Raw genomic sequence first — 40,376 nt, 5'->3', positions numbered from 1 at the left:
ATGCCCCATGCCCCATGCCCCATGCCCCATGCCCCATGCCCCATGCCCCATGCCCCATGCCCCATGCCCCATGCCCAATGCCCCATTCCCAATGCCCAATGCCCCATGCCCCATGCCCCATGCCCAATGCCCAATGCCCCATGCCCCATGCCCAATGCCCAATGCCCCATGCCCCATGCCCAATGCCCAATGCCCCATTCCCAATGCCCCATTCTCAAATATGTCTACTCCTTCTTTTGAATACATTTTGCCGGTCATCCGGGGAATTCAAGCGGGCCGCGAATATTACGTGTCGATGTGTCCGGTGCGTTTTTTGCCGAAATTGTTTCCCTTTGAATCTGAAGAATTGCCGCCGTCTATGCGGGCGAAACGCGCGCTTAACAAAGCTAGGATTCCCGAAATTGCTGATTATTTTGTTAAGAATCCTACAAATTATACTTGTGGGGCAATTGCTGCTTCGATTGATGCGGATATTACTTTTGAAGCAGTGGGAAATGAGGCCGAAGAACGGAAAATCGGTCGCTTGCGAGTGCCGATGGATGCTAAGTTTACTATTAATGACGGACAGCATCGGCGCGCGGCTTTTGAGATGGCTTTAAGGGAAAATCCGCAGTTGGGATATGAGACGGTGGCGCTGATTTTGTTTCTCGATATTGGGTTGGAAAAGTCGCAGCAGATGTTTGCTGATTTGAACGGTTTTCAAGTTCCTTTGGAGGCGTCGCTAAGTCTACTTTACAACCACCGGGACGATCGCGCTTTTGTGGTGAAGGCGGTTGTTAAGCAGGTTGAGGTTTTCCGGTGTTTGACTGAGATGGAGAGGGGGAGTTTGAACGGGCGATCGCACAAATTGTTTACGCTGAGTGCGATCGATCGTGCTATCATGGCTTTGCTGTCTAATATTGATGCCAGCAAACACGCGAAACCCTCTCGTTACCGCGCCACAAAAGAGGAAAAAGAGGAAGAACTCGCTCAAAAAATACAACTGGCGGTTAGTTATTGGAATGCGGTTAGCAGTTTTATTCCCGATTGGCAATTAGTTCTGCACAAGCAAGTGGTGGCGGCGGAAATGCGCCGGGATTGCGTACACTGTCACAGTGTTGTGCTTGAGAGTTTGGGGGAAGTTGGGGCGGCTTTGCGATCGGTTTTTCCTGAGAGTTGGGAGGAACGTTTGAGCCTTTTGCAGCAGGTTGATTGGTCGATTTCTAATCCTGATTGGGAGGGTGGGATTTTGTTGAAAGGGGGGATTTCTAAGTCGAGGGCGAGTGTTAGTTGGATGAGGGATTATTTGAAAAAGCGGTTGGGTTTGGAAACCGTAGATCCAGCACAGGCGGGACGCCCGTAGATCCAGCACAGGCGGGACGCCCGTGCCACCTGCGTTTGTAATTGCAGCGCCAAAATACCTCCAAAAATAGGCTAATTAAAATAGCGTCTGAATGGTTCTGCAAGAATGCCCAATATTTGGTCTAGCTGAGTAATAAAATATTCAGTCAAATCAATTTTTAACAACTGATTTTCTAGAATTAGGAATTTCCAGTTTGTACCCGTTGAAACTGCTCCATAAATTGCGGATTGTTCTTGCCCTTTGCGGGCATTAAATATTTGAGCTGCTGCCATCTGAGCCGCACACTGTCCCAATCCTATTCTAATATCGTTGTCTTTGGCTTCCACCAATGTCAAGACTGGGGCAGTCACCAATGATTGATTGCTCGATGCGCTGAGGAGAAAGTCACAAGCCCCGGTTAATCCTTTGCTCTCTTCTACGTTAAATGTGTTGCCAGAAAAATAGCCAATTTTGTTATTAAAAGTGCGCCGTATTTCGAGTAGAATGGGAGTGAGGATTAATTCCGATCGAGCTTTGTCCGTGCTGATACTTGAGGCTAAGTCTAAAGCTTCGTCAAGAGTTTGTTTGAGGCGTTCTGAAGGTGCGAGGGGGGGAATTTGGCTGAATAAGTGGGGAATGTCTTCAACGGTTAGATCCAGGATTGAGACGGCTTGGTCGATGGTTTTGAAGTCGCTGTAGGACATATTTGATTTGGGGTGGGAGATATGATTTTTTGAACCGCAGATGCACGCGGACAGTGATATAATTATCTCCTGTTTAGGCTAGAAAATTACTTTTAAGTCTGCTGACACTGCTTAAATTGTCTAGTTTCTGCGTTATGGTTGTGCCTTGTGGTGCTTAACTTTTTGTTGAAAAGAGTGTAAAATTTTAGGTGGGATTGTATTTAATCATAGCGGGAGGAGGAAATGACTACAGGAGAAGAGTCCGAAAATAAGAACTTAGCATACTATCGCCAACGTTTTGCAGCTCTTAATGTAAATAATACCCGCCAACGTGGCCAAGCTAATCATAAGCCAATATTACTATTGTCAATCATCGATCTAATTGCTCAAGGAATAATTAGGGAGAATCGAATTTATGTTTCGGACGCCTTGGTTAAAACATTTAACAAGTATTGGGAGATTTTAGGTTCTGACTCTCACAATCGTGGTTTGTACTATCCATTTTGGCATTTGGAAGGTGATGGATTCTGGCATAAAACATTGAAATCGGGATTTAACGGTTCAAAGCCTAAAACAACTAACAAGCTAAGAGAAGCTGTAGAATACGGTAGTTGGGATAATGAATTATTCGATTTACTCCAAGACCAAAATTCTAGAGCGGAATTAATAGATACACTGATTGCTAAATGGTTTTCATCAAATAGAGACGATATTGGAGAGATTTTGCAGGTCAATCAAGAGTTTGAAAATGTTAGTCACACAGAAAGAGAAATGTCGGCTACAGCCGAAGTTTCTGACGGAGAACCGAGATTTTATTTAACAAAATCTGCTGTTAGAAATGCTTTTTTCAGGAAAGCAGTAGTACATACATATGATTACAAGTGTGCATTTTGTCGATTGAAAGTTATCAGAAATCTAACTCAAAATATTGTAGATGGCTCACATATTAAGCCATTTTCAAAGTTTTATGATAATCAAATTAATAATGGGATATCATTGTGCAAAAATCATCATTGGGCTTTTGACCAGGGTTGGTTTGCTATAGATGATAATTACAGAATTATCGTCGCTAATGACTTAGAAGAGGAATCCCCCAATGCCAGATGTATGAAAGATTTTCATAGTGAAACTATTCTCCTGCCCACTTCCGACCAAGATTTACCAAGACTTGAATCGCTAGAATGGCATCGGCGGAATGTATTTAGAGCTTAATGAAGTAACTGAGGTTAAAGACATGACAGAAACAATGCAAATACCACTTTTCCCACCCCGTAGCCTTAGTGAGTTAGTGGGAGAAATCGCCAAAATAAGTAAAGAAATTAAAGAGTTATATTGTTTAGATGATATACCTTGGGTTTTAGGATATTCCGGCGGAAAAGACAGCACTACAGTAGTCCAGCTTATATGGTATGCAATAGCCGAATTACCACCTGAAAAAAGAACGAAAAAAATCTATGTAATCACAACAGATACACTTGTAGAAAACCCGATAGTTTCTACTTGGGTACGTCAGTCATTAAAACAGATGAAGTCTGCTGCTATAGAGCAACAGCTACCAATAGAACCTTATATGCTTTATCCAGATGTCAAAGATACTTTCTGGGTAAACTTGATGGGAAAAGGCTACCCAGCACCGAGACATGGATTTCGCTGGTGTACTGAACGCCTTAAAATCCTTCCTTCTAATCGGTTTGTTCGTGATATGGTGAGAATCAATGGAGAAGTAATTCTTATATTAGGTACTCGCAAAGCTGAAAGTATTAAACGCGCTGTTTCAATGGAGAAACATGAAATAGGTCGCATGAGTGACCGTCTAAATGATAAATCTAGTTCCATTAAATCTCTACTTTATCAGAGTCCTAGTCTGCCTAATTCCCTAATTTATAGTCCGATAGAAGATTGGCGAACGGATGAAGTGTGGATTTATCTAAATCAGTGGGCTAATCCTTGGGAAAATAGCAACAAAGATTTATTTACCATGTATCGAGGTGCAACAGCAGACAATGAATGTCCTTTAGTTGTCGATACTTCTACCCCTAGCTGCGGCAGTTCTCGCTTTGGCTGCTGGGTTTGCACAATGGTAAGCCAAGATAAATCTATGGAGGCAATGATTCAAAACGATGAGGAAAAAGAATGGATGCAGCCTCTCCTCGATATTCGCAACGAATTAGACATTAAAAACGATCGCCCAAAAAGAGACTTCCGACGCATCTACGGTAGAGTAGAACTGTTTGAACGCAACATGGGCGACGACACAACCTCCGTCGAACCCATCCCAGGGCCCTACACCAAATTCTGGCGAGAACACTGGCTGAGACGAGTCTTGGAAGCACAAACCCACATCCGCAAAACCGCCCCTCTAGAAATGCGCGACATCACCTTAATTACCCCAGAAGAACTTAGCGAAATCCGCCGAATTTGGCTGGAAGAAAAGCACGAATTCGACGACTCTTTACCCCGGATTTACGAAGAAGTTACCGGCGAACCTTTTGCAGATTCTCGTCCCGCCGCCGAAAGAAAACTCCTCGGTAGCGATGAATGGACTGTGATCGAAGATATTTGCAGCGAGGACAAAATGCACCTCGAATTGATGGCAAAACTCCTTGATACAGAACGCCAATACTACACAAAACCCCGACGTACTGGCATTTACGGCGATTTGGACAAATGTTTTGAAACGAGTTCGCGATCGAAGGATGAAGCAATTGGTAACGCCCACTATCAACGCAATTTAAAAACAGCGGTGGAAGCTGTTAAAGCAAATCCCGCCCTGAATATTCAGCAAGTCAAGGAGGCGATCGCCCAAACTAACAGTTCCGCAAAAAACGATACCGTTGATATTGCCAAACTTAAAGAAGAATTGGAAAGCAACAGCAATCAAGGCCGGCAGTTATCTTGGGCGGATATCAAATTTTCACCGCCAAATTCAGAAGAGGAAAAACCTAGCGATTAGCACCCGCTAACCTGCGGTTAAACCCAAACTTGTTGACAGCCAACCCGCCGAGCGATCGGATACAATAGGCTGTCAACTAACCTCATTATTACCCAACCCTCATCGTTTAAATTACAAAATTTTTACGACCATAATTAATCCTAATATTCCCCATCAGGATCTTACATACAGCATCATCGGCTGTGCAATGAGAGTACACCGGAGGACGCAAAAAGGTTTAAGAGAAAAACATTACCAAAGAGCCTTTGATGCAGAAATGATAGAATCCGGTTTAACAACAGAAATGGAGTATCCCAGAAAAATTTACGACGGTGAAGTTTGGATGGGAATCCTCTATCTAGACCATTGGGTGAATCAAGGTATTGTAGTAGAGGATAAAGCCGTGAATTATCCAATGACCGATAAAGATAAAGCTCAAATAATAGCTTACGTAGCAGCTACAGGAGCGCAAGTAGGTTTATTTATAAACTTTGGACGCAGCAAATTAGAATATCACCGCATCCTCCCACCAAAATCTGTACAAGGTTGGCAGAAACACATTCAACCATACTTGTGGACGCCGAAAACAAGTGGCAGGGGTTGGACAAGAGGAAGTTCAGGAACCTATGAAGAAACAGATGCGGAACTCCCCTTACCTCCCAGCATTAAACCTCAGAACCAGGAGGAAGATTCAACCGATGTGATTGATTGGTAGCAAGGGGGGGGAAATATTAGCAACGGATTTTGTAACGGATGTAACGGATGATTAGTGGGTGATTACCAAATCCGCTGCTAATTGCCCCCCACCAACCACCCATCCGTTAAATCCGCTGCTAACCGCCCCCCACCAACCACCCATCCGTTAAATCCGTTGCTAATCGCCCCCCACCAACCACCCATCCGTTAAATCCGTTGCTAATCGCCCCCCACCAACCACCCATCCGTTAAATCCGCTACCAAATCCCTCGCCAATAACCACCACCAACTAACAACCCATCCGTTAAATCCGCTACCAAATCCGTTGCTAACCGCCCCCCCCCACCAACCAACAACATATACATCTACAATGCAATTCCTCGAACTCGTCCTCAAAAACTTCGGCCCCTACGCAGGCACCCAAACCATCAATCTCCGCCCCGAAAAAGAAGGAAATCCCTGCCCAGTCATTTTATTTGGCGGCATGAATGGCGGCGGCAAAACCACCCTCATGGACGCCATTCGCCTCGCCCTCTACGGTAGCCGCGCCCAATGTTCCACCAGAGGCAATTTAAGCTACAGCGACTTTATCAATCAATGCGTCAACCGCCACACTCCCCCATTAGAAGAAACCCGAGTCGAACTAACATTTGAACAAGTCCAAGACGACAAGTTAACTCAATTCAAAATAGTTAGATATTGGAAAAAACCAGATATTAAAGACAACTTAAGCATTCTCATATACAGCGAAATAGTCAGCGATTGGTGGTCAGACAAAGCAATTACTAACACCTGGGACGAATACATCGAAACCCTTTTGCCAGTCGGAATATCCAACCTATTTTTGTTTGACGGCGAACAAGTAAAAGAACTCGCAGAACTCGAAACACCGCCGGAGTTTGTCGTCGGGGCGATTAAATCTCTTTTAGGTTTAGAATTAGCAGAACGCCTCGCCGTCGATTTAGAAATATTAGCCGGCCGCAAGCGGAAAGAAATTGCTGGTAAAAAAGACTTGGCTGCTTTAGAGAAAATCGAAGAAACTTTTAAGGATATTACCGAGAAGAAAGAATTAGCAACAGAAGAACAAGCTAGCTTGAAAAACGAATTAGAGAAAGCTCAAAAAAATCAGCAACAAGCATCAGACAAATTTATTTATGAAGGCGGAAAAATTGCCGCCGATCGCAGTCAACTAGACAGACAGCTAAACGACTACAGAAATCAGGCAGACAAAACCCGTCAAGCCATGATGGAATTGGCATCAAATACGCTACCACTAGCCTTAATTTCGCCCTTGCTAAGTGAAGCAAAAATTCAAGCAGAAACAGAAGCCAGCCAGCAGCAAGCAAAGATTGCCCAAAATGTTATCAAACAAAGAAGCGATCGCCTCCTCAACTATATCGCAGAAATTTCGTTAAATTCCCAACAGCTAGATAAAATTCAAGACTTCATCCGCCAAGAAAACCAAGAACTAGAACAGCAAGCAGGAACAGACGTTCCGCCCTGGATGAACGCCGACAACAACAGCATCCAGCAACTAGAAAACCTCCTTAGCTACCAAATCAAAGCCCAGCAAACTCTAGCCACGGAACAAATAGAAGAAATCAAAAACATCGAATCAGAAATTGACTTCACAGACAGACAACTCGCAGCCGCAGCTTCCCCCGAAGCCTACGAAAAACTAGAAGAAGAGGTTAGAAAAGCCCAAAAAGCAGTCGCTATCGCAGCCGCAGCCTGCGAATCAGCAAACCGCCGCGTCGATGAATTAGAGAGAGAATTAGCCAAAAACCAAAAAGAACTAGAAAACTACAGCAGCGAATACATTACTATCAGAAACAGCCAACACGTCATCGCTTCGATCGCCAAAGCCCAAGCTACCCTGAAACTCTTTAAAGAAAAACTGACTCTCAAGAAACTCAACAAACTCGAAATAGAAATTACCGACTGTTTCCGCTACCTGTTGCACAAAACCGACCTCGTACACAGAGTTGCGATCGACACTCTAACATTTAGCCTCTCCATTTACGATCCAGAAGGCAAACCGGTACCGAAACACCGACTTTCTGCCGGGGAAAAACAATTGCTGGCGATCGCCTTTTTGTGGGGATTAGCCAGAGTATCCGGGAGACAATTGCCAGTGGCGATCGACACTCCCCTAAGCCGCCTCGACTCCTCCCACAGAAACAACCTAGTCGAACGCTATTTCCCGTCAGCCAGCCACCAAGTCATCCTGCTTTCTACCGACACGGAAATTAGCAAAGTAGAATATGATAAGCTGCAAGAATTAGAGGCGATCGCCCACAGCTACCTCCTCAAATACGACTCCGCCAAACACCAAACCACTGTTGAACAAGGTTATTTTTGGTGAAATCTATGGTAAACATCTTACAAGCACAAGCCGTAAACCTCCGCGATCTTATCGATCAATTTGGCATTCAGTTAGTTGAAGATGAGCAATTTTTTCGCGAATGGCAAGATGATCTTCCCGAACTAACTGACTTAGACAAGCAACTTTTAGACAAAGTAAAAGTAGGTTACATCAACTTGCTAAACTACCCGCCTTTGCTAGAAAATGTGATTCGGATGGCTGTACTAGATCCGATGCTTTTTATCGGAGATTTTTACTTAGCCCCATTTTATGTAAAAGCAGAAACATCTGTAGAAATTGTCAGCGAAGATGAGGGAACTATCATCCGAGGAAAGATGGATACCTTAGTATTAAAAGACCAATTCTGGGTGATGGTTATCGAATCCAAAAAAGCTGGATTTTCTATTGAAGAAGGACTTGCACAAATCCTTGCTTATATGCTATGTAACCCTAACCCAAATAAACCCAGCTATGGTCTTATTAATGCTGGAGGAAGCTTCATATTTGTTAAATTGGTGAAGGCAGAAGTACCCTTATATGCTTTGTCTGACCCCTTTGATATTCGCAGACGGGGTAATGACTTGTACACTGTTCTCAAAATTATGAAGCGTTTGAGTCAATTAGTAATCTTACCAACACAGGGTTAAAAATATGGAACCACCAGTCGATCGCATCCGCCTTTCCCAAACAGGCAAAGACCAACTATCAAAACTGAAACGATCGACCAAAATCGATCAGTGGAATATTCTATGCAGGTGGGGATTTTGCCGATCGCTCGCCGAGCCCAGCATCCCATCCCCAGTACCAATTCCCAGCGACAGCAACGTCGAATTAAGCTGGGATGTCTTCGGCGGCGACATGGCCGATATCTTGATAATCGCCCTCAAGCAGCGCTGTCACCAAGATAATTTAGGCACAGAAAAAGAAACTCTAGCCAAACAATTTCGCCTGCACTTGCACCGAGGGATTGGTTATTTAGCGGGCGATCCGAATATTAAGAAAATCGAAGACTTGGTGGCGATCGCTTTATCGCCTGAAAAATTAAGAAATTAACTGATTGTTGACAGTTGACAGTTGACAGTTGACAGTTGACAGTTGACAGTTGACAGTTGACAGTTGTTATTGGTTATTAGCAGGCCCAAGCGAGCAACAAATAAATAACAAATAACCAATAACCAATAACCAATGACTTCTTATTTCAGTAAAAGCGGGAAAAAATGACCTACTGGCCCTTGGCCTTCCCCAATATCCAAAGCATATTTGAGAGCATTAGTAACATAATCCTTAGCCAATGTTACCGCTGTAAACAAATCTTTCTCCAAAGCCAAATTAGCAGCGATCGCAGCACTCAAAGTACAACCAGTCCCGTGAGTATTCCCAGTGTCAACATTTTCAGTCTTCAACACAGCCAACCGCGTACCGTCAAACCAAACATCAATCCCCCGCAAATCCCCCTTCATCCCGCCGCCCTTTACCAAAACAGCTTTCGCACCCAAACTGTGAATTCTCTCCGCCGCCTTTTGCATATCGTCAACAGAATCAATCTCCAAACCGCTCAAAATAGTCGCCTCAAAGCGATTCGGAGTCACGACAGCAGCCATTGGAATCAAAACATCCTGCAAAAATGCGATCGCCCCCTCATCAATCAATCGATCGCCCGATCGTGAAACCATCACCGGATCGACAACCAAATTCCCTATTCCCAAAGCCTCAACCTGTGAAGCCACCGCCACCATAATTTCCCGATTCAGCAGCATCCCAGTCTTCACAGCATCCACCCCAATATCCCCAACCACCGCCTCAATTTGAGCCGCCACAGCCTCCGCAGACAAAGCATCAACTCGCATCACCCCCAAAGTATTTTGAGCCGTCACGCAAGTCAAAGCACTTGTACCGTGCACGCAGTGAAACGCAAAAGTCCGCAAATCCGCCTGAATTCCGGCCCCGCCACCACTGTCAGATCCAGCCACAGTCAAAGCCACAGGAATCCTCGATTTAATCATCTTTTTTCAACCGCAGATAAACACAGACACATCCCAATAATATCTGGGTTCCCCGTGGCACTGGCGTCCCGCCTGTGCTTCCGAAGGGGTTAAAATTCCCAAACAAAATTAGCTATGATTAAACCAATTGTAAAGAATTATTGCAAACAACCGTGAAACTCACCCGCATCGACCTCAACTCTTGGATCTTCCACATCGCAGGTCAAACCATCCTCGTCGATCCCTGGCTGGTCGATCCCCTCGTATTTTACGGTCAACCCTGGCTGTTCACCGCCTACCACAACACCCCCGTCGCCTTCACTCCCAGCACCTTACCGCCGATCGACCTCATCCTGATTTCCCAAGGATTAGACGACCACTGCCACAGACCGACACTCAAACAGCTTGATCGCGCAATTCCCGCGATCGCCTCACCCACCGCCGCCAAAGTCCTCAGCAGTTTAGGCTACACTAATATCACATCTTTAGCAAATTGGCAAGAGTTAAATTTTAAAGAAAAGTTACAAATAACCGCCGTACCCGGAGCCGAAATCGGGCCGGGACAAGAAGAAAACGGCTATTTGCTCAAAGATTTAAGCAGCGGCGAGACACTTTATTACGAACCGCACTTACCGCCATTAGACAAAGTAAAACAGAAAATAGACACAGTAGACGTAGCGATCGCCCCAGTCATCGGTCAAATCTTCCCATTCCTCGGACAAGTCATTATCGGCCCTTCGGAAGCCCTGAAGCTTGCCCAAACCGTAAAGCCTAGGTTTTTCGTGCCGACAGCGGCGGGAGACATCCGAGCCACAGGCATTTTACCAATGTTAGTGCGATCGGTCGGCAGCATCCCAGAATTTCGCGATTTACTAGCAAAATCGGGACTCTCCACCCAACTCCTCGAACCCGAACCAGGTCAAACCCTGGAAATTTTAGATTTTAGATTTTAGATTTTCGATTGGAGATGTTCGATTTGAGATTTTCGCTTTTCTAGATTGGAGATTTTCGATTTTTTAGATTGGAGATTGGAGATTGGAGATTCAATCCAAAATCCAAAATCCAAAATCTAAAATCTAAAATCTAAAATCATCTCGGCGGGCGACGGTTGCGCAAAAACTCAGGAATATCCAATCCCAAATCCTGCGGCGGTTTCGCTTTCGGATCGGGCGTTTGTTGAGCAGGAGTCGTCGGCACAGTTGCAGCCCGCCAAGGAGCATTAACATTTTGCGTCCGCCCCGGAGCCGGAGGCGACGGAACTTCCCCCGAAAAACCAGTAGCGATCACAGTAATCTTAATTTCGCCCTGAAGCCGCTCGTCAATCACCGCTCCAAAAATAATATTGGCATTCGGATCGACAACCTCGTAAATCGTCTCAGCCGCCGCATTCACCTCGTGCAGCGTCATGTCAGTACCGCCAGTGATGTTAAACACCACACCTCTAGCGCCCTCAATAGACGAAGCTTCCAGCAGAGGCGAAGAAATAGCCTGCATCGCAGCCTCCCTAGCCCGCGACTTGCCAGAACCCACGCCGATGCCCATCAAAGCCGAACCCGCATCTGCCATTACTGCCCGCACGTCAGCAAAGTCAACATTCACCAAACCGGGAATAGTAATAATGTCAGAAATACCCTGAACCCCTTGGCGCAGGATATCGTCAGCAACTCGGAAAGCTTCTTGCACCGGCATTTGTTCCGAAATCACAGACAGCAGCTTGTCGTTAGGAATTACGATCAGCGTATCCACCCGGGTTTGCAAAGCCGCAATCCCTTCCTCAGCTTGGCTGGTGCGCCGCCGTCCCTCAAACGTGAAAGGCCGCGTCACTATGCCCACAGTCAAGGCGCCCATTTCCTTAGCCACCTCAGCCACGATCGGAGCCGCGCCCGTGCCCGTACCGCCGCCCATGCCGGCCGTGATAAATACCAAATCCGCGTGATTCAGAGCATTAGCAACCTCGTCGCGAGATTCCTCCGCTGCCTTTTGACCGATCGCCGGATTGCCGCCCGCGCCCAAACCGCGCGTCAACTTCTGTCCGACTTGCAAGCGTTTCGGAGCATTTGAGAGAACCAGAGCTTGGGAATCTGTATTCACGCACCAAAACTCGACACCAGAAACCTCGCTAGCAATCATCCGGTTAACGGCGTTGCCCCCACCACCGCCGACGCCAATTACTTTGATTTTGGCAGCACTGCTGGGCATTATGTCTTTGGGATTGACCATAGGATCGATATCAATACTATCTACATTTACATAACCAGACTTGCGTCTAAAGGGATTGGCGGAATCTGCAGCCACCGGAAAATTTTTTACTTCTTCCGAAGGGGGACTGTCTTGATCAGACCCCTGTCTATTATTAAGCTTCATTAGAGTCGGGGATAGTAGATTAGAGCTTGTTAACTAAACGCCAATTCACAATCAACTATAGGCTAAGTTGCGCGAAAAACTAACACTGGTCGATGCTTAATGTTAGCAATCTCGGATTTTGTCGGCTTCGCTAGCTCAGACCTCGCTTGACGCCATCAAGGTGCTTGGCCCCATCAAGGCACTTGTACGCAAGGCACAAGGAAAAAAAGGGATACGAGCCCTTCCCCAATCGGTATTGAAAGAAAAATCTGATTGTTTTTTCCAGACGGGGAGGGGTATCAAAAAACTCTCCTTATTTCAAGCCCTGCGTATCGATCCCGATCGGCAAAAATTCTGCCTGTCGATCGATCCCTTCTACCTTCTGTTGACAGAGGATCAATTCTGGGCGCGAGTGGGTGCGGGAGTGGAACTCTCCAAACTGGGGGGGAGTTCGGGCAAATGGACGATCGGCGAAGCAGGATTTTTCAAGTCAATGTAGGCTATTTTGCTTGAAGAAAGCTGTTTTGGCAATTGTCGCATTCGGTCTAAAACCTTAAGTTGCTCCGCAGTCGTGGAACTGTACGGCCCTAAGTGTACGGTACCGATCTCTGTTTTCAAGATCAAGTTGTTCGGGTTTTGCCAATCTATTTCAAACACTTTCACCGCCAGACCGCTGAGTCCTTGGTAAAACTTCGGCCAAGAGGCGCGATACAGTTCCAAAGGCCCGATGACTTTTAAAGTTGGCAAAGAACGCTGAGGCTGCGTTCCTCGAGCGCTGCCGGGCCCGATCGAACTATTCTGCGATCGCACAGCAGTATAGCTCTCCGACGGCATCCAACCTCCGCGAGCGTCCAGCCACCCCACTTTTTCCTTGTCGCTGTTCGATCTCAACACCGCAGTAGGCTGAGCTACCGCCACCGGCAGCCGTTCTGCCACTTCTACAGTCAAACTCGGCGGAAACAAGTTGCGAGTCACCTTCGCTTTGGCGATCGGCCCCGTTGACTCCAGCTTTTCGGCCAGCGCCTGCGGTTGAATCCCCCACAGCGACTGCGGGTAAGACAGCGGCACCAAAGACCGCACCGCCTTGTCCGACAGCCACTGATTGCCCTCCACCTTCACTTGTTCCGATCGGGCAATCAACCAAGCCGGCTGGGCAATCCACCACAGCAAACCCCCGGCCATTGCGCTCGCTGCCAGCATTTGCCACACCACAGCAGCCGATCGAGCGCGACGGAGCCGCCGCAACTCTTGGCGCCTGCGCCCTAACTCTGTTTGAGAAACCGCTCCAAAACTAGCCATCTACCTCTTGACAATTTAGTAATTAAGGATTAGCAAAAATTCAAAACTGTTTAATTTCTCTCTCTAGCAGCCCCGTTCACCCTACCATTTAACCAGATCCCCGCAAATTTACCCATAAGGAGTGCCAATATCAGTAAAATCACCGATCCAGCTAGGTAATTAAAAATTCTTAATTAAAAATTCCCAATTCCAGCGCCGTCGGACCCATTCGCAGATAAAGGTTCTTTGGGTATTTAGGGCATTACCCCACAGGGCAAAAGGTGACAAATCAAACTAAACTCAACCAAAGAAAGTTTAGACTTTCGATTAACTTTTTAACTTTTAGTCGGCTTGAATTGTGATCGCACTCGAATTAGACAGATTCTATAAAGCCTGCAACCCGAGCAAGACCCTTGTCGCTGGAGACCCAGGAGATTATCAATACTACATTGATTTTGGTTCCGTGCGCGGCGGCAAAATCATTGAATCTTTACAGCGAACCATTACCCGGATCTCGCCCGACCAGCCAACCTGTCAGCTATTTACAGGACATATCGGCTGCGGCAAATCTACGGAATTGTTTCGACTCAAAGCTGAGCTAGAGCAAGATGGTTTTTGCGTCGTCTACTTCGAGTCTTCCCAAGACTTAGACATGGGGGATGTAGACATCAGCGATATTTTGCTGAGCATTGCGCGCCAAGTCAGCGAAACTATGGAAGCGGCCAAAATCAAACTCAGACCTAGCTATTTTACAAATCTGTTTGCAGAAGTGGCAGAATTTTTGCAGACTCCCATAGATTTGTCAGGGGAAGCGGAGTTATCTATAGGCATTGCTAAAGTTACTGCTAAAACTAAAGACTCTCCCAAATTGCGATCGCAACTCAGGCAATATCTCGAACCCCGCACCAACAGCATCTTGCAGTCTATCAACGAAGAACTGCTCGACAAAGCTAACGCCGAACTCAAGCACCAAGGGAAAAAAGGGCTCGCAGTCATCGTTGACAATCTCGACCGCCTCGACGCCTCCCTCAAACCCAGCGGGCGCACCCAGCCAGAATACCTGTTTTTAGACCGCGGCGAACAGTTGAAAAAACTCAATTGTCACGTCGTCTACACGATTCCCCTAACTTTGATTTTTTCCAACGACTTCGGCCGCCTCGCCAGTCGATTTGGAGTCAAACCCAAGGTGATGCCGATGGTACCGGTGCAAATGCGCTCGGGCGACGACCACTCCGAAGGAATGGCACTGCTGCGGCAGTTAGTATTAGCTAGAGCTTTCCCCACAGTTGCTCCCCTTCAACGCATCGATTTGATTTCCAAAGTGTTTGACTCTCCCGAAACTTTAGACAGGCTCTGCCGGATTAGCGGCGGTCACGTTCGCAATCTACTGATGCTTTTGTATAGCTGTTTGCAGCACGAAGACCCCCCCTTCTCTCGCGAATGTCTCGAAAACGTCATTCAAGAATATCGCGATGACCTTTTAGGAGCCATCAATGACACGGAATGGGAACTGCTGTTTCAAGTCGTAAAACGACAAAGTGTAACCGGCGAAGAAGAGTCTCAAATCTTGTTGCGAAGTATGTTTGTCTTTGAATACCGCGATCGAGAAGGTCGCTGGTTTGGCATCAATCCAGCCCTAGCAGAAACCAGAAAATATAAGGAGTGGCTGCAGTGCCACGAACAAAAATAGTTGGGATTTTTGATATTGCTTCGCGACTCCCCAAGCTTTTCGCGACGAGTGAATTAGAAACTATTTAACACCATTTCCCAAAAATAATGCAACTGTAGGCGAGTTCCAAACCACGAGCTTCATCACTCATTCCCAATTCTTTAATCGAAAATCGAAAATCTAAAATCGAAAATGATAGAATTTCTAATTCACCGCTGACAACTCCGAACTCTTACAATCGAATACAGCACGCAGTCAGCGGTTTTTGCCGCTGGCTGATTTCTTTTGAATGCTGGCTGCACGCCGCGAATGTTATTGCCGTAAAAGTTTGCCACCACCAAGGACTTTCCCCTATCTCAACTTTCATATCTGCAATGCCAGACCCCCTATGTTGGTTTTTATCTGTTGCTCTTAGCATGAACTAATCCCATCCCGGACGACAATTTTTTTGGCTTTTTTGCTGAATGCCTGCTACAGATAGATCCGAGTTCTTTACTAATAGCTAGCCGCCGCTATTATCCATAAATTTAGGGGTCGGCTATTTAGGCATTTAGCCATTTATCTGTAGCTGAGTAAAAAATTTCTTAGGCGGGCTTGAATTTTTACTGTCAAGTCTCGCATTCTCTGAGATTGAGAGGTATGATGTCTTTAGATTGAACCTAATGACTGTGTAAGTATTCATAGGAGAAGTACGAAAAACTACGTATTCCTACAGATATAAAGCGCCCGACAGAAACTGGTATCCCTAAGTAGATACGGTTTCAGTCACGATCGGCGATCGTTAAGTAATTGATTTCTGCAAAAGGGGTGCACGCATGACCGATCTGCTAAAAGTACAAGAAACTGCCAGCTACAACGAGCGATCGCTCAAAACTCTGGTAAGATCCATCGCGATGTCTCAACAGCAATTCTCGCTAATTTTAGTGCGCTGCAATTACGAGCAGTTGCGACAGCACTGGGCACAGCGGCTGCGAGAAATCTCCTCAGTTCCAATTCAAGATATCCTCCTGTCGGCATCCGTCAAAACCCTTTACACTACCCTACAGGCAAACACGATCCCGATCGAGTCTTCGGCTGTCGGTTCCGCCTCGGCTTTGATGGTATTCGGTTTAGAAACAGTAGTAGCGATCGACGAACTGATGGCCTCTACCAATCAAGTGCGAGACGAATTTCGCAAAAATTTTTCCTGCCCGGTGATTTTGTGGGTAACAGATGACATCGTGACCAAAATGATTCGTCTGGCCCCGGATTTCAAAAGTTGGGCCGCCGCCACAATTAAATTTGAAATGGCCGTTGACGAATTAATTAATTTCCTGACTGGACGGGCCGATACTATATTTAAAGTAGGCGAACTAAATCAAGAACTCGGCAGCAGCACCGCCGGCACCCTCGCTAGTTTTGTCACCCGCGAAACCGACTGGGAAAAACGCGCCCAAGAGTGCGAAATCAGCCCCTCTGAACGCTTTCTCACCTTTAACTCTGGGCCCCAAAACGGACGACAATCAGATGTCCGCTCCTATTCGCCCTTGAGTCCGGGTAATACCCTCGATTTGGCGATCGGCTCTTTGTCGCGCCGAGAATTAGAATTAGCTTTAAGAGATTTACAAAATCGCGGTCAAGAATTAGAACCCGCCCTCAAAGCCAGCCTGCAATTCGTTCTCGGTCGAGATTACTATGTCAGCGACCAAACCGAAACTGCCTTAATTCACTACCAAGAAAGCTTAGTATTTTGGCAGCAGCAAACCGGCAACTGGGAACTCGCAAACTGGGAACATTCCGAAAACCGATCGACCGTCTCCTCCTCCTTGTCGAATCCTGTCCCCAACATCCTATTTTTAGAGAGAGAAGGCATAGTGCTGTTTCACATAGCCCTGTGTCACCGCTTGCAAGCCGCCAGAAATCCGGTAGCCAACCGCCACCACTGGGAACAAGCTTGGATGAGCCTGGAACAATCTAGAAACGCTTTCTCCCTTGCCGAGCGCCCTGAATTGGTAGCTGAGGTGACAGCACACCTCGGACAAGTGCTGCAACGCTTGAAAGCTTGGGGAGAGTTGCAAGCATTAGCTGAAAATTCTTTGCAGTTGCACTTCACTTACGGTACTGCCAGCCAACTAGCTCAAGATTACGGCTTTTTGGCTGAAGTTGCCCTGCAACAGTCGAGGTGGAGTCAAGCCCGCCAACTAGCAGAGTTGGCTTTGGCGATTTTAGATCAAACGCCTAACGATTTGAGATTGCTGATTGAAGATTTGAGATTGGGGTTTGAGGGAAATTATCCTGAATTTGTGGGAACTAACGAGTCAAGTAACGATCCAAAATCTAAAATCCAACATCCCAAATCCGACAGAAGTTCGTATCTTTTACTGTTAGCTCGAAGTTTGCGGGAGCTAGGCCAGTGGGAAGCAGCGGTTCATTCTTTGGAGTTGGCTCAAGCTCAAAGCGAGCCGAAGTACGACCCCCGACTTTACATCGATATTTTGACGGAACTGCAAGCGGTTTATTTCGAGCAGGGAGAGTATCTCAAAGCTTTTCGGATCAAAAAAACCCAGCGTTCGATCGAATATCAATACGGATTTAGAGCTTTTATCGGAGCCAGCCAATTGCAGCAGCAGCGACAAGCCGTCAATCCTTCCAGTCCCTCAGCTCAAAATCAAGCCGCCATCGCAGCGGAAATGACAGCTTACTCGCGCCAAACAGATATCAATAGGTTGCTAGAAAGAATTAGCAGGGACGACCATAAATTAACTATTATTCACGGGCCCAGCGGAGTCGGGAAAAGTTCTTTAGTCAATGCCGGCTTAGTACCTGCTTTGAAAAATATTACTCCGGGCGCGCGGGATACATTGCCCGTAGTCGTCAAAGTTTACACCGACTGGCTGGTGGAGTTAGAAAATGCTTTGAACAGCGCGCTGTACGACAAACAAGCCGAAGAGGAAAGTAAATTTATCTCGAAAGGACTACAGGAAATCCACAAAAAAAGTTGCTCGGTTATTCCTGCTCGCAGCTCGGAAGTCTCTTCTTTTATTATAGAACAGTTGCGCGAAAATGCCACAAATAATTTGTTGACTGTGCTGATTTTCGATCAATTTGAAGAGTTTTTCTTTGTTTCGACTTCGGTGGCACAAAGACAACTTTTTTATAAATTTTTGCGCTTGTTTTTGAATGTGCCTTATGTTAAGGTAATTCTGTGTTTGCGCGAAGATTATTTACACTATTTACTGGATTGCGATCGCTTCCCAAATCTTGACGCTATTAACAATAATATTCTCGACAAAAGTATCCGCTACCAACTCCGCAGTTTTTCGATGAAAGATGCGCGGGCTGTCATCGGACACTTAACGGAACGGGCGGAATTTTATTTAGAGCCGGCACTGATTGATGCTTTCGTGGAAGATTTAGCAGACGAACTGCAAGAAGTGCGGCCGATCGAATTGCAGGTAGTGGGAGCGCAACTGCAAGAAGAAGGTATTACCAGTTTAGCACAGTACCAGCAATTAGGCGACAATCCCAAAGCAGAATTAGTGAAGCGATCGCTCGAAGGAGTCATCTCTGACTGCGGCCCGGTTAACGAAGATGCAGCTTGGAAAATCTTGTTTTCCCTGACAGATGAAAGAGGCGTTCGGCTGATTAAAACCAAGCACGAACTCTCGTTAGTTACAGGCCAGCAGCCAGCCGATGAGGGCGAAACCGAATTATCGGCGATCGGCAGAAACCGAATTTCCCTACAGCGACAGTTCGCAAAAGACCCAGAAAGCGGACAAAAGAAAACCGACAACCTCGACTTAATTTTAGACATTTTAGTCGGTCACGGTTTGCTATTTCTGCTGCGTGAAGCCCCCGAAGACCGCTATCAATTGGTACACGACTATTTAGTGCGGCCGATCCGCCAAAGATTCGGCTTAGAAGCCAGACTGCACAAAGCAGAAGCGGACAAAAAAATGAGTCAAGCACAGCTCTACCGAGCCAATACTTTTCTCAAACAACTGCTGGGATTAGCAGTAATCGGCGTACTGCTGCTCACCAGTTCCACGATCGCCGCCGTAAACTTTTGGTGGCGCGCTGTCGGTCAAAAACAGCTAGCTGTCGCTCAAACTCAGCGAGCCGAAATTAGTACCCTCACAGCAGCTTCAGAAGCACTATATTTCTCAAACAACAAATTTGACGCCATGATGGAAAGTTTGAGAGCGGGTAAAAAGTGGAGACAGCTCGAACACTCCAAAGAAATACACACCCTCAAGGACACGGAAATTCTGATTTCTGCCGCCCTCCAGCAGGCTGTTTATGGCGTCAAAGAACGCAACCGCTTGGAGGGACACGGCGACGTAGTTTGGGGTCTGGGTTTCAGTCCTGACGGCGAAACAATAGCTTCTTCGAGCGTAGATAAAACCGTCAAACTTTGGCGGCGCGACGGCAGTTTGCTGGCAACTTTCAAAGGCCACACTAACAGCGTCGCCTGCGTCGCGTTCAGTCCCGATAACAAAACCATCGCCTCGGCAAGTTTAGATAAAACTGTCAAAATTTGGCAAACAGACGGCAGTTTGCTTGCAACTTTAACAGGCCACACTAACAGCGTTACCAGCGTTGCTTTTAGCCCCGACGGTCAAACGATCGCCAGCGCATCTACAGACAAAACTATCAAACTTTGGAAAACCGACGGCACTCTGCTGCGGACGATCGAACAATTTGCTCCCGTAAATTGGCTCAGCTTCAGCCGCGACGGCAAAATAATCGCTGTGGCGAGCGATGACGGTAGTGTGAAACTGTGGAGTTCTGACGGTAAGTTAATCGCTAATTTGTGGCACAGCGAAAACAGACAACCCTCGAAAATTTACACCGTCAGTTTCTCCCCCGACGGTGAAACGATCGCCAGTGGGGGTGAAGACACAACGGTGAAAATCTGGAGCATCGCTGCACTCAAACACCCAGCAACAGAAAATTCAACACGAGCAAAAAAAGGTGAACTGCTAACAACTTTGCGGGGACACAGCAAATGGGTATTTGGTGTCAGTTTCTCCCCCGACGGTCAAACACTTGCTTCTGGAAGTGCAGACGGGACTGTCAAACTCTGGAGTCTGGCTGGTGTTGGCGACAAACGCCCAACGGATGCTAGCAATATTAAACCGGAGAGCCGCTTGCTGAGAACTTTTGAGGGACACGCCGATCGAGTTACTCAGGTGAGTTTTAGCCCGGATGGCAAAACCCTGGCTTCGGCAAGTTTTGACAAAACACTCAGGCTGTGGCGGCTCGATGACGTGCCGCTCAAAACCCTCGACGGACACCAAAACCGGGTGCAAAGCGTTACTTTCAGCCCCGACGGCCAAAGGCTGGCTTCTGCTTCTACGGACAAAACTATCAAACTCTGGAGCCGCACGGGAGTTTTGCTGGAGACTTTGGAAGGACACACTCAGAGAGTCTCCAGCGTCAGTTTCAGCCCCGACGGCCAGCTACTTGCTTCTGGGAGTTACGACAAAACGGTGAAAGTTTGGAGTTTGAAAGAAGATGGCATGAGTAATATTCTGCCTTGTCCTTCGGCTCCCCTGTTCCCGTGTTCGCCTTCTGTGCTGTTGACTCTAGACGGCCACGCCGACAGCGTGATGAGCGTGAGTTTTAGCCCCGACAGCGAGATTGTCGCTTCGGCGAGCAAGGACAAGACTGTTAAACTGTGGACGAGAAACGGCAGGTTGATTAAGACTTTGACTGGGCACAAAGGCTGGGTGACTGGGGTGACTTTCAGTCCCGACGGAGAAATGCTGGCTTCTGCAAGCGATGACGGTACTCTCAAACTCTGGAATCGGGACGGTCGTTTGCTGAGAACTTTTGAAGGCGCTCACAACAGTTTTGTGTTGGGGGTTGCTTTTAGCCCTGACGGCAAAATGCTGGCTTCGGCGGGTTACGACAATGCGGTGAAATTGTGGAAGGTGGACGGGACTTTGGTGGCGACGCTGCTGAAGGGTTCTAGCGACAGCGTGACTAGCGTTGCTTTTAGCCCGGATGGTTTGTTGGTTGCTTCGGGCAGTTATGACCATAAGGTGAAGCTGTGGAGTCGCAGCGGGACTTTGCTGAAAACTTTGACTGGTCACAAGGATAGTGTGATGAGCGTGAGTTTTAGCCCGGATGGGAAGGTTCTGGCTTCTGCGGGTCGGGATAATCGGGTGATTTTGTGGAATTTGGATCTTGATGATTTGCTGGTGAGGGGCTGCGATTGGGTGGGGGATTATTTGAGGACTAATCCTAATGTGAGCGATCGCGATCGGCGTCTCTGCGAGGGGGTGGGGGCAAAACCTCAGTTTTAGTCATTTGCTCCTTTCATTTTTTCTTGGGATACAGTTGAAAAAAGCTCAGTTTTTTCATGATTTTTTACTCTTTTGCTTCGGGTAACATTAGTAGTAAATCATCACAACAATCGCTGTTTTTTTGGTAGAGTTCGCATATCTCTCTTGCTGAGTCACCATCAAAAATACAACTTCGCTCTTCAGCCATAGCTGCTAAGTTAAACATTCTGCGTTCTTCTGCTGACCATCCAATGTCCATCCATTTCTCCCAAGACCAACCCCTTGAATCAAGTTCTTCTAAGTTAATGGAGCGAGCTGGTATTGCCATAGGAGTTTTGAAAGGTGATGGGTCGAGCAGTCGGGATTTTTCTTGAGCAAACATTTCTTTCCCGAAATCGCTGAAACGGTCTAAATGTTTTTCAATTTTGGCAACTAGGGTTCGCACTTCGCCAAATTGTTCAAAAGTCCACAGCACGTTAGCTAACTGATAGAGAATGACAGGATTGGATGGATCGTACTTCAAAGCCTCTCGATATAGGGGCAGTACTTTGTTGAACTTTCCATACCCAAACCAGAGGCGATTCGCTTCATCAAATAACCGCTTTGCATCTGGGAACATTAGTTCTAGATACCCAAAATAATTGTCGTTTTCTTGATTGAGTTTGCGTTTTTCTATTTTTGAGTTACGAGTGATAAACGGAAAACTTCGCTCTTCAGCCAGGGCCGCTAAGTTAAACATTCTGCGCTGTTTTGCTGCTGATGAAATACTCATCCATTGTTTGTGAGATAAACCCATTGAATTAAGTTCTTCTAAGTCAATGGAGCAAGCTGGTATTGGCATAGGAGTTTTGAAAGGTGATGGAGAAAGCAGTCGGGCTTTTTCTCGAGCAAACATTTTTTTGCCAAAATCGCTGAGACGGTCTAAATGTTTTTCAATTTTCGCAACTAGGATTCGCACTTCGTCAAATTGTTCAAAAGCCCACAGCACATTCGCTAACTGATAGAGAATGACGGAATTGGACGGATCGTACTTTAAAGCCTCTCTATACAGTGGCAATACTTTGTTAAACTTTCCTTGCGAAAACCACAGACGATTCGCTTCATCAAATAACCGCTTTGCTTCTATGTGATTCATGTCGCTCAACTTCCTCTTTGACTTTGGCAACAATGTGAATTATGGTCTCGGACTAATGTCTTGATGGTAAGGTCTTAAGTAAGTTTGAAATATTGAATTTACTTGCTCTTGAAGACCTTGATTTATCCTGTCTGCACCCTTAAAGCTTTTGGGGAACCCTTCGGCTACGCTCAGGGCATCGCCCGTCCCTACAGGTTTTTGATTGCGGTGCAATATCCGGGATCGATACTCACCCCGTCAGGAAATCGAGCTCTTGTTTAACGATGGTTTGCAGACCGATCGCGATCGCGCCCTCTACAATTAATTATCGGCCCTTTCCCTGATCGCAAACTTTCTTCCCCGAACCCTTCCCCTTGCTCTCGGCTTCCTGTAAAGTAAATAATTGTAAAGAAATATGAGTTTTCTCTTATCCTCTGGTTAAGACCGCCAGCTAGCATTCACAATTAAGACCCGGATTATAAGTTCCTATGTCACAGCTTTTCCCGCGAAGATTTCTAGCATCTGCTGCCGCATTTTTTCTGGCTTTGTCGGTGTGGACGATCGCACCTGCAGCCCACGCTTTCAACAATCCCGATTTATTGCCGTCAACTCAGACGCCGATCATTGACTTAGCTAAAGCCCTTACGGATATTGAAGAAGAAAGTTTGGCAAAAAATTTAAAGGCTTTTGAAGCCGAAACTGGCTGGAAACTGCGAGTGCTGACTCAGTACGATCGCACGCCCGGTTTAGCTGTCAAAAGTTATTGGGGACTAGATAACAAGAGCGTGTTGCTAGTTGCTGACCCCCGAGGGGGAAATTTGCTCAATTTTAATGTGGGCGACTCGCTGTATCCGCTGCTGCCCCGAACTTTTTGGGTGGAACTGCAAACCCGCTACGGCAATCAATTTTTTGTGCGGGACAATGGCGAAGATCGAGCGATTATTGAATCTTTGGAGTCGATCGAAGGCTGTTTGCGTCAGGGCGGGTGCCGCGTGGTTCCGGGTTTGCCGAGGGAACAGTGGGTTCTGACGTTAATTACGTCGGTGGTTGGCGGCGTCATCTGCGGGTTTGCTGCTCAGCCGCGGAAACCGGGACAGGTTGTGGCTTGGCAGTGGGCGCTGATTTTTTCGCCGCTGTGGGGCATTCTGTTTTTCGCTTTCGGACTTGGGCCCGTGGTGACTCGAACTTCTGACTGGTTGCCAGTTGTTCGGAATGTGTCCGGTTTTGCGATCGGAGCTTTGGTGGCATTCCTAACTCCGGTGCTGGGTAAGTCTTCTTCGTCGGAAACTTAGTTGTCACTTGTCAGTTGGCAGTTGCCAGTGGGCAGTCGGCAGTCGGCAGTCGGCAGTGGGCTATCAACTGACAACTATCAACTCTCAACTATCAACTGACAACTATCAACTGCCAACTGACCAAAAGCTGGTAAGCTGATACCTGACAACTCACAGGCGACAGCTATCCAACAAATGGAATGGCACGTAAGCGATGCCCAGAGTCTGGGATTAATCGATAACGAAATTGGCGACCACGGTTTTTCTGCGGCGGAGTACGAAATAGTCCGCCGCGTGATCTATGCGACTGCTGATTTTGAGTACAAGTCTTTAATTAGTTTTTCCGATCAGGCTTTGCAAGCCGGGGCGGCCGCTTTGGCTGCTCGGACTACGATCGTGGTAGATGTGCCGATGGTGCAGGTGGGCATTACGCCCTTGATCCAAAGTACCTTTGCGAATCCGGTTTACTGTTCGATGGAGGCTTTGACGCGCCCTCAAAAGGAAAGGACGCGGGCTGCTTGGGGGATTGAAACTTTGGCAAGACGCTATCCTGAAGGGATTTTTGTGGTGGGCCAGGCTCAAACTGCTTTGTCGGCGATCGTAGATTTGATTGAATCTGAGGAAATTCGGCCGGCTTTGGTGATTGGGACTCCTTCTGGGTTTGTGGGGGTTGACGTGGCTAAGTCGCGGCTGCACGATTCGATGGTTCCTCACATTCGGATTGAGGGGCGCAAGGGTTCTGCGGTGGTGGCTGTGGCTATTGTTAACGGGTTGGTGGATTTGGCTTGGCAGGCTTACGGCCAAGAGGGGAACAGTTGATGATTTTGTGTGCTGCTGGCGCGGATGGGTGAGTATAAAAAATCGGGTGGTAAGAAAGTGGCTGAATCTGTCTCTGAGCAAGGCTTTGATTGCCACTTTCAGGCATCGGTAAGTCCCTAATTGAAGAGTGAATGAGCCAACAGCGCCGCTTGAGTTCGATCGCGCAAATTCAAGCGGCTTAAAATATTCGTTACATAGTTCTTTACCGTATTTTCCGACAAAAATAAGGTTTGAGCAATCTCTCGATTGTTCGCGCCCGAAGCTATTAAACGCAACACTTCTAATTCTCTGGGCGTGAGTTGCTCTAATTCTGGCGGAGAAACAACCGTCGGATTAGTTACAGCAGGAGTCATCAGGGCTTTCTCAAACAATCCGGGACCGAGTTGCGTGTGTCCTTTATAAACAGCCCGAATCGCTAAGGCAAGTTCCTCGGGTTCGGTATCTTTGAGCAAGTAGCCTTTTGCGCCCAGCCGCATTGCTTGGCTGACATATTCATCGTCATCAAATGTGGTTAACACTAGCACTTTTGTATCGGGATAAGATTGGGCGATCGCCCCGGTTGCTGCTACGCCATCCATCACGGGCATCCGAATATCCATCAGCACAATGTCGGGCTGTAGGATGGGAATTTGTGCGATCGCCTCCTGTCCGTTTTCAGCTTCACCAATTACCTGCATATCAGAATAGCATTCCAGCATACTCTTGATTCCCCGGCGAATAATATGCCGGTCGTCCACTAGCAAAATCCGAATCATATAACAATCTTCCTTCTGCTATATGTTTTGAGAGGGCAAAGAAACCGAAATCCGACAACCGTTTCCCAACTCGCTGTAAATCGCAAATTGACCGCCTGCGGCTGCCACTCGTTCTCGCATTCCCTGGAGTCCAAATCCAGTCGTATTTTGCGCGGGATCGAAGCCTTTGCCGTTGTCAGCAATCGACAAATAAATCTGTCCTGCGTGTTGCTGCAACCCAACTGTCACCATCGTTGCATCAGCGTGTTTGTGAATATTTGTGAGCGATTCTTGCACAATTCTGTAAAGTGTTGTATTGATTTCCTGAGATAGCAGAACTGGTAAGCGAATCGAGTTGGAAACTTCGATCGCAGTCATGCGCTGAAAGTCTTGGAGAAGTTTGTCGATCGCACTTTCGAGCGACAATCCTTGCAAAGGATTCGATCGCAACACCGAAACAGATTTGCGAATTTCTAACAAAGCTTCCGATCCGAGTTGTTTGGCCTGTTTCAGAAACCCCAGCGCTTTCTCATCCTCCGATTTCCAGAACAATAGGGCATTATTGAGCTGAATGGTTTGAGCCGCGAGGGTGTGTCCGAGTCCGTCATGGATTTCGCGAGCAATCCGATTGCGTTCCTGCAAAGTTGCCTGGTCTTCAATTCGCAGGGCATAGTAGCGGAGTTGTTCGTGAGTTATGGCTAATTTATCGTGAGCGATTTCTAATTGCTCTCGGCTTTGGCGTTCCGCAATCAACGCATTAATTAACAATAAAGCGAACACTAATGTCAAGCCAAATAATAACACATTGCTAAATCGCCATTCCCAAACAGTTGCAATGACTTTTTCAGGTAAAATAGGTTTTAATAACAGTAGCGAGCTATAGGACAGCAGGGCTAAACCCAAGACTGTCACTTGCCCCGGCTGGCGGAAGATCAGACAACTGCGCATCAGCAGCACGAGAAAAAGCAAAAAGCTTGATCGGCTCGATAACCCTTCCTGGACAATTGGCAGCAAAATCAAGCCAAATTCTAGGGCTGTAAATAAAACTTTTCTACCTAACCGAACTGTTGGCAAACGCAACCCGATCGCGCCGAAAAGTGCGATCGCGCCAACCCGTAACAGCAGCGACCAGAGCGACTGAAACGGATGCAGCACTTCCATCAAGGCTGCCGTCGCCAGCAGCAGCCACTCCAAATAAAGCAACAAACGAAAGGACGGATAGGTCAAGCGAATCATAGAACTTTTCCCCATCAAAAGCTGGAGCGATTCAAGCAAGGTCGCTGACCTAATTGTAGAAGGTATCTTGGAGTCAAAAAACACGTTACCCCCTTATGTTCAGAAGGAAGTTCGGCAACGCGCAGTGAATCGGGATTTAACGGATGAATGTTGAGGGAATTGGTCATCGGTCATCGGTCATTGAGCAATTCTCCCACTCTCCCACTCTCCCACTCTCCCGCTCTTCCCGCTCTCCCTTTTTGCCATACAGACAAGTTATGTGTAGCAGCTTAGCGAATCTGCCAACGATCGCGCTAGAGCCTTTTCGGCTGATTTTGGCATTTGGGACTAGGAAAAAAGTCACAACCGCAAAGTGCTTTTTGACTGGTCAAGTTAGGAGTCTTGGGTCATGCGCTGGCTGATTTTAGCCGATAAGATTTGGTGGTGAAGGTTAATTAGGCGCAGTAAATCATGAAAAAAACAACGATCGCACCAGCATTTGTCCTCGTCGGTGCACTTTTGGTAGGCGGTTTGTCTGCTTGTACGCAATCCAATGCCTCCGAAGCTACCCAACCTGACACGACTGCGACCAATCCAGTAAGTTCCGACCAAGCGAAGGTCGATTCTGCTTCCACTCAAACTGCTCAACCTGTCGCGGCGACTGCAACTCCAAGTTCAGCGCAACCGAAAGCCACGGATGCAGAACGCGCACAGAAACGCGAGGAAATTCGCAAACAAGTCGAAGCGGTGTTGACGCCAGAGCAGGCACAACAGTTAGAAACTAAAGTCAAGGGAGGTGAAAAAATGCGGAAAGCTTTGTCCGAGCTAAATCTCACCGCCGAACAAAAGACAAAAATTAAAGAAATTCTCAAGGCTGCTTATCCTCGGGGGCAAAAGCAGTCTCAAACAAACTCGCAATAACGTTCTGATTGGGCAATTTGCAGGGCGAAACTGATACAGGACTTGCGCGGGTTCTCCGGCTTACTCCACAAGAAAAGTGATCTGTTGTAGAACAGGCATCTTGCCTGTTCTTGAGAATGATAAATGATACAAGATGTTAGTTACAACTGAGATGTTGCTCACCTTTTGCACCATTGTCAATAAGCCTTTTACGAACAGGCAAGATGCCTGTTTCACAAGAAAATTCATCTCCTGTAGAACAGGCATATTGCCTGTTTTTGAGAATAGTGCAAGATGTTAGTTACAAAGGAGTTTTGTGATGATCGAGGAAATTATTAGTGAAAGTCGGAATGGCACTCGCCCTAAAGTTTCTGACGAAAATCTGAAGCTGAACGAGCAACCGACGCACAACGTAGAAATTGTTAGTGAAACTCCAAAAGACGCTCTCCGTGAAGTTTTTCAGGAAGCTCCAACATTGCCGGAGAGCGAACCGACGGACGGTGTTGCAGCCAAACAACCGACGGAAAAGGTGCTGGCGAAAGGGCGGATTGCGCTGTTTCTGCTGGGGTTGCTGCTGGTGGGTGGGTTGGGATTTTTGGTTTGGCAGCGATCGACTGCTCCTAAAGCGGAAAAACCGAGCCGCAGCGGCAGACTCCAAGTGACTCCGGTAACGGTGGCAACAGTGACGAAAAAAACGGTTCCGATACAGTTGCAAGCGATCGGCAACGTGCAATCGAGTTCTACTGTCTCGGTGACAGCACAAGCTAGCGGGCGGATTACAGGAGTTTATTTCAAGAAAGGGCAAGAAGTTAAGAAAGGACAACTGCTGTTTTCGATCGACGATCGCTCTCAAACTGCCTCGATCCAGCAAGCTCAAGGAATCGTAGCAAAAAGCCAAGCACAGGTGCAACAAGCCGCAGCCAACCTTTCTAAAGACCAAGGAGTTGTCGAACAAGCCAGAGCAACCCTTGACAAAGACCGAGGAATTGTCGAGCAAGCCAAAGCGACCCTGGAAAAAGACAAAGGAGTCGTCGAACAAGCCAGAATGACCCTTGCTAAAGACAAAGGAGTCGTCGAACAAGCCAGAATGACCCTGGAAAAAGACCAAGGCGCAGTCAAGCAAGCGATCGCCACCTTGGCCAAGGATCGAGCGCAAGCACAATATGCCGAAGCCCAAAGTCAGCGGTATGCAGAGCTTTACAAACAAGGAGTAATCAGTCAAGATCAAGCCCAGCAATACGCTACCAGCAGCCGAGCCACCGCAGCAACGGTCGATCTTGACCAGCAAGCGATCGCCAATGCTGAAACTGCGGTAAAGAGCGATCGCATCGGGATCGCCAATGCTGAGGCAGTCGTCAGAGGTGATGAAGTGGCGATCGCCAATGCTGAGACGGCGGTGAAAAGCGATCTAGTGGGGATTGAGAATGCTGAGACGGCGGTGAAAAGCGATTTAGTGGGGATTGAGAATGCTCGGGCCGTCGTGGAGGGCGATCGGGCTGCGATCGAGGGTTCTCAAGCTGGGTTGAGTGCAGACGGCGGTGCCTTGAAAAATGCTCAGGTGCAATCATCCTATACCAAGGTCTATGCGCCGATCGACGGGCGTGCCGGAAATATTCTGGTGACAATCGGCAATGTGGTGCAACCAAGCACCGACAAACCCTTGGTGACAATCTCCACAATTAATCCAATTCAAGTTGCCTTTTCGGTTCCTGAATCCAACCTCTCAGACATCCAAAAATACGCAGACAACGGCAAGTTGAAAGTTGATGTCACCTTTGCCGGAAACAATCGTCCGATATCGGGAACCTTGTCATTTGTGAACAATACGGTTGACAATGCCACAGGCTCAATTCAACTGATTGGCGACTTTAATAACGCAGATGGGAAACTATTCCCCGGTCAATTTGTTAACACAAATCTAACATTAAGTCAACAACCAAATGCGATTGTTGTTCCCTCACAAGCAGTACAGACTGGGCCGAACGGACAATTCGTATTTGTCGCCCAAGAGGACGATACAGTGGAAAATGTGCCTGTAGTTGTCAGCAATACAATCAACGGCTTAACTGTCATCCAAAAAGGTCTGGATGCGGGTGATGAAGTTGTCACCGACGGACAAGCAAATCTGGTTGATGGTAGCAAGATTCGCATTAAAACCGCAGCGGATGCTAAAGATAATTCAGATAATACTAAAGGCAATAATAATTCCGACACATCTGGAGCCAAAGAAACTGGTGTAAAATCTGGCGGCGACTCTAATTCATCGGGAAATCAGTCATGGAAATCGCGCAAAAATCCCTAGGGCGATCGTTCTTTTCAATCGGGAGGCAATATCATGTCCGGTTGAATAGTTATCATACTTTTGCCCCATGCCCAATGCCCAATGCCCCATGCCCTATGCCCTATGCCCTATGCCCGTATAAGTTTGATAAGTAATTAACCGGACTTGATATAATGAATCTCTCAGAACCGTTTATTCGCCGTCCAATTATGACCACCTTGGTGATGGCGGCAATTCTGATTTTTGGTTGGATGAGTTATCGCTTACTGCCGATTAGCGATTTACCAAACGTCGATTATCCCACGATTCAAGTCAGCGCATCCCGGCCCGGCGCCAGCCCGGAAACGATGGCTGCATCGGTGGCGCGCCCGCTAGAAAAGCAATTTTCCAGCATTGCTGGACTCGATACGCTAACCTCAACGAGTACCAGCGGCAAAACTCAAATTACGCTTCAGTTCAATCTCAGCCACAATATTGACGATGCGGCGCAAGATGTGGAATCGGCAATTTCTTCAGCCTCGGGCCAAATGCCCAACGATTTGCCAAATCCGCCTACCTACAGCAAAGTCAACCCTGCCGACGGGCCGATTCTTTACCTTTATCTTACTTCGCCAACACTTCCGCTTTCTGAGGTTGATAAATACGCACAAACTTATCTAGCGCAAAAGCTATCGACAATCGGCGGTGTGGCGCAAGTGCAGATTTACGGTTCTCAAAAGTATGCTGCTAGAATTCAACTCGATCCGCAGCAGTTAGCAGCGCGGCAAATTGGCATCGATCGAGTGCAAACTGCGATCGAGCAAGGAAACGTCAACTTGCCCACAGGAAGCCTTTCCGGTAGCCATAAAAACTTTACGGTGCAAACAAACGGACAACTTCAGGATGCTGCTGCATTCCGCCGTTTAATTGTGACTTACAAAAATGGACAGCCTATTTATCTCGAACAATTAGGGCGAGTGGTTGACAGCGTAGAAAATACTCAACTTGCTAGTTGGTATAACAACGATCGCGCAATTATCCTCACGATTCAAAGACAGCCGGGCACGAATACTGTAGAAGTTGTAGAGACGATTCAAAAATTACTGCCCAACTTAAAAACTCAGATTCCGAGTTCGATCGAGCTTGGGGTGATGTACGATGCGTCTCAATCGATTCGCGATTCGGTTGACGACGTTCGGTTTACGCTCGTTTTGACGATCGCCCTAGTCATCTTAGTAATCTTCTTATTTTTACGCAATCTTTCTGCAACAGTCATTCCCAGTTTAGCGCTGCCGGTTTCGCTGATTGCAACCTTTGGGGTGATGCACTTATTCAACTACTCGCTAGATAACTTGTCGATGATGGCACTGACGCTATCCGTCGGCTTTGTGGTCGATGATGCGATCGTCATGCTCGAAAACATCGTCCGCCACATAGAAGAAGGAGAAAGCCCGCGAGAAGCAGCGCTAAACGGGTCTAGGGAAATCGGCTTTACGATTTTATCGATGACGCTTTCGTTGGTGGCGGTGTTTATTCCGATGTTATTTATGAGCGAGTTGTTGGGGCGCTTGTTTCATGAATTTGCTGTGACGATTGCAGTTTCAATTTTGGTTTCAGGCTTTGTATCTTTGAGCCTGACACCGATGTTGTGCAGCCGTTTTTTGCGTCCGGTAAATCACGCCAATCAAAGCCGGCTTTATCGAGCTTCAGAGTATGTATTCGATCGCTTTCTGAGTTTGTACGATTGGAGCCTCAAGAAAGTCTTAAAATATCACCGCACCACGATGATTTTGTCATTCGCAATGGTGTTTGTCACAGTTGGACTATTTATCGCGGTTCCCAAAGGCTTTATTCCCAGCCAAGACACCGGACAAATCACGGGCATTACTCAAGCTGCACAAGATGCCTCTTTTGATGAATTAGTTCGCCACCAGCAAGCCGTTGTCAGCGCGATCCGCCAAGATCCGAATGTGGAAGCAGTCAACTCGAATATCGGGGCAGGAGCGAGTGCAAATGGCGGCGGGGCGGCAGTTGCCGGAAATTCGGGAAGCTTGTTTATTCGCCTGAAACCGCGATCGCAGCGGCAGATGGGAGCAGACGAAATTGTGCAAAATTTGCGATCGCAACTAGCAGAAATTCCCGGCATTCAAGTCTTCTTGCAAAATCCTCCGGCAATCCCGCTGGGCACTCAACAAAGCACGGGATTGTATCAACTTGCGCTGCAAAGTTCTGACGTTCTACCACTGCGGCAGTACGTCCCGCAACTGGTTGACAAAATGAAAGCAATGCCAGAAATTCAGGATGTTAACAGCGATTTGCAGATGACTTCTCAAATCAAAATTGATATCGATCGCGACAAAGCCTCAGCATTAGGAATTACTGCCAGTCAAATCGAAAATACCCTGAGAAATGCTTACGGCGCTTACCAAGTTTCCACGATTTACGGTGCGAGCAACGAGTATCAAGTTATTTTGGAACTAGAACCAAAGTATCAAAAAGATCCCAATGCTTTGATGCAGCTTTACATCGCGACAACAAGCAGTAATTCGAGTGATGCTTCTGGCGGTCAAACACAAGTACCGCTAGCAACGTTTGCCAAAATCACTCCGGGAACTGCACCTTTAATTGTCAACCATGTCGGGCGGATGAATGCTGCGACAATTTCCTACAACCTCGCTCCTGGGGTGGCGCTGGGAAATGCAAATAGCGCGATCGACAAAATCGTGAAATCGCTAATTCCTGACAGCATTGCCACCAATTATAAGGGTGCGAGCCAAGTTTTTCAAAGTTCGCTGCCGAGTTTAGGGTTTCTGTTGGCCGTGGCAATTTTAGTAATCTATTTAATTCTCGGTATTTTGTACGAAGATTTCATCCATCCGATTACGATTCTGTCGGGATTGCCTTCGGCGGGATTTGGCGCATTATTAACGCTGATGTTGTTTGGCGTTGAGCTCAACGTTTATTCATTCATCGGTATCATCTTGCTGGTAGGGATTGTCAAGAAAAACGGGATTATGATGGTGGATTTTGCGATCGAAGCCCAGCGCAACGACGGCAAAAAACCAGCGGAAGCAATCTATCAAGCGTGTTTAGTGCGGTTCCGACCGATTATGATGACCACAATGGCAGCTTTAATGGGAACATTGCCGATCGCCCTAGGAGTTGGTGCGGGTTCGGAATCTCGCCGCCCGTTAGGAATTGCGGTTGTCGGCGGACTTTTGTTTTCACAAGTTTTGACACTGTATCTCACGCCCGTATTTTACATCTACATGGAATCGTGGCGGAAAAAGCTGAATGAGGTGAAGTTTCGGCAAGTTTTTTCATTTAAATGAGGACGGTAAAATAACCGCTTTAAGGAGGACAGGGCAATGCCGTTTTCTTACCCCAAAATAATCGATTATCCTCGCGAGAAGGACACCGCACCACGCCCATAGCTGTCAACTTGTCAGACCCGCAGTCCGGCAGGGGTTGAAACCCCTGCCTCAAAGCTAAAGTCCTCTCAAGAGGACTGAGAAGAAAAATTTTAAACTCATTAGTCCTCTTCAGAGGACTTTAGCTATTAGACAGGGGTTTCAACCCCTGGCGGACTAGCGGACTAGCGGACTGACCCCTTAAGTTGACACGCCTCGATCACTACCGTGTCCTGATGGTTCGACATCTCACTACCAACCAAGTTTTATGAACCTTTCAGAAATTTTTATCCGCCGCCCCGTGATGACCGCACTGGTCACAATCGGCATCCTAATCTTCGGTTTGATGAGTTATTTTCTGTTACCAATTAGCGCCTTACCTCACGTTGAATATCCCTTTGTGAGTGTCTCCGCTAGCTTACCCGGTGCAACCCCCGAAACAATGTCATCCTCAGTCGCCGGGCCGCTAGAAAGACAGTTCACTGAAATAGCTGGACTCAATTCGTTTAACTCCACCAGTTCCACCGGTAGCGCGAATATTTCCCTACAATTCGACTTCAGTCGCAGTGTGAATTCTGCTGCTAAAGATGTACAAGCTGCGATCGCCGCAGCCGCAGGTTCATTGCCATCAGGAATGCCCAAACCGCCAACCTACCGCAAAGTTAACCCTTCAGTTGCGCCGGTTCTATACCTTTATTTGTACTCAAAAACCCTGGCAATTGCAGAAGTGGATGAAGCCGCAGAAGTGACGATCGCACAACCCATTTCTGCGATCGACGGTGTGGCGCAAGTGCAGGTTTACGGGCAGAAACAATATGCAGTGCGGATTCAACTCGATCCGCGAGAATTGACCGCCAGGGGAATCGGATTAGATCAAGTTAGAACCGCTGTTACGCAAGGAAATGTAAACTTGCCAACCGGAAGCCTTTCTGGCGATAACAAAAGCTATTTAATTCAGGTAAACGGTCAATTGAACCGTGCAGCAGAATATAGATCGCTGATCGTTGCTTACAAAAATGGCGCAGCAGTGAGGCTGCAAGATTTAGGAAACGTTATTGACGACGTGCAGAATAACAAAGTCTTGAATTTGTACACCGATAAAAACGTTACAAATCAACCTGCAATCTTGCTGGCAGTGCAGCCTCAACCGGATGGCAATACTGTCGAAATCGTCGATTCGATCGTGCAAATGTTACCCGCCCTCAAACAACAAATTCCCCAATCGATCGAAATGGGAATTATGTACGATCGCTCTCAATCGATTCGGGCTTCTGTAGACGATGTGAAGTTCTCCTTAGTTTTGTCGGTGTGTCTGGTTGTCTTAGTAATTTTTCTATTTTTGCGGAACCTCACAGCGACGTTAATTCCGAGTTTAGCTTTGCCTGTAGCGATTATCGGTACGTTTGCGGTGATGTATCAGTTGGGATACTCGTTAGATAACCTGTCTCTGATGGCGCTGACGCTTTCAGTGGGGTTTGTGGTGGATGATGCGATCGTGGTTCTCGAAAATATTGTTCGCCACCAAGAAATGGGAGAAGCACCGCTGGAAGCAGCATTAAAAGGATCGAAAGAAATTGGTTTTACCATTGTTTCAATGACGCTTTCATTAGTCGCCGTGTTTATTCCGATCATGTTTATGGGCGGGTTGATCGGTCGGTTATTCCACGAATTTGCTGTGACTATTTCTGTGGCAATTTTGGTATCGGGATTTGTTTCTCTGAGCCTCACGCCGATGTTGTGCAGTCGATTTCTCAAATCGTCCCACCAACAACCAAAAAACCGCTTCTACCACCTTTCAGAGCGGGGATTCGAGCTGCTGCTGCAAGGATATGAATGGACGCTAAAGCCTGTTTTGAAATACCGTTTCATGACGCTGATTGGTTCTGTAATTCTGCTGGTGTTTACGGCTTATCTGTTCGTTCTGGTGCCGAAAGGCTTTATTCCGACTGAAGACACCGGACAACTGATGGCTAACACAAAAGGAGCGCAAGATATTTCCTTTGAAGATATGCTGCTTCACCAACAAAAAGTCGTTGATATCATTCGGAAAGATCCAAACATCGCAGCGTTGAACTCAACCGTAGGTGCGAGCGGCCCGAACGCATCTGCGAACAACGGACGCATCACAATTAGGCTCAAACCCCGATCGCAGCGCCGCCTCAGTGCCGATGAAATCATCCAACAACTGACTCCTAAATTGCGCGGAATTCCGGGGATTCAAGCTTTTTTACGCTCTCCTGCTGCGATTCCGATCGGCGGTCAACAAACGAATTCACAATATCAGTTTACGGTGCAAAGTTTAGACTTGCAAGCGCTGCGTCAATCCGTGCCTGAATTGTTAGCTAAAGTCAAAACGCTACCGGGATTGCGCGGTGTGGATAGCGATTTGCAACTTAGCACGCCTCAACTTGAAGTTAAAGTCGATCGCGACAAAGCCGCAACCGTCGGAGTTAGCGCTCAACAAGTGCAAAAAACCCTCAGCGCAGCTTACGGTTCAGGACAGGTTTCGACGATTTATACCCCGAACAATCAATTTACGGTTGTGTTAGAACTAAAGCCTGAGTATCAGCGAGATCCGAGTGCTTTGTCGATGCTGTACGTGCGATCGAACACCGGACAAATGATATCGCTAAGTGCGATCGCAAATGTCACCCAAACAGTCGGGCCGCTAACCGTCAATCACCTAACGGGATTGCCCTCTGCTACAATCTCCTTTGACACTCTTCCAGGCACATCGCTGAGTCAAGCAACCGCAGCTATCGAGAAAGTTGCAAAGGATGTTTTGCCGCCGTCAGTGACAACAAGTTTCCAAGGTGCAGCACAGGTATTCAACCAATCTTTTAACGATTTAGGTTGGTTGTTGCTGGTTTCTATTCTGGTGATTTATTTAATTCTCGGCATTTTGTACGAGGATTTCATTCACCCGCTGACAATTTTGTCAGGTTTGCCGTCAGCCGGATTTGGTGCACTGTTAACGCTGGTAATCTTTCAGGTTGAACTCAATCTCTATTCGTTTATCGGGATTATTCTGCTGGTGGGAATTGTCAAGAAAAACGGTATTATGCTGGTAGATTTTGCGATCGAGAAACAGCGCCAAGAAGGCAGAAGCGCGTTTGATGCCATATACGAAGCCTGCATCGTCCGCTTCCGTCCGATTATGATGACGACGATGGCGGCTTTAATTGGAACTTTGCCGATCGCCCTGGGAGTTGGTAGCGGTTCCGAGTCGCGCCGCCCGTTGGGAATTGCGATAGTCGGTGGATTGCTGTTTTCGCAAGTTTTAACGCTGTATCTTACTCCGGTATTTTACACTTATATGGAAGGGTGGCGCAAACGGCTAGGTCAACCAAAAATGAAGCTGTCTGAATTTTTCTGGCGTCCGAAAACTCGACCTTCGAGCCGAAATTAAAACAGGTGTTTGTAGCGAAGAAGTTAGTCATTAGTTATGCGGTTAATTAACCAACTTTCAAACGATCGTTGACTTTCACTGCTGCGTCTGCCGGCTAGCAAACCTTCAACTCCAATATGTTCGTCTAAATCAACCCATTCAATGGCATAACCATCTCCAAGTAGCTGCCAATTATGTCTTTCCTCCGGGGAACCGTGCAACAAACGGGGATACCAAGCTAAGGGCACGCTCAAACTGCGACCATCAACTAAGTCCACAATTACTTTTTCATCTGTCACCGTGACTTTAATTACGAGGGGTTCTGTTTCAAGTACCAAAGTAGTCATGCCAAGCCTCCAACAATATTTGTTCGTATTCCTCTACAAGACGAGCAATCTGGTTTAATTCATGCTCTTTGAAGCCTCGATTTTTTTCTAGAGATACAGGATTCATCCAAAATTTGGCAAGTTGCCGATCGCGCTTAACATGAATGTGGGCTGGTTCGCCTCGATCGGAACTAAAAAAGATGAAACTGTATGGTCCAACCTGAAGAACCGTAGGCATTAGCTGTGATCGGAGTTAATTTTCTCCTAAGTTTAACTTGCGATCGCTCTTAAATGTTGGGTACTTTTCAAAATTAATAATCAGCGGACGATCGCCTTTTTGAACTTCTACTGTCATTATCCCGATCGCGGTCTTTTTTCCTACCTTTTTTAATTTGTTGACTCATCTCAACAAATACATCTTTACGCAAATAAGGATAGTCGCTCACCCACACGTCGCGGCTGGGAATGTAAATATCTGAAACTTTGGCAATCCGGCCCAAATCTTCTTGATTTGACATGATTAACATTAAAGCAGCTTGGCCGGGGGCAATTCCTTGGTGGTTTTTCTGCAAGGGAGCTCGGAGTGTAGTAGTAAATCCCGTTTTGTCGCCAACTTCTAAATTAATTCGCGGTTCTAAGTTGTCAACAATTACGAGTTGTCCTTTTTTATTGACAGTTTCTTCTTGACTTGTGACTTCATCTGTGATGTAAATATCCAAAACTCGCCCTTGCCAAAAACCGCAATATTTATATTTGCGGCATTCTGCGTTTTTCAAACTCGCCCAGAAAATTGGGCCCCACAGCCAGTACAAACCTGCCATCAATCCGGTAATTAAAACTAGCGGCCCGACATCGGAACCGGCGAAGTTGTAGAGGACAAGTAGGAGAACTACAGCTACCGCAGAGATTAACATTCTCCTCAAGAAATCGGGCGGTTTTCCCCAGATATATTTGTATTGAGCTCCCGTGGCGACGGCGGGAATTAGTTCTTTAAAGGTTTCGCTGGTTAAGGGAATTAGCATAAGAAGTTCTTGGTTATTGGTTATTAGTTGGTTATTGGTTGTTGGTTATTTGTTGTTAGATCGTGTCCGGGTAATCGCTGATAATTATTGTGTAGTGCGAGCTTCTAGCTCGCGAGCTAGAAGCTCGCACTGTATTCCCAATTCGCAATGCCCCATACCCCATGCCCCATGCCCAATTCCCAATTACCTACAGTATCTTTTCCAAGCCGTAAACGAGCGATCGCAGTTCAAGCACTTTGCGTATAGACAGCAAGACTCCTGGCATATAACAAGCTCGATCGCTCGTATCGTGTCGTAAAGTATAAACTTGACCTTGCCCGCCAAAAATTACCTCTTGGTGGGCAATTAAACCGGGCAAGCGGATGCTGTGAATGCGAATCCCTTCATCGGCTAAAGAGCCCCGAGCTCCGGCTAATTTTTCGGTTTCCTCAACTTCAGGCAGATTGAAAGTTTTTCCCATTTCTGCTAGCATTTGAGCAGTTTGAATGGCCGTGCCGCTGGGGGCGTCGGCTTTTTGATTGTGGTGCAGCTCGATAATTTCTACGTGTTCAAAATACTGAGAAGCGGTGACAGCGGCCTGTTGGAGCAAAACCATGCCGATCGAGAAATTGGGTACGATCAAACAGCCAATGCTGGCTTTATCGGCAAATTCAGCTAAGTTTTCAATTTGCTTGCTGCTCAAGCCAGTAGTGCCGACTACCGGGCGAATGCCGTAAGCTATGGCCGATCGCACGTTTTCATAAACTGACGAAGGGTGCGTAAAATCTACCATCACCCCTAACTGCTTTTCTTGAGCAGCCAATACCAGCATCCCTTGCAAGTCGTCAGTGACGGGAACTTCTAACGGGCCGCACCCGGCTAATTCCCCGGCATCGGCGTTGAGGCACTCAGGAGAGCGGTCTACAGCCCCAAATAAGGTCATGTCACTAGCATGGGCGATCGCCTTAATTACTTCGCGGCCCATTTTGCCTGCTGCACCGTTAACAATCACCGGAATCGGAAGTTGATTCGCCATAATCTCAAAAATATCCTTAAACTCGATCGACTAAATTTTAACGCTTGTGGGAATTTGGGGAAACAAGGAATGAAAGACAGGATTTGTCGGCCAATCTTCAGAAACCAGGTTCCCATCCGAGAAATACTTTGTCAAATCGAGTAATTAGCTTAAAGAAACTCGGTTGCGGCACAAGTTCTGAAAAAATTACATTCAATCTCATATTAAGCTCAATTCTGTAAGAACAGACTTGTGCAAAGCTAATTTGCACCGACATATTTTTTCTGTGACTGCCAAATTCTCTCGAAATCTTCGTTCTGTACTGTCTGTCGCAACTGGCCTCGACCTGAGTTCTCAAGGCCGGCGGGTCAGGATTTTGCCTGCAATGCTTGCGGGCGCGACTGTAACGCTGCTGAATATGGGAGTCCGCAGGTTGGGATGGCTGCAAAGCTGGGAATTGGGGAGTTTTGACTCGTTAGTGCGCTTGCAGCCGGATTCGGGCCCCGATCCGCGACTGCTGGTAGTGGGAATTTCGGAGGCCGATATTCAAGCTTTGGGGAGATTTCCGATTTCCGACAAGGCGATCGCTCAAACCTTGACAAAACTGCAAAAGTATCGGCCAAAAGTCATCGGTTTGGACTTGTACCGGGATTTGCCTCAAGCGCCGGGACACCAAGAATTGCTGGCCGGGCTGAAAGCACCGAATGTGGTGGCGATAAACAAATTGAGCGATTCAGATAGTCCGGGAGTGTCTGCGCCTCCGGGGATACCGCCCGATCGAGTTGGTTTTAACGACTTCGTGCTCGATGCTGACGGTGTTGTGCGCCGCAATTTGCTCTCAGTCTCGCAAGCAGACAAGAAAACTGCTTTCTCATTTTCTGTGCAAATGGCTTTGCTGTATCTCAAAGACAGAGTGCAGCCGGAAAATAGCCCTGTTAATCCCAACCAAATCAACTGGGGAAAAGCAGAATTTGTGCCTTTAACTTCTGACAGCGGCGGCTATGCAAATATTGACGCCAGAGGCTACCAAATTCAACTCAAATACCGTTCTGCCAAGCAGGTGGCGCGACAAGTCAGTATCAGACAGGTGTTGAACGGAGAAATTGACCCGACTTGGGTAAAGGACAAGATTGTGCTGATCGGCACGACGGCACCAAGTACCAGAGACGTGTTTCTAACGCCCTACAGTCCCGCCAAAAGCCAAAGTCCGAAAATGCCGGGGGTGCTGCTGCACGCGCAAATGCTCAGCCAAATATTGAGTGCGGTTTTGCAGGGACGATCGCTGTTTTGGGTGTGGCCGGAATGGGCGGAAATTTTGTGGAACGGTGCTTGGGCGGTGGTTGGCGGGGTTGTGGCTTGGCGGATTCAGCACCCTGCGAGGGCGG

At 47.2% G+C, this 40,376-nt stretch carries 29 protein-coding genes (1 of these 29 only partly in view); 17 read left to right on the top strand and 12 right to left on the bottom strand.

All coding sequences use genetic code 11. From position 1 onward, the window contains the following. Positions 1 to 220: 220 nt before the first annotated feature. A complete protein-coding gene (dndB, locus tag QUA02_RS10065; RefSeq protein WP_333027144.1) occupies positions 221 to 1,342 on the top strand; it encodes a DNA sulfur modification protein DndB in 1,122 nt (373 codons plus the stop codon). A gap of 71 nt (positions 1,343 to 1,413) precedes the next feature. On the opposite strand, the gene QUA02_RS10060 is transcribed toward dndB, so the two are convergent. Continuing rightward, positions 1,414 to 2,025, bottom strand: a complete 612-nt coding sequence (locus QUA02_RS10060; protein WP_333027143.1) for a hypothetical protein — start codon at positions 2,023 to 2,025, stop codon at positions 1,414 to 1,416. 222 nt (positions 2,026 to 2,247) lie between these two features. On the opposite strand from QUA02_RS10060, the gene QUA02_RS10055 reads away from it, so the two are divergent. From QUA02_RS10055 to dndE, 6 genes are all read left to right on the top strand, one after another. Further along, entirely contained in the window at positions 2,248 to 3,216 is a 969-nt protein-coding gene (locus QUA02_RS10055) for an HNH endonuclease (protein ID WP_333027141.1), read from the top strand. A 22-nt stretch (positions 3,217 to 3,238) separates the two neighbouring features. Then, a complete protein-coding gene (gene dndC / locus QUA02_RS10050) occupies positions 3,239 to 4,957 on the top strand; it encodes a DNA phosphorothioation system sulfurtransferase DndC (protein WP_333027139.1) in 1,719 nt (572 codons plus the stop codon). Between the two features lie 64 nt (positions 4,958 to 5,021). Continuing rightward, a complete protein-coding gene (locus QUA02_RS10045; protein ID WP_333027150.1) occupies positions 5,022 to 5,651 on the top strand; it encodes a GxxExxY protein in 630 nt (209 codons plus the stop codon). A 351-nt stretch (positions 5,652 to 6,002) separates the two neighbouring features. Beyond that, a complete protein-coding gene (dndD, locus tag QUA02_RS10040; protein WP_333027138.1) occupies positions 6,003 to 7,997 on the top strand; it encodes a DNA sulfur modification protein DndD in 1,995 nt (664 codons plus the stop codon). Between the two features lie 5 nt (positions 7,998 to 8,002). Continuing rightward, positions 8,003 to 8,644, top strand: a complete 642-nt coding sequence (locus QUA02_RS10035) for a restriction endonuclease subunit R (protein ID WP_333027136.1) — start codon at positions 8,003 to 8,005, stop codon at positions 8,642 to 8,644. A gap of 4 nt (positions 8,645 to 8,648) precedes the next feature. Beyond that, on the top strand, positions 8,649 to 9,050 hold the full coding sequence (gene dndE, locus QUA02_RS10030) for a DNA sulfur modification protein DndE (RefSeq protein WP_190660605.1): 402 nt from the start codon (positions 8,649 to 8,651) through the stop codon (positions 9,048 to 9,050). 140 nt (positions 9,051 to 9,190) lie between these two features. Here dndE and thiD read toward each other — a convergent pair whose 3' ends face one another. Beyond that, on the bottom strand, positions 9,191 to 10,000 hold the full coding sequence (gene thiD, locus QUA02_RS10025) for a bifunctional hydroxymethylpyrimidine kinase/phosphomethylpyrimidine kinase (protein ID WP_333027134.1): 810 nt from the start codon (positions 9,998 to 10,000) through the stop codon (positions 9,191 to 9,193). A gap of 152 nt (positions 10,001 to 10,152) precedes the next feature. Between thiD and QUA02_RS10020 the strand changes: the two genes are divergently transcribed. Continuing rightward, complete coding sequence (locus QUA02_RS10020; protein ID WP_333027133.1) at positions 10,153 to 10,932, top strand: MBL fold metallo-hydrolase; 780 nt, start codon at positions 10,153 to 10,155, stop codon at positions 10,930 to 10,932. 136 nt (positions 10,933 to 11,068) lie between these two features. Here the strand turns inward: QUA02_RS10020 and ftsZ are convergent, their stop codons facing one another. Next, positions 11,069 to 12,343, bottom strand: coding sequence for a cell division protein FtsZ (gene ftsZ, locus QUA02_RS10015; RefSeq protein WP_333027130.1), 1,275 nt, complete (start codon positions 12,341 to 12,343; stop codon positions 11,069 to 11,071). Between the two features lie 375 nt (positions 12,344 to 12,718). After that, positions 12,719 to 13,621 (bottom strand): cell division protein FtsQ/DivIB, encoded by a 903-nt coding sequence (locus QUA02_RS10010; RefSeq protein ID WP_333027128.1) that lies wholly within the window; start codon positions 13,619 to 13,621, stop codon positions 12,719 to 12,721. A gap of 337 nt (positions 13,622 to 13,958) precedes the next feature. On the opposite strand from QUA02_RS10010, the gene QUA02_RS10005 reads away from it, so the two are divergent. Then, entirely contained in the window at positions 13,959 to 15,290 is a 1,332-nt protein-coding gene (locus QUA02_RS10005) for a P-loop NTPase fold protein (protein WP_333027125.1), read from the top strand. 211 nt (positions 15,291 to 15,501) lie between these two features. On the opposite strand, the gene QUA02_RS10000 is transcribed toward QUA02_RS10005, so the two are convergent. Then, complete coding sequence (locus QUA02_RS10000; RefSeq protein ID WP_333027123.1) at positions 15,502 to 15,687, bottom strand: hypothetical protein; 186 nt, start codon at positions 15,685 to 15,687, stop codon at positions 15,502 to 15,504. 397 nt (positions 15,688 to 16,084) lie between these two features. On the opposite strand from QUA02_RS10000, the gene QUA02_RS09995 reads away from it, so the two are divergent. Continuing rightward, the gene (locus QUA02_RS09995; protein WP_333027121.1) at positions 16,085 to 21,559 is read left to right on the top strand and encodes a WD40 domain-containing protein; all 5,475 of its coding nucleotides are present in this window, start codon (positions 16,085 to 16,087) and stop codon (positions 21,557 to 21,559) included. Between the two features lie 64 nt (positions 21,560 to 21,623). Here the strand turns inward: QUA02_RS09995 and QUA02_RS09990 are convergent, their stop codons facing one another. Then, positions 21,624 to 22,673, bottom strand: a complete 1,050-nt coding sequence (locus QUA02_RS09990; RefSeq protein WP_333027119.1) for a tetratricopeptide repeat protein — start codon at positions 22,671 to 22,673, stop codon at positions 21,624 to 21,626. Positions 22,674 to 23,140: 467 nt separating this feature from the next. On the opposite strand from QUA02_RS09990, the gene QUA02_RS09985 reads away from it, so the two are divergent. Both QUA02_RS09985 and QUA02_RS09980 read left to right on the top strand, forming a co-directional pair. Continuing rightward, positions 23,141 to 23,944, top strand: a complete 804-nt coding sequence (locus QUA02_RS09985; RefSeq protein ID WP_333027118.1) for a TPM domain-containing protein — start codon at positions 23,141 to 23,143, stop codon at positions 23,942 to 23,944. A 174-nt stretch (positions 23,945 to 24,118) separates the two neighbouring features. Next, positions 24,119 to 24,742, top strand: a complete 624-nt coding sequence (locus tag QUA02_RS09980) for a precorrin-8X methylmutase (protein ID WP_172191877.1) — start codon at positions 24,119 to 24,121, stop codon at positions 24,740 to 24,742. A 116-nt stretch (positions 24,743 to 24,858) separates the two neighbouring features. Here QUA02_RS09980 and QUA02_RS09975 read toward each other — a convergent pair whose 3' ends face one another. Together QUA02_RS09975 and QUA02_RS09970 are read right to left on the bottom strand one after the other, a co-directional pair. Further along, the gene (locus QUA02_RS09975) at positions 24,859 to 25,497 is read right to left on the bottom strand and encodes a response regulator (protein WP_333027113.1); all 639 of its coding nucleotides are present in this window, start codon (positions 25,495 to 25,497) and stop codon (positions 24,859 to 24,861) included. An 18-nt stretch (positions 25,498 to 25,515) separates the two neighbouring features. Then, on the bottom strand, positions 25,516 to 26,712 hold the full coding sequence (locus QUA02_RS09970) for a sensor histidine kinase (RefSeq protein WP_333027112.1): 1,197 nt from the start codon (positions 26,710 to 26,712) through the stop codon (positions 25,516 to 25,518). Positions 26,713 to 27,162: 450 nt separating this feature from the next. Between QUA02_RS09970 and QUA02_RS09965 the strand changes: the two genes are divergently transcribed. The 4 genes from QUA02_RS09965 (at position 27,163) to QUA02_RS09950 (ending at position 36,670) form a co-directional block, all read left to right on the top strand. Continuing rightward, positions 27,163 to 27,612 carry a hypothetical protein gene (locus tag QUA02_RS09965; RefSeq protein ID WP_333027109.1) on the top strand — a complete coding sequence of 150 codons (450 nt, stop codon included), beginning with the start codon at positions 27,163 to 27,165 and terminating at the stop codon, positions 27,610 to 27,612. A 298-nt stretch (positions 27,613 to 27,910) separates the two neighbouring features. After that, complete coding sequence (locus QUA02_RS09960) at positions 27,911 to 29,893, top strand: efflux RND transporter periplasmic adaptor subunit (protein WP_333027106.1); 1,983 nt, start codon at positions 27,911 to 27,913, stop codon at positions 29,891 to 29,893. A gap of 152 nt (positions 29,894 to 30,045) precedes the next feature. Further along, positions 30,046 to 33,183: an efflux RND transporter permease subunit gene (locus QUA02_RS09955; protein WP_333027104.1), complete on the top strand. Its 3,138-nt coding sequence runs from the start codon at positions 30,046 to 30,048 to the stop codon at positions 33,181 to 33,183. A 346-nt stretch (positions 33,184 to 33,529) separates the two neighbouring features. Further along, entirely contained in the window at positions 33,530 to 36,670 is a 3,141-nt protein-coding gene (locus tag QUA02_RS09950; protein WP_333027103.1) for an efflux RND transporter permease subunit, read from the top strand. Between the two features lie 23 nt (positions 36,671 to 36,693). Here QUA02_RS09950 and QUA02_RS09945 read toward each other — a convergent pair whose 3' ends face one another. The 4 genes from QUA02_RS09945 to dapB all read right to left on the bottom strand — a co-directional run bounded on the left by QUA02_RS09945 (position 36,694) and on the right by dapB (position 39,012). Further along, the gene (locus tag QUA02_RS09945; RefSeq protein WP_333027102.1) at positions 36,694 to 36,996 is read right to left on the bottom strand and encodes a DUF2442 domain-containing protein; all 303 of its coding nucleotides are present in this window, start codon (positions 36,994 to 36,996) and stop codon (positions 36,694 to 36,696) included. Further along, on the bottom strand, positions 36,977 to 37,213 hold the full coding sequence (locus tag QUA02_RS09940; protein WP_332980407.1) for a DUF4160 domain-containing protein: 237 nt from the start codon (positions 37,211 to 37,213) through the stop codon (positions 36,977 to 36,979). The genes QUA02_RS09945 and QUA02_RS09940 overlap by 20 nt, the downstream gene beginning before the upstream one ends. Positions 37,214 to 37,286: 73 nt before the next feature. Beyond that, positions 37,287 to 37,997, bottom strand: coding sequence for a DUF8619 family protein (locus tag QUA02_RS09935; RefSeq protein ID WP_333027100.1), 711 nt, complete (start codon positions 37,995 to 37,997; stop codon positions 37,287 to 37,289). Positions 37,998 to 38,184: 187 nt separating this feature from the next. Then, a complete protein-coding gene (gene dapB, locus QUA02_RS09930; RefSeq protein ID WP_333027098.1) occupies positions 38,185 to 39,012 on the bottom strand; it encodes a 4-hydroxy-tetrahydrodipicolinate reductase in 828 nt (275 codons plus the stop codon). A 364-nt stretch (positions 39,013 to 39,376) separates the two neighbouring features. On the opposite strand from dapB, the gene QUA02_RS09925 reads away from it, so the two are divergent. Further along, positions 39,377 to 40,376, top strand: partial view of an EAL domain-containing protein gene (locus QUA02_RS09925; protein ID WP_333027148.1) — the start only. It continues 1,460 nt past the right edge of the window; 1,000 of the gene's 2,460 nt are visible here — the first part of the coding sequence; it begins with the start codon at positions 39,377 to 39,379; its stop codon lies beyond the right edge, outside the window.

The organism is Microcoleus pseudofavosus SVA1_A4 (genome assembly GCF_036700565.1).
Classification (GTDB): domain Bacteria; phylum Cyanobacteriota; class Cyanobacteriia; order Cyanobacteriales; family Microcoleaceae; genus Microcoleus.
The sequence above is the reverse complement of the archived record's forward strand: the minus strand, read 5'-3'. Positions and strand labels throughout refer to the sequence as shown.

Excerpts from the sequence above, each read along its gene's own strand:
- dndB (WP_333027144.1), top strand. The coding sequence starts at position 221 with ATGTCTACTCCTTCTTTTGAATACATTTTGCCGGTCATCCGGGGAATT.
- QUA02_RS10060 (WP_333027143.1), bottom strand. The coding sequence starts at position 2,025 with ATGTCCTACAGCGACTTCAAAACCATCGACCAAGCCGTCTCAATCCTG.
- QUA02_RS10055 (WP_333027141.1), top strand. The coding sequence starts at position 2,248 with ATGACTACAGGAGAAGAGTCCGAAAATAAGAACTTAGCATACTATCGC.
- dndC (WP_333027139.1), top strand. The coding sequence starts at position 3,239 with ATGACAGAAACAATGCAAATACCACTTTTCCCACCCCGTAGCCTTAGT.
- dndD (WP_333027138.1), top strand. The coding sequence starts at position 6,003 with ATGCAATTCCTCGAACTCGTCCTCAAAAACTTCGGCCCCTACGCAGGC.
- QUA02_RS10035 (WP_333027136.1), top strand. The coding sequence starts at position 8,003 with ATGGTAAACATCTTACAAGCACAAGCCGTAAACCTCCGCGATCTTATC.
- dndE (WP_190660605.1), top strand. The coding sequence starts at position 8,649 with ATGGAACCACCAGTCGATCGCATCCGCCTTTCCCAAACAGGCAAAGAC.
- thiD (WP_333027134.1), bottom strand. The coding sequence starts at position 10,000 with ATGATTAAATCGAGGATTCCTGTGGCTTTGACTGTGGCTGGATCTGAC.
- ftsZ (WP_333027130.1), bottom strand. The coding sequence starts at position 12,343 with ATGAAGCTTAATAATAGACAGGGGTCTGATCAAGACAGTCCCCCTTCG.
- QUA02_RS10010 (WP_333027128.1), bottom strand. The coding sequence starts at position 13,621 with ATGGCTAGTTTTGGAGCGGTTTCTCAAACAGAGTTAGGGCGCAGGCGC.
- QUA02_RS10000 (WP_333027123.1), bottom strand. The coding sequence starts at position 15,687 with ATGCTAAGAGCAACAGATAAAAACCAACATAGGGGGTCTGGCATTGCA.
- QUA02_RS09995 (WP_333027121.1), top strand. The coding sequence starts at position 16,085 with ATGACCGATCTGCTAAAAGTACAAGAAACTGCCAGCTACAACGAGCGA.
- QUA02_RS09990 (WP_333027119.1), bottom strand. The coding sequence starts at position 22,673 with ATGAATCACATAGAAGCAAAGCGGTTATTTGATGAAGCGAATCGTCTG.
- QUA02_RS09985 (WP_333027118.1), top strand. The coding sequence starts at position 23,141 with ATGTCACAGCTTTTCCCGCGAAGATTTCTAGCATCTGCTGCCGCATTT.
- QUA02_RS09980 (WP_172191877.1), top strand. The coding sequence starts at position 24,119 with ATGGAATGGCACGTAAGCGATGCCCAGAGTCTGGGATTAATCGATAAC.
- QUA02_RS09975 (WP_333027113.1), bottom strand. The coding sequence starts at position 25,497 with ATGATTCGGATTTTGCTAGTGGACGACCGGCATATTATTCGCCGGGGA.
- QUA02_RS09970 (WP_333027112.1), bottom strand. The coding sequence starts at position 26,712 with ATGATTCGCTTGACCTATCCGTCCTTTCGTTTGTTGCTTTATTTGGAG.
- QUA02_RS09965 (WP_333027109.1), top strand. The coding sequence starts at position 27,163 with ATGAAAAAAACAACGATCGCACCAGCATTTGTCCTCGTCGGTGCACTT.
- QUA02_RS09960 (WP_333027106.1), top strand. The coding sequence starts at position 27,911 with ATGATCGAGGAAATTATTAGTGAAAGTCGGAATGGCACTCGCCCTAAA.
- QUA02_RS09955 (WP_333027104.1), top strand. The coding sequence starts at position 30,046 with ATGAATCTCTCAGAACCGTTTATTCGCCGTCCAATTATGACCACCTTG.
- QUA02_RS09950 (WP_333027103.1), top strand. The coding sequence starts at position 33,530 with ATGAACCTTTCAGAAATTTTTATCCGCCGCCCCGTGATGACCGCACTG.
- QUA02_RS09945 (WP_333027102.1), bottom strand. The coding sequence starts at position 36,996 with ATGACTACTTTGGTACTTGAAACAGAACCCCTCGTAATTAAAGTCACG.
- QUA02_RS09940 (WP_332980407.1), bottom strand. The coding sequence starts at position 37,213 with ATGCCTACGGTTCTTCAGGTTGGACCATACAGTTTCATCTTTTTTAGT.
- QUA02_RS09935 (WP_333027100.1), bottom strand. The coding sequence starts at position 37,997 with ATGCTAATTCCCTTAACCAGCGAAACCTTTAAAGAACTAATTCCCGCC.
- dapB (WP_333027098.1), bottom strand. The coding sequence starts at position 39,012 with ATGGCGAATCAACTTCCGATTCCGGTGATTGTTAACGGTGCAGCAGGC.